Annotated in this window: 51 protein-coding genes; 30 read left to right on the forward strand and 21 right to left on the reverse strand. The window is 66.7% G+C overall.

The annotated features are described in order from the left end of the window. Nucleotides 1–423, forward strand: a 423-nt coding sequence (locus tag VF649_RS13805; protein ID WP_331012536.1) for a dienelactone hydrolase family protein, incomplete at its 5' end; no start/stop codon positions are given. Between the two features lie 57 nt (nt 424–480). On the opposite strand, the gene VF649_RS13810 is transcribed toward VF649_RS13805, so the two are convergent. The 4 genes from VF649_RS13810 to hemE form a co-directional block, all read right to left on the reverse strand. Beyond that, a complete protein-coding gene (locus VF649_RS13810; protein ID WP_331012537.1) occupies nt 481–1,134 on the reverse strand; it encodes a TerC family protein in 654 nt (217 codons plus the stop codon). Nucleotides 1,135–1,152: 18 nt separating this feature from the next. After that, a complete protein-coding gene (gene rho / locus VF649_RS13815; protein WP_331012538.1) occupies nt 1,153–2,409 on the reverse strand; it encodes a transcription termination factor Rho in 1,257 nt (418 codons plus the stop codon). Nucleotides 2,410–2,573: 164 nt separating this feature from the next. Then, complete coding sequence (locus VF649_RS13820) at nt 2,574–3,023, reverse strand: CopD family protein (protein ID WP_331012539.1); 450 nt, start codon at nt 3,021–3,023, stop codon at nt 2,574–2,576. Further along, a complete protein-coding gene (gene hemE / locus VF649_RS13825) occupies nt 3,023–4,069 on the reverse strand; it encodes a uroporphyrinogen decarboxylase (RefSeq protein ID WP_331012540.1) in 1,047 nt (348 codons plus the stop codon). The genes VF649_RS13820 and hemE overlap by 1 nt, the downstream gene beginning before the upstream one ends. Nucleotides 4,070–4,360: 291 nt before the next feature. Here hemE and VF649_RS13830 point away from each other — a divergent pair, with 291 nt between their 5' ends. The 9 genes from VF649_RS13830 to VF649_RS13870 all read left to right on the forward strand — a co-directional run bounded on the left by VF649_RS13830 (nt 4,361) and on the right by VF649_RS13870 (nt 9,890). After that, on the forward strand, nt 4,361–5,185 hold the full coding sequence (locus VF649_RS13830; RefSeq protein ID WP_331012541.1) for a pyruvate, water dikinase regulatory protein: 825 nt from the start codon (nt 4,361–4,363) through the stop codon (nt 5,183–5,185). Further along, entirely contained in the window at nt 5,182–5,784 is a 603-nt protein-coding gene (locus VF649_RS13835) for a Maf family protein (RefSeq protein WP_331012542.1), read from the forward strand. The genes VF649_RS13830 and VF649_RS13835 overlap by 4 nt, the downstream gene beginning before the upstream one ends. 22 nt (nt 5,785–5,806) lie before the next feature. Beyond that, nucleotides 5,807–6,622, forward strand: coding sequence for a shikimate dehydrogenase (gene aroE, locus VF649_RS13840; RefSeq protein ID WP_331012543.1), 816 nt, complete (start codon nt 5,807–5,809; stop codon nt 6,620–6,622). Beyond that, entirely contained in the window at nt 6,619–7,263 is a 645-nt protein-coding gene (gene coaE / locus VF649_RS13845; protein WP_331012544.1) for a dephospho-CoA kinase, read from the forward strand. Before aroE ends, coaE begins: the two co-directional genes overlap by 4 nt. Further along, nucleotides 7,224–7,937 (forward strand): DNA polymerase III subunit epsilon, encoded by a 714-nt coding sequence (gene dnaQ / locus VF649_RS13850; protein ID WP_331012545.1) that lies wholly within the window; start codon nt 7,224–7,226, stop codon nt 7,935–7,937. The genes coaE and dnaQ overlap by 40 nt, the downstream gene beginning before the upstream one ends. Nucleotides 7,938–8,021: 84 nt before the next feature. Then, nucleotides 8,022–8,597, forward strand: coding sequence for a ribosome hibernation-promoting factor, HPF/YfiA family (gene hpf, locus VF649_RS13855; RefSeq protein WP_331012546.1), 576 nt, complete (start codon nt 8,022–8,024; stop codon nt 8,595–8,597). Nucleotides 8,598–8,618: 21 nt separating this feature from the next. Beyond that, complete coding sequence (locus tag VF649_RS13860; protein ID WP_331012547.1) at nt 8,619–9,089, forward strand: PTS sugar transporter subunit IIA; 471 nt, start codon at nt 8,619–8,621, stop codon at nt 9,087–9,089. Beyond that, entirely contained in the window at nt 9,046–9,558 is a 513-nt protein-coding gene (locus VF649_RS13865; RefSeq protein ID WP_331012548.1) for a PaaI family thioesterase, read from the forward strand. The genes VF649_RS13860 and VF649_RS13865 overlap by 44 nt, the downstream gene beginning before the upstream one ends. Further along, entirely contained in the window at nt 9,555–9,890 is a 336-nt protein-coding gene (locus VF649_RS13870; protein WP_331012549.1) for a DUF1491 family protein, read from the forward strand. The genes VF649_RS13865 and VF649_RS13870 overlap by 4 nt, the downstream gene beginning before the upstream one ends. A gap of 4 nt (nt 9,891–9,894) precedes the next feature. Here VF649_RS13870 and VF649_RS13875 read toward each other — a convergent pair whose 3' ends face one another. Continuing rightward, nucleotides 9,895–10,359 carry a hypothetical protein gene (locus tag VF649_RS13875; protein WP_331012550.1) on the reverse strand — a complete coding sequence of 155 codons (465 nt, stop codon included), beginning with the start codon at nt 10,357–10,359 and terminating at the stop codon, nt 9,895–9,897. Between the two features lie 189 nt (nt 10,360–10,548). Here VF649_RS13875 and VF649_RS13880 point away from each other — a divergent pair, with 189 nt between their 5' ends. After that, entirely contained in the window at nt 10,549–11,124 is a 576-nt protein-coding gene (locus VF649_RS13880; protein WP_331012551.1) for a porin family protein, read from the forward strand. 117 nt (nt 11,125–11,241) lie between these two features. After that, nucleotides 11,242–12,363: a DNA polymerase III subunit beta gene (gene dnaN, locus VF649_RS13885; protein WP_331012552.1), complete on the forward strand. Its 1,122-nt coding sequence runs from the start codon at nt 11,242–11,244 to the stop codon at nt 12,361–12,363. 7 nt (nt 12,364–12,370) lie between these two features. Here the strand turns inward: dnaN and VF649_RS13890 are convergent, their stop codons facing one another. The 5 genes from VF649_RS13890 to VF649_RS13910 form a co-directional block, all read right to left on the reverse strand. Beyond that, complete coding sequence (locus VF649_RS13890; protein WP_414713687.1) at nt 12,371–13,111, reverse strand: 3'(2'),5'-bisphosphate nucleotidase CysQ; 741 nt, start codon at nt 13,109–13,111, stop codon at nt 12,371–12,373. Nucleotides 13,112–13,113: 2 nt separating this feature from the next. Further along, nucleotides 13,114–15,036, reverse strand: coding sequence for a sulfate adenylyltransferase subunit CysN (gene cysN, locus VF649_RS13895; protein WP_331012554.1), 1,923 nt, complete (start codon nt 15,034–15,036; stop codon nt 13,114–13,116). A gap of 139 nt (nt 15,037–15,175) precedes the next feature. Continuing rightward, a complete protein-coding gene (gene cysD, locus VF649_RS13900; RefSeq protein ID WP_331012555.1) occupies nt 15,176–16,090 on the reverse strand; it encodes a sulfate adenylyltransferase subunit CysD in 915 nt (304 codons plus the stop codon). Between the two features lie 71 nt (nt 16,091–16,161). Further along, nucleotides 16,162–16,983, reverse strand: a complete 822-nt coding sequence (dapD, locus tag VF649_RS13905; protein ID WP_331012556.1) for a 2,3,4,5-tetrahydropyridine-2,6-dicarboxylate N-succinyltransferase — start codon at nt 16,981–16,983, stop codon at nt 16,162–16,164. Next, on the reverse strand, nt 16,980–17,651 hold the full coding sequence (locus tag VF649_RS13910) for a pyrimidine 5'-nucleotidase (protein ID WP_331012586.1): 672 nt from the start codon (nt 17,649–17,651) through the stop codon (nt 16,980–16,982). The genes dapD and VF649_RS13910 overlap by 4 nt, the downstream gene beginning before the upstream one ends. Before the next feature lie 118 nt (nt 17,652–17,769). Here VF649_RS13910 and VF649_RS13915 point away from each other — a divergent pair, with 118 nt between their 5' ends. Then, nucleotides 17,770–20,091, forward strand: coding sequence for a S8 family peptidase (locus VF649_RS13915; protein WP_331012557.1), 2,322 nt, complete (start codon nt 17,770–17,772; stop codon nt 20,089–20,091). 12 nt (nt 20,092–20,103) lie between these two features. Here VF649_RS13915 and VF649_RS13920 read toward each other — a convergent pair whose 3' ends face one another. The 8 genes from VF649_RS13920 to pyk form a co-directional block, all read right to left on the reverse strand. Further along, on the reverse strand, nt 20,104–20,457 hold the full coding sequence (locus tag VF649_RS13920; protein WP_331012558.1) for an iron-sulfur cluster assembly accessory protein: 354 nt from the start codon (nt 20,455–20,457) through the stop codon (nt 20,104–20,106). After that, on the reverse strand, nt 20,457–20,909 hold the full coding sequence (locus VF649_RS13925; RefSeq protein WP_331012559.1) for an SUF system Fe-S cluster assembly protein: 453 nt from the start codon (nt 20,907–20,909) through the stop codon (nt 20,457–20,459). Before VF649_RS13925 ends, VF649_RS13920 begins: the two co-directional genes overlap by 1 nt. Then, complete coding sequence (locus VF649_RS13930; RefSeq protein ID WP_331012560.1) at nt 20,906–22,132, reverse strand: cysteine desulfurase; 1,227 nt, start codon at nt 22,130–22,132, stop codon at nt 20,906–20,908. Before VF649_RS13930 ends, VF649_RS13925 begins: the two co-directional genes overlap by 4 nt. 86 nt (nt 22,133–22,218) lie before the next feature. Next, complete coding sequence (locus VF649_RS13935) at nt 22,219–23,511, reverse strand: SufB/SufD family protein (protein ID WP_331012561.1); 1,293 nt, start codon at nt 23,509–23,511, stop codon at nt 22,219–22,221. After that, nucleotides 23,399–24,142, reverse strand: a complete 744-nt coding sequence (gene sufC / locus VF649_RS13940; protein ID WP_331012562.1) for a Fe-S cluster assembly ATPase SufC — start codon at nt 24,140–24,142, stop codon at nt 23,399–23,401. The genes VF649_RS13935 and sufC overlap by 113 nt, the downstream gene beginning before the upstream one ends. A gap of 85 nt (nt 24,143–24,227) precedes the next feature. Continuing rightward, nucleotides 24,228–25,709 (reverse strand): Fe-S cluster assembly protein SufB, encoded by a 1,482-nt coding sequence (sufB, locus tag VF649_RS13945; RefSeq protein ID WP_331012563.1) that lies wholly within the window; start codon nt 25,707–25,709, stop codon nt 24,228–24,230. Beyond that, the gene (locus VF649_RS13950) at nt 25,706–26,116 is read right to left on the reverse strand and encodes an SUF system Fe-S cluster assembly regulator (protein WP_331012564.1); all 411 of its coding nucleotides are present in this window, start codon (nt 26,114–26,116) and stop codon (nt 25,706–25,708) included. Before VF649_RS13950 ends, sufB begins: the two co-directional genes overlap by 4 nt. A gap of 164 nt (nt 26,117–26,280) precedes the next feature. After that, nucleotides 26,281–27,756 carry a pyruvate kinase gene (pyk, locus tag VF649_RS13955; protein WP_331012565.1) on the reverse strand — a complete coding sequence of 492 codons (1,476 nt, stop codon included), beginning with the start codon at nt 27,754–27,756 and terminating at the stop codon, nt 26,281–26,283. Nucleotides 27,757–27,833: 77 nt separating this feature from the next. Between pyk and VF649_RS13960 the strand changes: the two genes are divergently transcribed. From VF649_RS13960 to pal, 15 genes are all read left to right on the forward strand, one after another. Next, entirely contained in the window at nt 27,834–28,127 is a 294-nt protein-coding gene (locus tag VF649_RS13960) for a DUF1244 domain-containing protein (protein ID WP_414713685.1), read from the forward strand. An 86-nt stretch (nt 28,128–28,213) separates the two neighbouring features. Then, complete coding sequence (locus tag VF649_RS13965) at nt 28,214–28,456, forward strand: DUF2312 domain-containing protein (RefSeq protein WP_331012567.1); 243 nt, start codon at nt 28,214–28,216, stop codon at nt 28,454–28,456. Nucleotides 28,457–28,488: 32 nt separating this feature from the next. Further along, entirely contained in the window at nt 28,489–29,208 is a 720-nt protein-coding gene (locus VF649_RS13970) for a hypothetical protein (RefSeq protein WP_331012568.1), read from the forward strand. A gap of 39 nt (nt 29,209–29,247) precedes the next feature. Further along, complete coding sequence (locus VF649_RS13975) at nt 29,248–29,994, forward strand: YebC/PmpR family DNA-binding transcriptional regulator (RefSeq protein ID WP_331012569.1); 747 nt, start codon at nt 29,248–29,250, stop codon at nt 29,992–29,994. Nucleotides 29,995–30,061: 67 nt separating this feature from the next. Next, the gene (ruvC, locus tag VF649_RS13980) at nt 30,062–30,565 is read left to right on the forward strand and encodes a crossover junction endodeoxyribonuclease RuvC (RefSeq protein ID WP_331012570.1); all 504 of its coding nucleotides are present in this window, start codon (nt 30,062–30,064) and stop codon (nt 30,563–30,565) included. Then, complete coding sequence (ruvA, locus tag VF649_RS13985; protein ID WP_331012571.1) at nt 30,562–31,158, forward strand: Holliday junction branch migration protein RuvA; 597 nt, start codon at nt 30,562–30,564, stop codon at nt 31,156–31,158. Before ruvC ends, ruvA begins: the two co-directional genes overlap by 4 nt. A 28-nt stretch (nt 31,159–31,186) precedes the next feature. Further along, a complete protein-coding gene (locus VF649_RS13990; protein WP_331012572.1) occupies nt 31,187–31,387 on the forward strand; it encodes a type II toxin-antitoxin system HicB family antitoxin in 201 nt (66 codons plus the stop codon). Next, nucleotides 31,380–31,598 (forward strand): type II toxin-antitoxin system HicA family toxin, encoded by a 219-nt coding sequence (locus VF649_RS13995; protein ID WP_331012573.1) that lies wholly within the window; start codon nt 31,380–31,382, stop codon nt 31,596–31,598. Before VF649_RS13990 ends, VF649_RS13995 begins: the two co-directional genes overlap by 8 nt. Nucleotide 31,599: 1 nt before the next feature. Beyond that, complete coding sequence (ruvB, locus tag VF649_RS14000) at nt 31,600–32,628, forward strand: Holliday junction branch migration DNA helicase RuvB (RefSeq protein ID WP_331012574.1); 1,029 nt, start codon at nt 31,600–31,602, stop codon at nt 32,626–32,628. Nucleotides 32,629–32,679: 51 nt separating this feature from the next. Next, entirely contained in the window at nt 32,680–33,156 is a 477-nt protein-coding gene (locus VF649_RS14005; protein ID WP_331012575.1) for a YbgC/FadM family acyl-CoA thioesterase, read from the forward strand. Further along, entirely contained in the window at nt 33,153–33,842 is a 690-nt protein-coding gene (tolQ, locus tag VF649_RS14010) for a protein TolQ (RefSeq protein WP_331012576.1), read from the forward strand. Before VF649_RS14005 ends, tolQ begins: the two co-directional genes overlap by 4 nt. A 160-nt stretch (nt 33,843–34,002) precedes the next feature. Beyond that, nucleotides 34,003–34,455: a protein TolR gene (tolR, locus tag VF649_RS14015; protein WP_331012577.1), complete on the forward strand. Its 453-nt coding sequence runs from the start codon at nt 34,003–34,005 to the stop codon at nt 34,453–34,455. Between the two features lie 10 nt (nt 34,456–34,465). Further along, complete coding sequence (locus VF649_RS14020; RefSeq protein ID WP_331012578.1) at nt 34,466–35,488, forward strand: cell envelope biogenesis protein TolA; 1,023 nt, start codon at nt 34,466–34,468, stop codon at nt 35,486–35,488. An 8-nt stretch (nt 35,489–35,496) separates the two neighbouring features. Beyond that, complete coding sequence (tolB, locus tag VF649_RS14025) at nt 35,497–36,864, forward strand: Tol-Pal system beta propeller repeat protein TolB (RefSeq protein WP_414713686.1); 1,368 nt, start codon at nt 35,497–35,499, stop codon at nt 36,862–36,864. Between the two features lie 68 nt (nt 36,865–36,932). Beyond that, nucleotides 36,933–37,481, forward strand: a complete 549-nt coding sequence (gene pal / locus VF649_RS14030) for a peptidoglycan-associated lipoprotein Pal (RefSeq protein WP_331012580.1) — start codon at nt 36,933–36,935, stop codon at nt 37,479–37,481. Nucleotides 37,482–37,542: 61 nt separating this feature from the next. Here the strand turns inward: pal and VF649_RS14035 are convergent, their stop codons facing one another. From VF649_RS14035 to VF649_RS14045, 3 genes are all read right to left on the reverse strand, one after another. Continuing rightward, nucleotides 37,543–37,995 carry a hypothetical protein gene (locus VF649_RS14035; RefSeq protein WP_331012581.1) on the reverse strand — a complete coding sequence of 151 codons (453 nt, stop codon included), beginning with the start codon at nt 37,993–37,995 and terminating at the stop codon, nt 37,543–37,545. Between the two features lies 1 nt (nt 37,996). After that, a complete protein-coding gene (locus VF649_RS14040) occupies nt 37,997–38,896 on the reverse strand; it encodes a S1/P1 nuclease (protein ID WP_331012582.1) in 900 nt (299 codons plus the stop codon). A 64-nt stretch (nt 38,897–38,960) separates the two neighbouring features. Beyond that, on the reverse strand, nt 38,961–39,893 hold the full coding sequence (locus tag VF649_RS14045) for an isoaspartyl peptidase/L-asparaginase (RefSeq protein ID WP_331012583.1): 933 nt from the start codon (nt 39,891–39,893) through the stop codon (nt 38,961–38,963). Between the two features lie 81 nt (nt 39,894–39,974). Here VF649_RS14045 and ispG point away from each other — a divergent pair, with 81 nt between their 5' ends. Both ispG and VF649_RS14055 read left to right on the forward strand, forming a co-directional pair. After that, the gene (ispG, locus tag VF649_RS14050) at nt 39,975–41,105 is read left to right on the forward strand and encodes a flavodoxin-dependent (E)-4-hydroxy-3-methylbut-2-enyl-diphosphate synthase (RefSeq protein WP_331012584.1); all 1,131 of its coding nucleotides are present in this window, start codon (nt 39,975–39,977) and stop codon (nt 41,103–41,105) included. Beyond that, complete coding sequence (locus tag VF649_RS14055) at nt 41,102–41,596, forward strand: GNAT family N-acetyltransferase (protein WP_331012585.1); 495 nt, start codon at nt 41,102–41,104, stop codon at nt 41,594–41,596. Before ispG ends, VF649_RS14055 begins: the two co-directional genes overlap by 4 nt. The last annotated feature ends 197 nt before the right edge of the window (nt 41,597–41,793 follow it).

The raw sequence follows: 41,793 nt of genomic DNA on the forward strand, positions 1-41,793 counted from the left end.
TCTGATCTCGATGCCGCGCTCCGTGATGTCGAAGCCACGATCCGGATGATCCGGGCGGACGTGCCAAAGGTCGGTGTCGTCGGCTACTGCCTGGGTGGCCTGATCGCCTATCTTGCCGCGACACGTACCGATAGCGATGCCTGTGTCGGCTATTATGGTGGCGGTATCGATACGAAGCTGGATGAAGCGCAAGCCATTTCCAACCCGCTGATGCTGCACTTTGCCGGGGAGGATCATTTCATCACCGCCTCCGCACGCGCGGCGATTGGGGCAGCCCTGTCCAGCAGCCCCAAAGTCGAGATCCATGATTATCCCGGCGTGGATCACGGGTTTGCGGCGACGTCCGGTTCGCGCCGCGTCGCCGATGCGGCCGAACAAGCGGATGCCCGTACCGAGGCGTTCTTTCGCGACAATCTAAGCTGAACAAAAAAGGGGCGGCGCTGGGTGGCGCCGCCCCTCATTTGATATCACCGACCAACATCAGCCAAACAGCGTCAACACGCCGACGTTCGGGTCTATCCAGCCATCATAGATCATCTTGCCCGCGACATAGACGATCACGATCAGGCCGACATAGGCGATCCAACGATAGCGCTCGATCACCCGCGCCAGCACGTTGGCGGCCACGCCCATCAACGCCACCGACAGGATCAAGCCGAGCACCAGGATGCCCGGATGCTCGCGGGCGGCGCCCGCCACGGCGAGCACATTGTCGAGGCTCATCGAGACATCGGCGATCGCAACGGCCCAGGCCGCCTGCGCGAAGCTGCGCGGTTTCTTGATCGCAGCCTCGTCAACGCCGCCGCTATCGCCGCCCGGCTGAAGCTCGCGGTACATCTTCCACGCGACCCAGAGCAGCAGCAGGCCACCCGCGAACACCAGACCGACGATCGCCAGCAACTGCGTCACCAGCAAGGCGAACAGCACTCGCAGGACGAGCGCAGCGGCGATGCCGATCAGGATCACCTTGCGGCGTTGATCGGCCGGCAGACCGGCGGCGAGCGCGCCGACGACGATCGCATTGTCGCCGGCCAGCATGATATCGATCAGCAGCACCTGCCCAAACGCCGCCAAAGCAGAGGGCGACCCCAGATTCGAGAAGTCGTTGACGATATGGTTCCAGAGTTCCATCATCCGAACAGATCCTGATGCCTAGCTGTTCATGGAATCGAAGAAGTCTTCGTTGGTCTTCGAATCCTTCATCTTGTCGAGCAGGAACTCCATCGCGTCGATGGTTCCCATCTGCATCAGGATACGCCGCAAGACCCACATCTTGCTGAGCTTGGTCTTGTCGACCAGCAGTTCCTCCTTGCGGGTACCCGATTTGCCGACATCCATCGCCGGGAAGATGCGCTTGTCCGCGATCTTGCGGTCGAGCACGATCTCGGAGTTTCCGGTGCCCTTGAATTCCTCGAAGATCACCTCGTCCATCCGGCTGCCGGTGTCGATCAGTGCGGTGGCGATGATCGACAGCGAGCCGCCTTCCTCGATGTTGCGCGCGGCCCCGAAGAAGCGTTTCGGGCGCTGAAGCGCGTTGGCGTCGACACCGCCGGTCAGCACCTTGCCCGACGACGGCACGACGGTGTTGTAGGCGCGGCCGAGACGGGTGATCGAGTCGAGCAGGATCACAACATCCTTCTTGTGCTCGACCAGGCGCTTGGCTTTCTCGATTACCATTTCGGCAACCTGGACATGGCGCTGCGCCGGTTCGTCGAAGGTTGAGGAAATGACCTCGCCCTTCACGCTGCGCTGCATGTCCGTCACTTCTTCCGGACGTTCATCGATCAACAGGACGATCAGGAACACCTCCGGGTGATTGTCGGTGATCGCCTTCGCCATGTTCTGGAGCAGCACCGTCTTGCCGACGCGTGGCGGTGCGACGATCAAAGCGCGCTGGCCCTTCCCCTGCGGGCTGACGATGTCGATGACGCGGGCCGACTTGTCCTTGACGGTCGGATCCTGCGGGTCGAGGGTCAGTTTCTGTTCGGGATAGAGCGGCGTCAGATTGTCGAAATTGACGCGGTGGCGCACCACCTCCGGATCGTCAAAATTGACCGAAACCAGCCGGACCAGCGCGAAATAGCGCTCGCCATCCTTGGGCGCGCGGATTTCACCTTCTACCGTGTCGCCGGTACGAAGCCCGAACTTGCGGACCTGGTTCGGCGAAATGTAGATGTCGTCGGGGCCAGCGAGATAGTTCGCCTCGGGGCTGCGCAGGAAGCCGAAGCCGTCCTGCAGGACCTCGATCGTGCCGACGCCCATGATTTCCTCGCCGCGGTCGGCCAGCACTTTCAGGATCGCGAACATCAGATCCTGCTTACGCAGGGTCGAGGCGCCTTCCACGCCCAGTTCATCACCCATCGCGACCAGTTCGACGGGAGGCGTTTTCTTGAGGTCTTTGAAATGCATGCTGATGTTCCCGATGCGGACGCTGCCTATCGCGCGGCGGACAGCCTGCGTCGATATCCTGGGGAAGGAGCCTCACACCGTCGGGAGGCGACACCTTCGCGGGTAGGCCCGCGAGGGTGGCAAAGTCAAGCCGCGTTCTGCCGGAACGACCACGGCACCGGCGGTCAGAACGGCTTGACGATCACCAGGATGACGATGATCGCGGTGGCGATACCAGGCACTTCGTTCATCAGGCGAAGCGCTTTGCCGCTGACCGGACGCTGCCCCCGCGCCAGTTTCTTGCCATAGCCGACCATATAGCCATGATAGCCGGTGAGCACGACCACCAGCAAGAACTTGGCATGGAACCAGCCCATCGACCAGGCACCGATGGTGGACGCTAGGATCAGACCGAAGACCCAGACCGCGATCATCGCGGGCGTCAGGATGATGGTGCGCAGCTTGCGCTCGCGGTCGATCCAGCGCTTTTCCTCGTCCGATCCCGGCGCCGATTCCTGATGGTAGATATAATAGCGTGGCAGCATGAACAGCCCCGCGATCCAGAAGATCACGAAGATCAGGTGCGCAGCCTTGATCCACAAATAGGTCATCGCGAACGCCGTCTCCACATCCATCAGCGCCGCACCAGAGCCAGAAGCTGTTCGACATGCGCGATCGGCGTGTCCGGCAAGATACCATGCCCCAGGTTGAAGATATGCGGTCGTTCCGGAAAGGCTGATAGGATGCGGGCGGTGGCCGATGCAAGCGCTTCTCCGCCTGCGATCAGCGCGAGTGGATCGAGATTGCCCTGGACCGGCAAACCAGCCGGCAGCATGGCATTGGCCCACACCGGATCGACGGTTTCGTCGAGGCCGAGCGCATCGACGCGGGTTTCCCGCGCATAGGCCGGCAATTTGCCGCCCGCCCCCTTTGGAAAACCGATGATCGGAACATCCGGATGCCGCGCGCGCAGGCCGTCCACGATCCGCACGGTCGGCGCGATCACCCAGCGTTCGAATTGCGCGGGTGACAGGCTGCCGGCCCAGCTGTCGAACAGTTGGACCGCATGGACGCCGGCCGCGATCTGCCCGCTCAGATAATCGATCGTCAGGGTCACGATGGCATCGATGATCGCGCCGAAGGCGGCCGGATCGGAATAAGCCATGCGCCGGGCGGGCGCCTGGTCCTTCGATCCCTGCCCCGCAACCATATAGGTCGCCACGGTCCAGGGACTGCCTGCAAAGCCGAGAAAGCTGGTCTGTGGCGGCAACGCGGCCGCGACGAGGGCGACGGTGCGGTAAACGGGATCCAGGCGCTCCGGCACCCGGTCCAGCGCCGCCAGAGCATGATCGACCAATGGTGGCGCGAGCCGCGGCCCCTCGCCTACTTCGAACCGCAGATCCTGACCCAGCGCATGCGGGATGACGAGGATGTCGGAAAACAGGATCGCGCCATCGAAACCGAACCGCTCGATCGGCTGCAGCGTCACTGTCGCTGCCGCCGCACTGTCGTGAACAAGTTCCAGGAAACCGCCGCGATCGGCCCGCAACGCGCGATATTCGGGAAGGTAACGCCCTGCCTGTCGCATCAGCCAGACCGGCGGGATCGCCTGCCGCTGGCCCTTCAGCACCGCGTAGAGCTTGCGGTCGGCCTGCGGGCCAGCCTTGAACGCGGGGTCCATCTGATATCCTTTAAGAGTCTTAAGAGAGTCTGGAGTAGATAGTAGGGGGTGCCGGAAGCGGGGTTTATTCGCGCCACCCGCAATTGCCAACAGGCGGTCGACCGATCGACTCGCGCATCGGCCGCGAGTCGATCGCTTCGCCCCCGTTATCCACAGGCGGAGTCGGCCTGTGCAGCGCATGTGGATAAGCGTGGAGATGCCGGCCGGCCAATGGGGATGAACAGCCGACTTGAAAGCATCCCCGCCCCTGGCCTACCGCAACCCCCACGCTTTTCCACAGGATCGTCCCCTATGCGGCTGCACGTCCATCTGCTGTCCGACTCCACGGGCGAAACCCTGGAAAATATCGCCAAGGCGGGACTGGCGCAGTTCGACGGTGTCGAAGCGATCAAGCATTTCTGGCCGATGGTGCGATCCGAAGGGCATCTGGATCGGGTGATGGTCGAAATCGGCCGCCATCCGGGATTGATCGTCTATACGCTGGCCAATTCCGATGTGCGCCGCAAGCTGGAGGCGCGGTGTCATGCAGCCGGGATCCCGGCGGTGGCCGCGCTGGACCCGGTGGTGGATGCGCTGTCGCGGCTGCTGGGTCAGGAAGCGAGCGCACGACCGGGGCGGCAGCATACCTTGGATGCGGCCTATTTCGCACGCGTCGATGCGATCCAGTGGACGATCGCGCATGATGACGGGATCGCATCAGAAAATTGGGAAGAAGCCGACATCCTGCTGGCCGGCGTGTCGCGGACGTCGAAGACGCCGACGTCGATCTACCTCGCCAATCGCGGGTTCAAGACCGCCAACATCCCGCTGGTCCCGGTGTCCCCGCCGCCGGCCAATATCTACACGCTGCAGCATCCGCTGGTGGTGGGGCTGACGACCAGTTCGGATCGATTAATCGCGATCCGGCGCAACCGGCTGCTATCGCTCAATCAAGCGCCCGAGACCGATTATGTCAATCAGGATGCCGTCGCCGCCGAGTTGGCGTTTGCACGCCGCATCTTCGCCGACAATGGTTGGCCGGTCATCGACGTGACGCGGCGATCGATCGAGGAAACGGCCGCGGCGATCATCAACCTGGTGAACGAGCGCCGCAATTATACCGCGACGCTGCCATGAGCGCGGCGCTGATCCTGGCATCGCAATCCGCGGCGCGGCGCGCGATGTTGTCGGCGGCGGGGGTCCCGCATGTCGCGGTGGCCGCGGGCGTCGACGAGGAGTCGGCGAAGGCGGCGCTGGTCGGCGAGGGTGCCGACGCCCGGCGGCTGGCCGATGCGCTGGCGGAATTGAAAGCGGTGAAAGTGTCGCGACGATACGCGGGCGATCTGGTGCTGGGGTGCGATCAGACGCTGGCGCGGGACGACGGCGTCCTGTTTGATCAGCCACGCGACCGCATCGATGCCGCGATGCAACTGCGGTCGTTGCGTGGACGGAGGCACCGCCTGACCAGTGCCGCTGTCCTGTGTCGCGACGGCCAGCCGATCTGGCGTCATGTCGGTGTCGCGACGCTGACGATGCGGGAGTTTTCCGACGTGTTCCTGGATCAGTATCTGGACGCGGAATGGCCGGCGATCGCAGGCTGCGTCGGATGCTACCGTCTGGAAGGCCCCGGAATCCAGCTGTTTTCCAGGGTCGATGGCGATCATTTCACCATCCTGGGTCTGCCGTTGCTGGCTGTGCTGGATCAACTGCGGATGTTGGAAATGATCACGAAATGATAGCAAGGATTGGCGGGTAGCTATGGCGAAAGTTCCGTATGCCGAGGTGATCGGCGACCCGATCGCCCAGAGCAAATCGCCGATCATCCACCGCTTCTGGTTGCAGGCGCTGGGTATCGAAGGCGACTATATCGCGACGCGGGTCACCGCCGATGATCTGGCGGCGCATTTCCGGATCCGACGCGACGACCCCGACTGGATGGGGAGCAATGTGACCCTGCCCCACAAGCAGGCGGTGTTCGACGTGGTCGACGATCGTGCAGGATTGAAGCAGACGCTGGGCGCGTTGAATTGCGTGTTCGGGGATGCCGATGGCGGGCTGGTCGGGACCAACACCGACGCCGGCGGTTTCCTGGAGCCGTTGGAGAATGTTGCGCTGGAAGGAAAATCGGTTGCCGTGATCGGCGCCGGCGGCGCTGCCCGTGCGGTCCTGCTGGCGTTGGCCAGCCGGGATGTCAGATCGGTGACGATCCTCAACCGCACGCCGGACAAGGGACGCGCCGTGCTGGCGCAGTTCGGGCTGACCGGAACCATATTGCCCCTGGATGCGCCGGTGCCGCCGGTAGACCTGCTCGTCAATGCCAGCGCGCTCGGGATGATCGGGCAACCACCGCTGGTACTGGACCTGAGTCCCCTCCCCGCTTCCGCAATCGTGTATGATATCGTCTATGCGCCGCTGGAGACGGCGTTGCTGGCACAGGCGCGCGCGCGCGGGCTGGCCACGATCGACGGACTGGCGATGCTGATCGGTCAGGCGGCGCTGGCGTTCGAGATTTTCTTCGAAGCACATGCCCCGCGCGAACGCGATGCCGAACTGCGCCAGCTGTTGACCGCATGACCATCCGCCTTGGCCTCACCGGTTCGATCGGCATGGGCAAATCGGCGGTGGCGACGATGTTCCGGTCGCACGGCGTGGCCGTGTTCGACGCCGATGCGGAGGTCCATCGCCTGCAGGGGGCCGGTGGCGCGCTGCTCCCCGCCATCGCTGCAGCGTTTCCGGGAACGGTGGGTTCCGACGGCGTCGATCGCACGCGGCTGGGCGCTGCGGTGCTGGGCGATCCCGCGGCTCTGGCACGGCTGGAGGCCATCGTGCATCCCGCGGTGGCGACGGCGCGGCAGGCGTTCCTGCAACGCCAGGCCGCCGAGTCGCTGGTCGTGCTCGACATTCCGCTGCTGTACGAAAAGGGTGGTGCGGAGCATGTCGATGCGGTGGCGGTCGTATCCGCCCCGCCGGCGGCGCAGCGTGCGCGCGTCCTGTCACGGCCCGGCATGTCGCCGGAGCGGCTGGATGCGATCCTGGCGTTGCAGATGTCCGATACGGAGAAGCGCGCCCGCGCCGATTTCGTGATCGATACCGGCGTGGCGCTCGCCGAAACCGAGGCAGCGGTCGGTGCGCTAGTCGCTTGCCTCCGCGCGCGGGGAGTCCGATACTGCCGGGCATGCGCGAAATCGTCTTCGATACCGAAACCACCGGCCTGAATCCGAAGACCGGCGATCGCCTGGTGGAAATCGGTTGTGTCGAGTTGTTCAACCGGTGCGAGACCGGGCGTACCTTTCACGCGTGGTTCAATCCGGATCGTGACATGCCGCCGGAAGCGGAAGCGGTGCACGGCCTGTCGGCGCGGTTCCTGTCGGACAAGCCCCGATTCCACGAAGGCGCCGCCGAATTGCTGGCGTTCATCGGTGACGCGCCGCTGATCGCCCATAATGCCAGCTTCGATTTCGGGTTTCTGAATGCCGAACTGGAACAGTGCGGGCATCCGATGGTGTGCCTGACGCGGATGATCGATACGCTGGCGATCGCGCGCACCCGGCACCCGGGCGCGAAGCACAGCCTGGACGCGCTCTGTTCGCGCTATGGCATCGATCGCAGCTACCGGATCAAGCATGGCGCCCTGCTCGACGCGCAACTGCTGGCACAGCTCTATGTCGAACTGCTGGGCGGTCGTCAGATCGGATTGATGCTGCCCACCGACGAATCTTCATTCCTGTCGGCACCGGTTGCAGCAACGGTCGTTACCCCGATGACGCGACATGCCCCGCGATCATTTTCGGCCAGTCCCGAGGAACTTGCCCGGCATGCGGCGTTTGTGGAGAAGCTTGTCGATCCGTTGTGGAGCGCGGACGACGACCGGGTCCGTTCGGTCGGTTGACCCCCCGGCGCCCGGGTCCTAAGGCCGCGGCGCCCGATATCCGGGCGGCCGGCCGCAAATTGCTCTTTTGAGGAGGTCTGTACGATGGAAATCCGTGTCTCAGGTCATCAGGTCGACACCGGCGACGCATTGCGGGCGCATGTGGGCGAGCGGATGCAGGGAATCGCCGACAAATATTTTTCGCGATCGATTTCCGCGCACGCGACGTTCGGGCAGGGCCCGCATGGATCCTTCACCTGCGACATCGTGGCGCATGTGATGCAGGGCCTGATCCTGAAAGGCCATGGCCAGGGCAATGAGGCACATCCTGCCTTCGATCAGGCCGCGGCCCGGATCGAGACGCAGCTGCGCCGTTACATGCGCCGGTTGAAGGACAAGCAGGCGACCACCAGCATGGGCGGTGCCGGCTATGACGAGAATGCGGGTTACACCGTGTTCCAGCCCGGCGCGGACGAGGAAGAGGTCAGCGACAATCCCGTCATCATCGCGGAAACCCGTGTCGACGTGCCCGATGCCACCGTGTCGGATGCCGTCATGATGCTGGACCTGCGCAATACCGGCGCGCTGTTGTTCAAGAATGCCGGTACGGGTGCGTTCAACATGGTCTATCGCCGCCCGGACGGGACGATCGGCTGGGTGGAGCCCCAGCGCGCGGCCTGATCGGCCGGTCGCATCATCTCCATGGATTCGCTCGCCGACATTCTTGCACCCGATGCCGTGACGGCCGCGCTGGTCGTTCCGAACAAGAAGGTGTTGTTCCAGCAGATGGCGGCCACCGGTGCGCGTCTGGTGGGGGTCGACGCGCGGATCGTGGCGGACAAGCTGGCGGATCGTGAACGGCTGGGTTCCACCGGATTCGGCGGCGGAGTTGCGATCCCGCATGCCAAGGTGGACGGGCTGCCGCAGGTCGTCGGACTGTTCGCGCGGCTCGCTGCCCCGATCGATTTTATGGCGGTCGACGACCTGCCGGTGGATATCGTGTTCCTGTTGCTGTCGCCGCCAGGCGCCGGCGTGGAGCATCTGAAGGCGCTGGCCCGCGTCAGCCGGCGCTTGCGGGACCGCGCCTTCGTCGCGAAGTTGCGCGGCGCGGGATCGGAGGACGCGCTCTATGCGCTGTTCGCCAGTGGCGACAGCCGTGACGCTGCCGCCTGATTCGGCGCGGTTGCCCCCGAGCGGGGCCGAAGCGCATTATCGGGCTCTGGAGTCGCTCTATGCCGCGGCACCGATCAACCGGATGTTCGCGTCGCGGCTGGAAATCGAGGATGCGGGCGTGGCCCGGATCCGGTTTCGCATCGACCCACCGCTGCATCATGCCGCAGGCGCGGCGCATGGCACCATCTATTTCAAGATGCTGGATGATGCCGCCTTCTACGCCGCCAATTCGCTGGTAAGCGACCGGTTCCTGTTGACGACGGCGTTCAACCTGTTGCTGACCCGTCCGGTGAAGGGTGGCGAGGTCGTGGCGGAAGGCCGCTGGATCAGCGGCAAGCGCCGCGTGTTCGTGGCGGACGCGCGCCTGGTCGATGCCACCGGCGAGGAAATCGCGCGCGGCACCGGGACCTTCATGAAATCGCGCATCCCGCTGTCCACCCTGCCCGGATATGCGCACCCCGCCCCGTGACAGCCGCCCGACTGACCTCCGCACTGCTGGTGTCCGTGCTGCTGCGGCAGATGGCGGCTGGTGGTGGTCATGCGATGGTGCTGGCCAAGGGCGACGCGACGGCGGGCGCCATCCTGATCGTGGTGGCGGAGCGCGGGCGGGTCACCGGTCTGCTGGAGCGGGTTCTTGGCCAGCACGGCTACCGATTGGCGCCGGCCGGACCGTCCGATCCCGACGGGCCCGGCGCGATCGATGCCTATATCGCGGGCCGGCGGCGGCGCGACCCCGATCTGTGGGTCGTGGAACTGGACGGTGCCGAAGCCGCCGCGACCGCCGAAGCGGTAATGGCGTGACGCACTAATCCCGGGCGCAAGCCAGGGTCGCGGCATCGATCGCCGTCGCCGCACCGCGCAGCGCATAGCGGTCGACCAGAACGCCGCCGTCGCGTGCCCGAGCTTCGACCCGCATGCCGCGGGCCTGACGGATCGCCGCCACGATCGCCGCATCCACCGCTGCACTGGGGGCCCACGCATCGGCACCGCCGGCGACGAGCGCGAACCGGCTATCGCCGATCGTCAGGATCACGGGCGTGCCGGGCTGCTTCAGCTTGCGCAGACGTATGTTGACCTGCGCCCTTACCCCGCGCGTGGGCCAGGCGGCGATCGCGGCAAAGGGGCGCCACGCCGCACCGATCGGTCGCCCCTCTGGCTCCGCGATCGCATAGCATCGGCGCGGGCGCGGATCGGAGAAAGCGGCCCAGCCTTCGAACACACCCAGCGCGTCGCGCGCAGCGGCGGGGGATGCGGTCAGGCCCAACAGCATGATCAGAGCGACACAGCGGTTTCGGCTCCGGTGACCGATCATGGTTTGCTCCCGCCGCTCCGCACAGACCACTGTTGCTCAGGTGCAACGAATAATCCTGTTTAGCTGAGGTTCATGCAACAAGTCACTCGCTCATGCACTGAGGCCCCGCACCCGTCATCGGGTGCCCTGTTCATGGAGTTTGATGACATGCGTTGCTTTGCTTACGCCGCCTTGGCCGCCACCACGTTGTCGGTTGCCGTTCCCGCCTTGGCGCAGGATGTCGCACCGTTCACGGGCGCGCGCGTCGAAGGGTTGGTCGGTTATGACAATGTGAAGACCGATGGGCATGACGATGCCGTTGGATACGGCATTGGCGCCGGTTACGACATGCAGATGCGCGGCATGGTGGTGGGCGTGGAAGCCGAAGCGACCGACAGCAATGTCAAGCAGTGCTTCGGCGCGCAGACGCTGGCATCGCCCGAAACCTGCGCCAAGGCCGCGCGCGACCTGTATGTCGGTGGCCGGGTCGGCACGGTCGTCGGTGGTCGGACGCTGCTCTATGCCAAGGCCGGCTACACCAATGCCCGGTTCAAGCTGACCCAGGACGATGGCACCGATCGGGTGACGCTCGGTCGAACCGATCTTGACGGGATCCGCGTGGGTGTGGGCGCGGAATATGCGGTCGGCCCGAACAGCTTCGTGAAGGCGGAATATCGCTATTCGAACTATGAGGACGGGTTCGAGCGTAACCAGGCGATCGCCGGTTTCGGCTTCCGCTTCTGATCCGCCGGAACGGCTGACGATCAGGAGGGGCGGGGGGCAACCTCCGCCCTTTTTCCTTCCCCGCGCGCGTCGTCACGCTATAACGCGGGACCGACGGTTTTGGGATTTGGGGCGGACATGAAGGCGACGATCGAGCGGACCACCCTGCTGAAGAGCCTTAGCCATGTGCAAAGCGTGGTGGAACGGCGCAACACCATCCCGATCCTGTCGAACGTGCTGATCGAAGCCTCGGCGGACGGCACGTTGAAGCTGATGGCGACCGATCTGGATCTGCAGGTGGTGGAGACGGTATCCGCCGCGGTGGACCAGCCCGGCGCGACCACCGTGTCCGCGCACACGCTGTTCGATATCGCACGCAAGCTGCCCGAGGGCAGTCAGGTGCAATTGACGGCTGCGGATGGCAAGATGCTGATCGTGGCGGGACGGGCGCGGTTCAATCTATCCACCCTGCCGCGCGACGATTTTCCGATGATCGCCGAAGGAGACCTGCCGACGAAGTTCGCGTTGCCGGTCGAGACGCTGAAGCAGATCATCGACAAGACGCGCTTTGCCATCTCCACGGAAGAGACGCGCTATTATCTGAACGGGATCTTCCTGCATGTCGCGGACGGTGACGGCAGCGCTGGCCCGGTGTTGAAGGCGGCGGCCACCGATGGCCATCGGCTGGCGCGGATGACCGTGCCGCGGCCCGCCGGGGCGGAGGCGATGCCGGACGTGATCGTGCCGCGCAAATGCATCGGAGAACTGCGCAAGCTGCTGGACGAGGTCGACGGCGATGTCGAAATCACCTTGTCCCCGACCAAGATCCGCTTCGGCCTGAACAGTGCGATCCTGACGTCGAAGCTGATCGACGGCACCTTTCCGGATTATTCGCGCGTCATTCCGACCGCGAACGACAAACTGCTGAAGATCGATCCCAAGAGCCTGATGCAGGGCGTCGACCGGGTGGCGACGATCGCCAGCGAGAAGACCCGCGCGGTCAAGATGACGTTGGATCGCGACAAGATCACGCTGTCGGTCACCAGCCCGGAGAACGGCACCGCAGCCGAGGAAGTCCCCGGCGACTATACCGCGCTTGGGTTCGAGATTGGCTTCAATGCGCGCTATCTGCTGGACATTCTGGGTCAGCTCGACGGCGAAACCATCGAAGTCCACCTGGCCGATGCCGCAGCCCCCACCCTGATCCGGGAAAGCGATACGTCTTCGGCGCTGTACGTGCTGATGCCAATGCGGGTGTAAGGGGCGCCTATTCCGGTCCGCGCAATACCGCGAACACCCGCTCAGCCTGATCGGCGCGGCAGATGAGCAGGTCCGGGAGATAGGGGTTGGCGCAATTATAGACGAGCGGGCTGCCGTCGAGGCGGCTGACGTGCAGGCCGGCGGCCTGGGCGACCGCGACGGGGGCGCAGCTGTCCCATTCATACTGGCCGCCGCTGTGGAGATAGATGTCGGCTTCGCCGCGGACGACCGCCATCGCCTTGGCCCCGGCCGACCCCATCGGGATCAGTTCGGCGTCCAGCGCGGCGGCGACCTTCAGGGCCTCGGCGGCAGGGCGGGATCGACTGACGACCATGCGGATGCGACCGCCCTGTACGCCCGGCGGTGTGCAGCCCGCAGTGCAGATGGTGTGCGCCTGCGCCGGAAGCGCCACGGCGCCGGCGGTGGCGCGGCCGTCGACCGACAGCGCGACGTGGATCGCCCAATCGGCACGACCCTCGCTATATTCGCGGGTGCCATCAAGCGGATCGACGATCCAGGCGCGGGCATTGGCCAGCCGCGCGGGATCGGCGGCCTCCTCTTCCGACAGGATCGCGTCGGTCGGCCGAGCTTCGCGCAGAACGGCCAGGATGAAGGCGTTGGCAACGGCGTCGCCGGCCGCGCCGAGCGCCTTGCCCGCCAACAGGCCGGACCCGCGCAAGGTCATCAGGATATCGCCGGCGGTCTCCGCCACCTTGCGAGCAAGGGCGGCATCATCGGGTGCGATCATGGTCATTCCGCCGCCAGCAGATGCGCGACGATCGCTTCCGCTGCTTCCTCCGGCGTCATGTCGACGGTGTTGACGCGGATTTCGGGGGTGAGCGGTGGTTCATACGGGCTGTCGATACCGGTGAAATTGGCAAGTTTTCCCGCGCGGGCCTTGGCATAGAGCCCCTTCACGTCGCGCCGTTCGGCGACATCGAGCGGGGTGTCGATATGCACCTCGATGAACTCGCCGGCCGGCAGCATGGCACGCACCATGTCGCGTTCGGCGCGAAAGGGGGAGATGAAGGCGGTCAGGACGATCAGGCCGGCATCGGCCATCAGCCGGGCGACTTCACCCACGCGCCGGATGTTCTCGACGCGGTCGGCATCGGTGAATCCGAGATCGCGATTGAGGCCGTGGCGGATATTGTCGCCGTCGAGCAGGAAGCTGTGCCGGCCGAGCGCCAGCAGCTTCTTTTCGACCAGATTGGCGATGGTCGACTTGCCGGCGCCGGACAGGCCGGTGAACCAGAGCAGGCGTGGACGTTGCTGCTTCTGCGCGGCGTGGGCATCGCGGGTGACGTCGATCGCCTGCCAATGGACATTGGCCGCACGGCGCAGCGCGAAGTGGATCAGGCCCGCGGCAACGGTGGCGTTGGTGATCTTGTCGACCAGGATGAACCCGCCGAGATCACGGCTGATCGCGCCATCGCCGCCGGAATAGGGCTCGAACACCACCGGTCGGTCGGTCGACAGATTGGCGACGCCGATCGCATTGAGGCCGAGCGTACGGGCGGCCAGTTGCTCCATGGTGTTGACGTTGACCTGATATTTCGGGGCCTGCAGCTGTGCGGACACGGTCTGCGTCGCCAGTTTCAGCCAATAGCCGCGACCGGGCAGCATCTCCTCGTCCGCCATCCACAGGATCGTCGCCTCGAACTGATCCGCGACCTCGGCCGGTGCGTCGGCGCGGACGATCACGTCGCCCCGGCTGCAATCGACCGCATCGGTCAGCGTGAGCATCGCCGACTGGCCGGCGGCGACGGTGTCGAGATCCCCCCCCGGTGCGACGATGCGCGCGATCGTGCTGGTCCGGCCGGACGGCAGGATGCGGACCGGATCACCGGGCGCGATCCGACCGGTGGCGACCAGACCGGAAAAGCCACGAAAATCCAGATCGGGACGGGCGACCCATTGCACCGGCATCCGGAACGGGCGCAGCTGATCCGCCGTCACGTCGAGCGGTACGGTTTCCAGATGCTCCATCAGAATCGGACCGTCATACCACGGGGTATTGCCGGATCGTCCCGCGATGTTGTCGCCCCTGAACCCCGAAATCGGGATTGGCACGAAGTGGTCGATCCCGATCGTGCGGGCAAAGGCGCGATAGTCGTCGACGATCGCGTCGTAGCGGGCGCGATCATAGCCGATCAGGTCCATCTTGTTCACCGCCAGCACCAGTTTGCGGATGCCGATCAGGTGGGCAAGATAGCTGTGGCGGCGGGTCTGCGTCAGGATACCCTTGCGCGCATCCACCAGAATGACCGCGAGGTCGGCGGTGGAGGCGCCGGTGACCATGTTGCGCGTATATTGTTCATGACCGGGGGTGTCGGCGACGATGAACTTCCGGCGATCGGTCGAGAAGAAGCGATAGGCGACGTCGATGGTGATGCCCTGTTCGCGCTCCGCGGTGAGGCCGTCGACCAGCAATGCGAAATCGATATCCTGTCCCTGCGTCCCGACCCGTTTCGAATCGGCCTCCAGCGCGGCGAGCTGGTCTTCGAAGATCATCTTGGAATCGTAGAGCAGGCGTCCGATCAGCGTCGATTTGCCATCGTCGACCGACCCGCAGGTGATGAAGCGGAGCAGCGACTTGTGCGCGTGGCTGTCGAGATAGGCGTCGATGTCGGACGCGGCGAGGTCGGACGGGCGATAGACGGGGGTGGTCATGCGGCAGCCTTCGTCATCCCGGCGGCGGCCGGCACCCACTTCTGGAGGTCAGTCAGTCCGTACCCGGCCGTGCTGTCGAGTTGGGCCCCGGCCTGCGCCGGGGAACAGAGGTGGGAACAGCGGACGGGTTGGCGTGCCATCAGAAATAGCCCTCCTGCTTCTTCTTTTCCATGCTGCCGGCCTGATCATGATCGATGGCGCGGCCCTGGCGTTCCGATGTGGTGGTGAGCAGCATTTCCTGGATCACCTGCGGCAAAGTGGTCGCCCGGCTTTCGACCGCGCCGGTCAGCGGGTAACAGCCAAGCGTACGGAAGCGGATCGAGCGTTCGACCGGAACCTCGCCCGGGCGGAAGCGAAAGCGATCGTCATCAACCATCAGCAGCATGCCGTCACGTTCCACCGTGGGGCGCGGGGCGGCGAAATAGAGCGGAACGATCGGGATGTCCTCGGCCTGGATATATTGCCAGACGTCGAGTTCGGTCCAGTTGCTGATCGGAAACACGCGCATGCTTTCGCCCTTGGCCTTGCGCGCGTTGTAGAGCCGCCAGAGTTCGGGCCGCTGGGTCTTGGGGTCCCAGCGATGCGTGGCGGTGCGGAACGAGAAGACGCGTTCCTTGGCGCGGCTCTTCTCCTCGTCGCGGCGGGCGCCCCCGAAGGCGGCGTCGAAGCGGTGCAGGTCGAGCGCCTGGCGCAGCCCCTCCGTCTTCCACATGTCGGTATGCAGGCCGCCATGGTCGAACGGATTGATCCCCCGCGCCTCCGCATCGGAATTGCGGTGGACGAGCAGTTCCATCCCGCTTTCTACCGCCATCCGATCGCGCAGGCAGTACATGTCCCGGAACTTCCAGGTGGTGTCGACATGCAGCAGTGGAAACGGCGGCGGCGCGGGGTAGAAGGCCTTTCGCGCCAGATGCAGCATCACCGCCGAATCCTTGCCCACCGAATAGAGCATCACCGGCCGTTCCGCCTCCGCCACCACTTCGCGCAGGATGTGGATGCTTTCGGCTTCCAGCCGCTGGAGATGGGTGAGGGTGATCGGATCGGATGTGGCCATGCCCGCTTATCTAGACCGGAGGTGCGGCCGGAAAAGCGGGTTTTCCTTTCATGGCGGATAGCCGGGCAGGGTCAGTCGCGCAGCAGTTCGTTGATGCCGGTCTTGGCACGCGTCTGCGCATCGACGCGCTTGACGATGACCGCGCAGTAGAGGGCGGGCCCGCCGTCCTGGCCCGGCATCGTCCCGGGGACCACCACGGCATAGGGCGGAACCTCCCCCCTGAAGACCTCGCCCGTCGCGCGGTCGACGATCTTCGTCGACGCGCCAAGATAGACGCCCATCGACAGCACCGCGCCTTCGCGGACGATCACCCCTTCCGCCACCTCGGCGCGCGCGCCGATGAAGCAGCCATCCTCGATCACGACCGGATTGGCCTGCAGCGGTTCGAGCACGCCGCCGATGCCGGCGCCGCCCGACAGATGGACGTTGCGGCCGATCTGCGCGCAAGAGCCGACTGTGGCCCAGGCATCGATCATCGATCCCTCGCCGACATAGGCGCCGATGTTGACGAAGCTGGGCATCAGCACCGCGCCTTTTGCCACGAATGCGCCGCGGCGGACGATCGCGCCGGGAACCGCGCGGAAGCCGGCGGCGCGAAACGCCGCGTCGTCCCAGCCGGTGAACTTCGACGGCACCTTGTCGAATGCAGGCGCACCCGCCGCGCCGCCATCGACCAGCTGGTTGTCGTTCAGCCGGAACGACAGCAGCACGGCTTTCTTGAGCCATTGCTGCACGACCCACTGTCCGGATTCGGGTGCGGCGACGCGGGCCTCGCCGCTGTCGAGCAGGCGCAGCGCCTCGTCCACGGCCGCGCGGACCGGGCCCTGCGTATCGAGACCGATGCTGGTGCGGTCTTCCCAAGCGGCGTCGATGATGGTGGACAACTCGGTCATGCGTCGGTCTCCTGGATAGCGTGCAGCCATTCGCCGACATCGGCGATTTCATGATCGATCGTGGCGGGATCGGCGCCGTGGCCACCCGATTCCGATCCGTTGTTGACCCAGACGGTGGTCATGCCCAGCGCCTTGGCCGGCACCAGATTGCGCGCCATATCCTCCACGAACAGCGCCGTGGCGGGATCGATGTCGAGCGCCGCAAGCAGCGAGGCATAGCTTTGCGGATCGGGTTTCGGCCGATAGGCGCAGGCATGGATATCGTGGATCGCCTCGAACGCGCCGCCCAGGCCGATGCGGTCGAGGACGCGGCCGGCATAGGTCGCGTCGCCGTTGGTGAAGATCAGCTTGCGGCCCGGCAACCGCGCCATCGCCGCCACCAGTCGGCGATCCTCCGCGATCCGGTCCATCTCGATGTCATGCACATAGTCCAGGAATTCGCGCGGATCGATCGCATGCGTCCGCATCAGTCCCGACAGGGTGGTGCCATGTTCCAGGAAATGCGCCTTTTGCACGCGGCGGGCCTCGGCCGCATCCACGCCCAGCAGGCGCTGGATATAGCGGCCCATCCGCACGTCGATCAGCGCGAACAGATCGGTCGACGCCGGATAGAGCGTGTTATCGAGATCGAAGATCCAGGTCCGGATCGTGGCAAAGGCGGCGTGCATGTCGGCCAAGCGCCCTAGCGGGCGCGACGGCGCTCGACAACCGCGTGGGTGACGTTAGCATGCCGGTTCGGCGCGCTGGCACGGATCCGTGCCGCCGTCGCCGAACGGGGTATGCGTGATGGCGGTGGGTTTGCGTTCCGGCTTGCTGCTTGGCACCGCATTGCTGGCGACGGCATGCGGTGGGGGAGGCGGCGGTGGCGGTGGTGTGACCAGCACGCCCGCGCCGCCGGTCGCCACCAGCCCGCCGGTGACGCAGCCCGACCCGATCACCCCGACGCCGGCGCCGACACCAACCCCGACACCCACGCCCACGCCTACACCCTCGGCGAACAACAACACACCGGAATATCAACGATCCGCGGGCGCTGCGCAGGCCAGCGCCATCACCGCTTATGATCGTGGCACCACCGGCGCAGGTATCGTGGCCGGGATCATCGACAGCGGAATCGATGCCGGCAGTACGGAATTTGCCGGGCGGATCAGCGCGGCGTCGGCCGATCTGGTGGGATCGCGCGGATTGCAGGACGAATCGGGTCATGGGACCGCGGTGGCGGCGGTGCTGGGCGCGGCGCGCAACGACGCCGGCCCGCTGGGGATCGCCTATGGCGCGACCCTGCTGGTGCTGCGCACCGACACGCCGGGCAGTTGCACCGGCACCGATGGCTGTTCCCACAATGACAGCGCGATCGCACGGGGGATCGATACGGCGGTGCAGAACGGCGCGCGCGTCATCAACATCTCGCTGGGTGGCGACGACGCGGGTGGCTCCGCGTTCCAGGCGGCGGTCGGGCGGGCGACCGCCGCCGGGACCATCATCGTGATGTCGGCGGGCAATGATCCCACACCCAACCCCGACGCGTTCGCCCTGATCGCGAACAGCGCCAACGCGCGCGGGCTGGTCATCATCGCCGGCGCCAGCAACCAGGCAGGGGACATCGCCGATTTCAGCGCGCGTGCCGGCAGCGGCAGCGCGAATTACCTGCTGGCGCTGGGCGAACGGGTGCGGGCGTTCGATCAGGCGGGCACCGCCTTTCTTTATTCCGGCACCTCCTTTTCCGCGCCGCTGATCTCCGGCGCGGTCGCGCTGCTGGCGCAGGCATTCCCGAACCTGACCGGCAAGCAGATCGTCGATATCCTCTATGCGACCGCAGCCGACCTGGGCGCGAGCGGCGTGGATTCGATCTATGGTCGTGGCCGGTTGGACCTGACCCGCGCGTTCCAGCCGCAGGGAACGACCATGGTCGCCGGTACGGCGGTGACGATCGCGGCGGCGAACAATGGCACCATGTCGGCCGCGATGGGCGATGCCGGGCGCAGCGGCACGGCGATATCGGCGGTGCTGCTCGATCGCTATGCGCGCGCGTATAGTTTGGATATCGGGCGGACGCTTTCGCATGCGGTCCCGCAGTCACGGCTGCTGCCGGCGCTGTCGGGGGGGGTGCGGAACGTGTCGGGGCGCATGCCGGGCGCGATGTTTGCGGTCACGATCGCATCGCGCGGGGCGGAGGTTGCGGTGGAACGACTGACCCTGGGGCGGGCCGACGCGGCGACCGCGCGGGCGACCGCGGGGATGGTGGCGACACGGATCGGCCCTGACCTGACCGTCGGTGCAGGATTTGCCCAGGGCGCGGAGTCGATCGCCCGCACGATGAGCGACCGTGATGGATCCCCCTTTCTGGTAGCGGGCGATCCCCGCGAGACCGCCGGTTTCCAGCAGCGGATCGGATCCAGCGTCGCGGTGCGGCGGCGGATCGGGCGGGCGGGTCTGACGCTGACCGCGGAGCAGGGCGACGCGCTGGTACCCGGGCGGGTCGGGCTGCGTTCCCGCTATGATCGGTACGGCTATGTCAGCATGGGGGCCGCCGTCGATCGCAGCTTTGGCGCGGTGACGCTGACCGCGGGCCTGTCGCGGCTGGAGGAGGACGCGACGATCCTGGGTGGACAGTTCGCCACCGCGCTGGGCGGCGGCGGTGCGCGTAGCGACTTCGTCGACCTGTCGGTGCGGCAGGAATGGCCCGCGGGCTGGACATTGGCGGGAACATGGCGGCGCGGCCGGACCCGCGGGCAGGCCAGCGGGCTTGCGCAGACGGGCGCGCGGCTGTGGAGCGCGGCCTGGAGCGTGGAGGTCATGAAGACGGGCCTGGTGACGCGCGGCGATCGGGCCGGGTTGCGGGTGGCACAGCCGCTGCGGGTGGCGCGCGGCGGCATCGATCTCGCGCTGCCGGCCGGCTATGATTATGCCACCGGGGTGACCGGAACCACGATCCAGCGGCTCGGCCTCGCGCCGGATGGGCGCGAACTCGATGTCGAGGGCAGTCTGGCGCAGGCGCTGCTTGGCGGGTGGCTGTCGACCAACCTCTACTGGCGGCGTGATCCGGGAAATTGGGCGGACCTGCCGCCCGAGATCGGCGGCGCATTGCGGTTCTCGCTGGCGCTCTGACCGCGTCGGCCGTCAGACGGTGAAACTTTCCCCGCAACCGCAGGCGCCCTTGGCGTTGGGATTCGCGAACACGAAGCCAGCGGTGAAATCGTCCTCGATCCAATCCATGGTCGATCCGATCAGGTACAGGATCGACCCACCATCGACGTAGAGCACGCCGCCGGGCGTCTCGATCCGTTCGTCCATCGGATCGGCATTCGCGACATAATCGACCGAATAAGCGAGGCCCGAACAGCCGCGGCGCGGGGTCGACAGCTTGACCCCGATACTCCCGTCCGGCGCGCGCGCCATCAGGTCGGCGATGCGCGCATGCGCCGATGCGGTCAGGGTCAGCGCAGCGGGACGGGCGCGGAGCGTGGTGGCCATTACAGCATTCCCAGTTCGAGTTTGGCTTCGTCCGACATCTTCTGCGGATCCCAGGGCGGATCCCAGACCAGATTGACCTCGGCCGATCCGACACCGGGTACGGCTCCTACCCGCATCTCGACCTCGCCCGGCATCGATTCCGCGACGGGGCAGTTGGGCGTGGTCAGCGTCATCGACACCACGACATGATCGTCGACGACATCGACGCCGTAGATCAGGCCGAGATCGTAGATGTTGACCGGGATTTCCGGGTCGTAGATTTCCTTCAGCGCCTCGATCACCATATCATAGGTCTGGCCGCCGGGCTCACCGGGCGCGATTTCCGCCGGCTTCTGCGTCAAAAAGCCTTCGAGATAGTCGCGCGGACGATCCTCGACCGCATCCGTCACCCGCGCGCGGGGCGGCGGGGGTGGAGCCTGGTCCAGCTGTTCGGTCCTGATATCGTCGTTCACCCGAAGATCCTCGTCACCCGTTCCAGCCCGCGCACCAGCGCATCGACATCGGCCAGGCCGTTATAGACGCCGAAGCTGGCGCGCGCGGTGGCCGATACGCCAAGATGCGCCATCAGCGGCTGACAACAATGATGCCCGGCGCGGATCGCGACCCGCTCCTCGTCCAATATGGTGCCGACATCGTGCGGATGCACCCCCCGCACGTCGAAGCTGACGATCCCCGCGGCATCCCCAGGGCCGAACAAGGTGATGCTGTTCAGCGTCGACAGCCGGTCGCGCGCGGCGGTCACCAGCGCGGTTTCGTGCGCATGGATCGCGTCCAGCCCGATCGCGTCGACATAGTCGATCGCGGCATGAAGCCCCAGCGCCCCGACGATGTGCGGGGTGCCCGCCTCGAACCGGCCCGGCGGGGGGGCGTAGGTGGTGCCGGAGAAGGACACCGTGTCGATCATCGCACCGCCGCCCTGCCAGGGTGGCATCTCGCCAAGAATATCGGCACGCGCCCACAGCACGCCGATGCCGGTGGGGCCGTAGAGCTTGTGCCCGGAAAAGACGTAGAAGTCGCAGTCGAGCGCCTGCACATCGACCGCGACCCGCGCGACCGACTGGCACCCGTCGATCAGGATCTTCGCCCCCACGGCATGCGCCAGATCGGCGGCGCGGCGCGCGTTGAGGACGGAGCCGAGCACGTTCGAGACATGGGCGAGTGCGACCAATTTGTGCTGCGGGGTCAGCATCGCCTCCACCGCGTCGAGGTCGATGTGGCCGTCCGCAGTGAGCGGAGCGACGTCGATGACCGCGCCGGTGCGATCCGCCAGCAGCTGCCACGGCACGATATTGGCATGATGTTCGAGCTGGCTGAGCAGGATGCGGTCGCCGGGCTTGAGCGTCCGGCCCCAGCTGTTCGCGACCAGGTTGATCGCCTCGGTCGCACCGCGGACATAGACGATCTCGTCCGCGCTGGCCGCACCGAGGAAGCGCGCGATCCGGGCGCGCGCGGCTTCATAGGCCAGGGTCATGTCGGCCGAGCGCTGATAGACACCGCGGTGGACGGTGGCATAGGTTTCGGCATAGCCGCGGGCGATCGCGTCGATCACGACCTGCGGTTTCTGCGCGGTGGCGGCGGTATCGAGATAGGCCCAGCCGTCGGGGATCGCAGGGAAATCCGCGAGCACGTCGAGCGGTGCCGTTCCCCTCTCCGCCCACAAGAGGGCGGGGCCCACCGACTCTTGGCGATGGGAGGGTGATTGTGATTGGATGGCGCGCGTGTCGCCCTCACCCTTCTCTCGCCCGGTGGGAGAGGGGTTGGTCATGACTCCGCTCCCAGCCACAGATCGGCGGCGGCGCGAAACGCCTCGCGCACTGCTTCATCGTCGATGCCGTCGAGCGCGTCGCCGACGAAGGCGCGGGTGAGGAGCGCGCGGGCAGGCTGTGGCGGGACGCCGCGGCTGGCGAGATACCAGAGCGCCTGCGCGTCCAGTTCGCCGACGGTGGCGCCGTGCGCGCATTTCACGTCGTCGGCGAAGATCTCCAGTTCGGGCTTCAGATTGATGGTGGCGGTGCGGCGGAGCAGCAGGCCACGCAGCGATTGCTCGCCATCGGTCTTCTGCGCATCGCGCGCGACCTCGACCCGCGCGGCCAGGCTGGCGGTGGCGCGATCGTCGGCGACCGCACGCCAATGCTGACGGCTGACCCCGTCCAGCGCGGCATGGCGGACGACGACGGCGGCGTCGTGCCGCTGCTGATCGCGGGCGAGCAGTGCGCCGCCATAGGCGACATGCGCGGCATCGCCGGTGAGGGTCAGCGCCGCGTCGATGCGGGTGCCGGCATCGCCGAGCGCGAGCAGGGTGGCGGCGAGATGCGCACCGGCCGCCGCCGTCGCGGTTTCGCGCAGCGCGGTGAAGCCGCTCGCCTGCATCAGCCGGACATGGCGGTCGAGGCGGGCATCGGTGCCGAGAACGATCTCGGTCAGCCGGTTCGACCAGCCGTCGCCGGCATGCGTCTCGACGATGCTGGCGCGGGCGCCATCGGCCAGCATGATCCGCGCGGGGATATGATTGGCGCCGCCGGTGGCGATGTGGACGATTTCGATCGCGGCAGATCCGGTGTCGCCGGCGGGAACCGACAGCGTCCAGCCGTCCTGGCCGGTGGCGAGTTGCCCGAGCGGATGATCGCTGGCGATCGCAAGCGGGCCGAGCATGACCGGACCGGGGGCGCTGTGCGCGGCGTCATAGCGGCCGTCGACGAACAGCAGGCGCAGGCCGCCGGTGCCGATCCAATATGGCGAGGGATCGACCGGGCCGTGGCCGGGTATCTGCGCCGCCAGCGCGGGCAGGGCGGACAGGTCCGACCAGCGCCAGGCCTCGTCGCGGGGGTTGGGGAGGGCGAGGGTCATGCTGTTCCCTTGCATATCCCCGCGCAAGCGGGGACCCAGGTCGGAGCGCGGAGCTGGGCGCCGGCGTTTGCGGGGGAACGGAGCGGCTGCACCATCACGCCGCGATCCCCGCATAGCCTTCACGTTCCAGGTCCAGCGCGAGGTCGGCGCCGCCGGAGCGGACGATGCGGCCATCGGCCAGGACATGCACGAAATCCGGGCGAACATAATCCAGCAGCCGCTGATAATGGGTGATCAGCAGCACCGCCTTGTCGGGCTTGCGCATGATGCGGTTGATGCCGTCGCCGACGATACGCAGCGCGTCGATGTCGAGCCCGCTGTCGGTCTCGTCGAGGATGGCGAGCGCGGGGTCGATGATTCCCATCTGGACCATTTCGTTGCGCTTCTTCTCGCCGCCGGAAAAGCCGACATTCACCGGCCGCTTCATCATGTCCATGTCGAGGCCGAGCCCATCGGCCTGCTCGCGCGCGATCTTGAGGAAGGCGCCGCCGGACAGTTCCGCTTCGCCGCGGCCCTTCTTCTGCGCGTTGAGCGCGGTGCGCAGGAACTGGACGTTCGAGATGCCGGGAATCTCGACCGGATATTGGAAGCCGAGGAACAGGCCGGCGGCGGCACGTTCGTGCGGCGCCATGTCGAGCAGGTCCTTGCCCTGGAAGGTTACCGATCCGGCGGTGACCTCATAGCCGGGGCGGCCGCCCAATACATAGGCCAAGGTCGATTTGCCGGCGCCGTTCGGCCCCATGATCGCGTGGATCTCGCCCGCGTTCAGGCTGAGCGTCAGACCCTTGAGGATGGACTTGCCGTCGACTTCGGCGTGGAGGTTTTCGATCTTCAGCATCAATACGTCATTCCGGCGAAGGCCGGAATCCAGGTCCGGCGGTTGGTACGGGATCCCGGCCTGCGCCGGGATGACGGGGAGGGGGTTAGCCCACACTCCCCTCAAGCGAGATTCCCAAGAGCTTCTGCGCCTCGACCGCGAACTCCATCGGCAGCTGCTGCAGCACTTCCTTGGCGAAGCCGTTGACGATCAGGCCGACCGCGCTTTCGGGGTCGAGACCGCGCGACATGGCGTAGAACATCTGGTCGTCGCTGATCCGGGAGGTGGTCGCCTCATGTTCGATCTGCGCCGAGGGATTCCGCACCTCGATATAGGGGATGGTGTGCGCGCCGCAGCGGTCGCCGAGCAGCAGCGAGTCGCACTGCGTGAAGTTGCGTACCCCCTCCGCGGTCGGCCCGACACGGACGAGGCCGCGATAGGTGTTGTCGGAGCGGCCGGCGGAAATGCCTTTGGCGACGATCGTCGAACGGCTGCCCTTGCCGAGATGGATCATCTTGGTGCCGGTATCCGCCTGCTGCCGGTTGTTGGTGACCGCGACCGAGTAGAATTCCCCGACGCTGTTCTCGCCCGCCAGCACGCAGGATGGATATTTCCAGGTCACCGCAGAGCCGGTTTCGACCTGGGTCCAGCTGACCTTGCTGTTCTTGCCCTGGCACAGTGCGCGCTTGGTGACGAAATTATAAATGCCGCCCTTGCCGTCGGCATCGCCCGGATACCAGTTCTGGACGGTGCTGTACTTGATCTCGGCATCGTCGAGCGCGATCAGCTCGACGACGGCGGCGTGCAGCTGATTCTCGTCGCGCATCGGCGCGGTGCAGCCTTCCAGATAGGAAACGTAGCTGCCCTTGTCGGCAACGATCAGCGTGCGTTCGAACTGGCCGGTGTTGGCGGCGTTGATCCGGAAATAGGTGCTCAGCTCCATCGGGCAGCGCACGCCTTCCGGGATGTAGACGAAGGTGCCGTCCGAGAAGACCGCCGCGTTCAACGCCGCGAAGTAGTTGTCGTGCGCGGGGACGACCTTGCCCAGCCATTGCCGCACGAGATCGGGAAATTCGCGCACCGCCTCTGAAATCGAGCGGAAGATGACGCCGGCCTTCTCCAACTCGGCGCGGAAGGTGGTGGCGACCGATACGCTGTCGAATACCGCATCGACGGCGATCCGGCGTGGCGGCTCCGCGCCTTCGACCCCGGCGAGCAGCTTCTGCTCCTCGATCGGGATACCCAGCTTTTCATAGACGCGCAGAATTTCGGGATCGACCTCGTCCAGGCTGCCGAGCTTCGGCTTCTCCTTGGGCGCGGCATAATAATAGGCGTCCTGATAATCGATCGGCGCGATGTTCAGCTTGGCCCAGTCCGGCGACTCCATCGTCAGCCACCGGGCATAGGCCTTCAGCCGCCAGTCGAGCATCCATTGCGGCTCGCCCTTCTTTGCGGAAATGAAGCGGACCGTGTCTTCGCTCAGCCCCTTTGGCGCGAAATCCTGTTCGATGTCGGACACGAAGCCATATTTGTAGACCGAGGCTTCCTCGACCGCGTCATGGGCTTCGCGATTGCGGACGTCCGTCATGCTCTTGCTCCTGCCAGGGCCGCGAGCGAAACACCGCCCAGCGCACCCTTCACCGCTGCGTTTACGGCCGACCAGTGCGGCTTGACCTGGCACGCGCCTTCCAGCGCGCAGTCATGCCGGCCCTCGTCGACACAGGCCGTCATCGCGATCGGCCCCTCCACCGCCTCCACGATCTCCGCCAGGCTGATATCCGCTGGCGCGCGCGCCAGCAGGAAACCCCCGCCGGTGCCGCGGGCCGAGGTCAGCAGGCCGGAAGCGGCGAGCCGCCCCATCAGCTTCTGGGTCGTCGGCAACGGCACGCCGGTTTCGTCCGCCAGCGTCGTCGCCGACAGCCGTTCGCACGTCGGCCGACGGGCGGCGGCGGTCAGGATGACGACGGCATAATCGGCAAGGGAGGAGAGTCGCACCTGCGTCCAATCGGAGTGAATCGGTAGGATTGGCAGATAGGGCTTTTGCGCGCGCGATCAAGCGCGCCGAATGTCGTCGACGCGCTTAAAATCCGGGACGCGCAGGTCGTTCGCGAACAGCGGCGGGACGGAGCGGCACGATGCCTGCCCCGTCCCGCGCGATCCTACTGCACGCGCTTGTAGTTGAGCAGCTCGTCGCCGGTCAGCCGCACGACATGCAGGACGTTGGTCGAACCCGGGGTGCCGAACGGGACGCCCGCCATCACGATGATCCGGTCGCCGGCGCGTGCAAAGCCATGGCGCAGTGCCATGCGCTTCGATTTGGCGACCATCGCCTCGAAACTGTCGACATCGCGCGTGAGGACCGCATGCGCCCCCCAGAGCAGGCCGAGCCGTCGTGCCGCCTCCGGCGACGGCGTCAGCACCAGCAGCGGGACCGACGGACGTTCCCGCGCCACCCGGCGGGCGGTGGAGCCCGAGGTGGTGAAGCAGATGATCGCCTTTGCACCGACCGTGGTCGCAATGTCAGTCGCCGCCGCCGCCAGCGCATCGGCGGTGGTGGGGTCCGCCGGGGTTTCGGTGAAATGGATGCGCGCATGATAGCCGGGATCCGCCTCCACCGAAACCGCGATCTTGTCCATCATCGCGACCGATTCCTCCGGCCAGTCGCCGGCGGCGCTTTCGGCGGACAGCATGACCGCATCGGCGCCATCATAGATGGCGGTGGCGACGTCGGACACCTCCGCCCGGGTCGGCGTGGGCGCGCGGATCATCGATTCGAGCATCTGGGTCGCGACGACGACCGGCCGGCCGAGTCGGCGGGCGGTTTCCACAATGTGTTTCTGCAGGCGCGGCACCTCCTGCGGCGGCATTTCGACACCCAGGTCACCGCGCGCCACCATCACCGCATCGGCCAGTTCCAGGATCTCCTCCAGCCGGTCGACCGCGGCCGGCTTCTCGATCTTGGCAAGCAGCAGGGCCTTGCCACCGATCAGGCGCCGCGCCTCCGCGACGTCCTCCGGCCGTTGCACGAACGACAGCGCGATCCAGTCGGCACCCTGTTCCAGCGCGAAGGCGAGATCACGGCGATCCTTTTCGGTCAGCGCCGCCATCGGCAGCACGACATCGGGGACGTTCAGCCCCTTGCTGTTCGACAGCGCGCCGCCGACCTCGACCACCGTATCGATCCGGTCGGGGGTACAGGCGGTGACGCGCAGCACCAGCTTGCCATCGTCGAGCAGCAGGCGCGCGCCAACCTCGATCGCCGCGAAAATCTCCTTGTGCGGCAAGGAGACGCGTGTCGTGTCGCCCGGTGTCGGATCGCGATCCAGCGCGAACGGATCGCCGGTCTTCAGCGCTACCAGGCCATCCGCGAAGCTGCCGACCCGCAGTTTCGGTCCCTGAAGATCGAACAGGATCGTGCTGGGACGTCCGAATTCCTGTTCCAGGTCCCGGATGGCGGCGATTACCGCCGCCTTGTCCGCATGGGCGCCATGACTCATGTTGATGCGGAACGCATCGGCGCCGGCCAGGTACAGTTTGCGAATCATGTCCCGGCTGGCGCTGGCGGGACCAAGGGTCGCGAGCACGCGAACCTTGCGGGCGCGCGCATGGGCGCGAATGGCGGTCGTTTCGGCCAAGACGATCTATCCTTCTTCGTCTACGGAGTATGGGGGACTAGGCCAGTATCGGCGCGGAGCAAAGAATGGAGTTTCAATTGCCTGATAAAAGCATTCCGGACGCTGTCGCGGCGGCGGCATTCCACCGGCTCGTCGCGCATCTGCGCCACCGCACCGACGCGCAGAATGTCGACATCATGGGTCTGGCCGGCTTCTGCCGCAACTGCCTGGGCGACTGGGTGGCGGAGGCGTCCGACGGCACCCTGACGCGCGAGGAAGGCCGCGCGGCGGTCTACGGCATGCCCTATGCCGAATGGAAGGCAGCGCATCAGCAGCCCGCGACGCCGGAACAGATCGCGCGGATGGAGGCGAGCCTGAAGTTGAATCCGTGAAGCGCCACCCCGAGTCCCGCCCTTGATCGTAACGGCGTCCACCTTCTAGGAGCGGCAGCTTCAAATCTTGACCGGGGAGACTGACCATGGGTGACGACAATGTCGCCGCCGACCAGCTGCGGCTGTTCATCGAACGCATCGAACGGCTGGAGGAAGAGAAGAAGGGCATGTCCGACGACATCAAGGACGTCTATCTGGAGGCCAAGAGCCAGGGATTTGTGCCGGCCACGATGAAAACCATCGTGCGGCTGCGCAAGATGGAGAAGGATGCGCGCGACGAGATGGACGCGCTGCTCGAAACCTATCGCAACGCGCTGGGTCTGCACTGATATCGGATGAGGGACATCGGGGGCGGATCGGCATGACGCCAGGCGTTCGGCGGCAACGACGGGGCACCGGCGACTGGATCCAGCTGATGTTGGCAGAGGCGCGGGGGGTGCCGCCGGGATATTGGGTGATGTCCGGGCTGGTGGTGATCGGCATCACGTTGATGCGGGTCGCGACCGCCGGATCCGCGGCCATGGGAGCCGACGTCGTACAGGCGCTGGCGCTGATCCTGATGACCTATGTCCTGTACCGCGCCGCGGTGCCGGTGCGGCCGGTGGTGCGGATAGGGCCGCCGCTGATCCGGTTCGGGGCGGCGTGGATCGCGGCGATCCTGTTCACGCTCGTTCCCCTGGCAATCGCGCGGGCGTTGTTGCCGGCGGGGGCCAGGCTGGCGGATCTCTGGTTGTGGGCGTTCGTGGCGACGACCATCGCCAATCTGGTCCTGCTGCCGCTGGCGCCCTGGATCGCGGCGCTCGCGATCGGCGATCGGCAGATCGGGCCGGGCGGCGGCTGGCGGCTGCTGCGGCGGCAGTTCGGGTCCTTTGCCGGGGCCTATCTGGCGGTGGTCAGCCCCTGTTTCGCGGTCCACCTGATGCTGACGATGCTGCTCGACGACCCCGCGTCGACGCTGTCGGGAACGGCGCTGATCGCGGTCGTGTTCGTCGATTCGGCGGCATCGCTGGCGCAATTGGTGCTGAGCGTGGCGCTGGGCACCGCGGCGTGGCGGTTGCGCGAGGGCAAGCCAGCACGCTAGACGCCGCTTTTCCGCAATTTCAAGGCGAGCAGCCCGCACATGGCCGGCCATTCCAAGTTCAAGAACATCATGCACCGCAAGGGTGCGCAGGATAAGAAGCGCTCCTCGCTCTTTTCCAAGCTGAGCCGGGAAATCACGGTGGCCGCCAAGTCCGGCCTGCCGGATCCCGACATGAACGCCCGACTGCGTTCCGCCGTCATTGCGGCACGCGCGCAATCGATGCCGAACGACAATATCCAGCGCGCGATCAACAAGGCGAGCAGCAGCGATTCGGAAAATTACGAGGAAATCCGTTACGAAGGCTTTGGCCCCGGCGGCGTGTCGCTGATCATCGAGACGCTGACCGACAATCGCAACCGCACCGTGACCAACGTCCGCACCGGCATGGCCAAGAATGGCGGCAATCTGGGCGCCAGCGGATCGGTGAGCCATGGGTTCGACCGGATGGGCCTGATTTCCTACCCCGCCAAGGCCGGCACGCCCGACGCCGTGTTCGAGGCGGCGCTGGAAGCGGGCGCGGAGGATGTGCAATCGTCCGAGGACGGGCACGAAATCTGGACTGCGCAGGGCGACCTGCACGAAGTCGCCAAGGCGCTGGAGCCGGTGCTGGGTGAGGCCGAAGGCGCGAAGCTCGCCTGGCGCCCGCAGACGATGGTGACCGTGGGCGAAGCCGATGCCGCCACGCTGATGAAGCTGATCGACGTGCTGGATGATGATGACGACGTCCAGACGGTGTGGGGCAATTACGACGTGCCCGAGGATGTGATGGAGAAACTGGGCGGATGAGTTTTCGCCGCCCCGATCGCGGCAGGGGATTGGAGCGGTTTCGCGTGCGTTCGCCGGGCGCACCACAATGATCCTGCTCGGCCTTGATCCCGGTCTCGGCACCACCGGCTGGGGGATCATCGCGGCGGAGGGCAACCGGCTCAGCCATGTCGCCAATGGCCAGATCCGGACCGAGCCGGCAATGCAGCTGCCGCGACGGCTGACCCTGTTGTTCGAGGCGCTGGGGGCGGTGATCGCGACGTACCGGCCGGGCGGGGCGGCGGTGGAGGAGGTGCTGGGCAACAGCAATGCGCAGTCGACGCTGAAGCTGGGACAGGCGCGCGGCGTGGTGTTGCTGGCGGCGGCCACCGCCGGTGTCGCGATCGGCGAATATCATCCGAGCATCGTCAAGAAAGCGGTGGTAGGGACCGGCGGTGCCGACAAGAAACAGATCCAGGCGATGATGGCGCACCTGTTGCCCGGCGTGAAGCTGAGCGGTCCCGATGCGGCCGATGCGCTGGCGGTGGCGATCACGCACGCGCATCATCTGGCCAGCGCGCGGGCGCTGGCGCGGCGCGTGGTGCCGACATGATCGCGCGGCTGACCGGCCTGCTCGCGGAAAGCGCGGCCGACCATGCGGTGATCGACGTGGCCGGTGTCGGCTATCTGGTGTGGATGTCGGCGCGCGCGCTCGGCGTGATCGGGCCGGTCGGTGGGCAGGTGACGGTGTTCACCGAATTGCAGGTCCGCGAGGATGCAATGACCCTTTACGGCTTTGCCAGCGGCGCCGAGCGCGACTGGTTCCGGTTGCTGACGTCGGTGCAGGGCGTCGGCGGCCGGGTGGCGCTGGCGATCCTGTCGGTGCTCGATCCGGTCGAACTGGTCCGGGCGGTGGCGGCGGGCGACAAGGCGATGGTCGCGCGCGCCAATGGGGTCGGGCCGAAACTGGCGATCCGGATCGTCACCGAACTGAAGGACAAGACCGGCGGCATCGTGCTCGGCCCGGGCGTCACCGCGCCGCAGCCGAAGGGATCGGCCGCAGGCGACGCGCTGTCGGCGCTTGCCAATCTGGGGTTCCGGCCGGTCGAGGCATCGGCGGCGGTGACCGCGGCGGAGGAGGAACTGGGGCCGGGCGCCACGCTGGACGCGCTGGTGCGGCTGGCGTTGAAGAAGGCGGCGCGGTAAACATCGCACGTTCGAGGAGAGTCGCATCGTGCACGTCACCGCCATATTAACCCGGGCCGAAGATGGTTTCGTCGCTTATAATCCCGAGACGGGTACGACGACGCAGGGCGATACGCTGGAGGCGGCGTTGTCCAATTTGCACGAGGCGGTGGTCCTCTACCTGGAGGAGTTTCCAATGACGTTCGGAGCGGCGCCACTCATCACGACTTTTGCTGTGGCGGATGCCTAGTCTGCCGGTCCTGTCGGGACAGGAGATCATACGCATCTTGGAACGGTTGGGCTATGTCAGGGTGCGGCAGCGCGGGAGCCATGTGGTGATGCGGCGCGACAGCTCAGGCTGCGTGGTTCCTCTGCACAACGAGGTCAAGGCGGGAACGCTCGGCGGGATCCTTCGGCAGGCGGGACTGACCGCGGACATATTCATCGCGGCCATCCGCTGAGATGGATTCCAATCCTTTGCTTTCCACCGCCCGCCGACCCGAGGATGTCGATGCGGCGTTGCGTCCCAAGTCGCTAGACGATTTCGTGGGGCAGAAGGCGGCACGGGAAAATCTGCGGGTGTTCGTGTCGGCCGCGAAGGGGCGGGGTGATGTGCTGGACCATGTGCTGTTCTTCGGGCCGCCGGGGCTCGGCAAGACCACGCTGGCGCAGATCGTGGCGCGGGAGATGGGCGTGGGGTTCCGGGCGACATCCGGGCCGGTGATCGCCAAGTCGGGCGATCTGGCGGCGCTGCTGACCAATCTGGAAGATGGCGACGTCCTGTTCATCGACGAGATCCACCGGCTGAATCCGGCGGTGGAGGAGGTGCTGTACCCGGCCATGGAGGACCGGGCGCTCGACCTGATGATCGGCGAAGGCCCGTCGGCGCGGTCGGTCAGGATCGACCTGCCGCGCTTCACGCTGGTCGGCGCGACGACGCGGCAGGGATTGCTGACGACGCCCTTGCGCGACCGGTTCGGGATTCCGATCCGGCTGCAATTCTATACGGTCGAGGAACTGGAGCGGGTGGTGACGCGCGCCGCCGGGTTGCTGGGCATGGCGATTTCGGCGGACGGTGCGGTGGAGATCGCCCGGCGCGCGCGCGGTACGCCGCGGATCGCCGGGCGGCTGCTGCGGCGGGTCCGCGACTTTGCCGATGTCGCGGGCGCGCCGGTGGTGGATGCGAAAGTCGCGGATGTGGCGCTCACCCGGCTGGAGGTCGATTCGCTGGGGCTGGACGCGATGGACCGGCGTTACCTGATGATGATCGCCGATATCTATCGCGGCGGACCGGTGGGGGTGGAGACGCTGGCCGCGGGCCTCAGCGAACCGCGCGACACGATCGAGGAAGTGATCGAACCCTATCTGATCCAGCTCGGGCTGGTGGCGCGGACCGCGCGCGGACGCTGCCTCAATTCCCGCGCCTGGGGACATATCGGACTGCCCGAACCGGAGGGAAGCATCGTGCAGGGCGGCTTGTTCGAGGGGTAGCGGCGTGGAAACGGGTTGTCTCGCGCGCACAAGCCGTTAGACCGCGCGGCAATGGTTAACGACGATCTCGATCGGCCCTATGCGGGCGGGTTCATCGGACAGGCGCATCATTTTGCGGTGCGGGTGTATTTCGAGGATACCGACCTGACCGGGGTGGTCTATCACGCCAATTATCTGCGCTACATGGAACGCGCGCGGTCGGATATGCTGCGCAGCGCCGGGATCGACCAGCGCGCGGCGCACGAATCCGGGGTGGGCGCCTATGCGATATCCGAACTGGCGATCCGTTACCGCCGCCCTGCGCGGCTGGACGATGCGTTGCGGATCGTCAGCTTGGTGTTGCGAGTCGGCGCGGCGTCCTGCGTCATTCACCAGACAGTCATGCGGGGTGACGAAGATCTGGCGGAGGCGGAGGTGACCGCGGCCTTCCTGTCGCCGGAGGGGCGCCCGCGGCGGCAGCCGCGCGATTGGATCATGATTTTCGAACGGCTGACCGAGCGGCCAACTGGGAGCGACACGACCGCATGACTGGTATCGAAGTAGCGGCGAACGGATCGATGCTGTCGCCCGTCACCCTGTTCCTGCAGGCGGACATCATCGTGAAGACGGTGATGATCGGCCTGACCATCGCCAGCATCTGGACCTGGGCGATCATCATCGGCCACGGGCTGAAGCTGCGGCGCGTCGGGGCGAAGTCGGACGCGTTCGAGCGCGATTTCTGGAAAGCCGAGGATATTGACCGGCTGTATGACGGCGCGGGCAAGGAAGATCTGCCGTCGGCCCGGATCTTTTCCGCCGGGGTCAGCGAATGGCGGCGGTCGACCGCCGCCAAGGTGGTCGACCGCGAAGGCACGCGCGCCCGGCTCGCCACCGCGATGGCCGCGTCGGTCGGGGCGGAGATGGACCGGCTCTACGACCGCATTTCCATCCTCGCGACGATCGGATCGGTGGCGCCGTTCGTCGGGCTGTTCGGGACGGTGTGGGGGATCATGCGCGCCTTCACCGATATCGCCGGGCAGCAATCGACCAATTTGGCAGTGGTGGCGCCGGGCATCGCAGAGGCGCTGTTCGCGACCGCGCTGGGCCTGTTCGCGGCGATCCCGGCGGTCATCGCCTATAACCGGCTGACGCATCACCTCAACCGGTTCGAGGCGAAGCTGAACCGCTTCGCGGACGGGTTTCATGCGACGTTGAGCCGGGAACTGGAAGCGTGAGGGGGGGTAGAAACAACCCTCCCCTCCCGGGAGAGGGAGGGGCCGGCGGCGTCAGCCGTGGGAGGGTGCGGCCGATCGCCTTTTCCCCTGACGCGCCCTCACCCTCCCATGCGCAAGCGTGCATGGGGCCCTCCCTCTCCCGGTGGGAGAGGGGATAGTCATGGCGATGGGTCCCATATCCGGGCGCGGGTCCAAGGGCCGGCGCGCGCCGATGGCGGAGATCAACGTCACGCCGCTGGTCGACGTGATGCTCGTGCTGCTCATCATCTTCATGGTGACGGCACCGCTGTTGACCGCGGGCGTGCCGGTGGAATTGCCGGACAGCCGCGCCGGCGCGCTGGAACAGGAGCAGGAGCCGCTGCAATTGTCGCTCGACGGGCAGGGGCGGATCTTCATCGGGGAGACGCCGGTGTCGGATGCCGCGTTGCCGGACCGGCTGGCGCGGGCGGCGGCTGACGGGGCAGGCAAGGATCCGCCGCAGGTGTTTCTGCGGGCCGATCGCACGCTGGACTATGGCCGCGTGATGAAGGTGATGGGCGAACTCAACAAGGCGGGGCTGAACAAGGTCGCGCTGGTGACGGTCGGCGCGGACACGCCGGCGGCCGCGCGCTGATCCGATGACCATGGAACGGTCGGAAAGGGCCGGGCTCGGCATCGCGATCGTGGCGCATGCCGCCTTGCTGGCGGTGCTGTCGCTGGGATTGCTGACGCCCAAGCCCGTGCCGAAGCCGGTCAGCGACACGATCGACATCCAGTTCGCGGACGAGGTGGGGCTGGTATCCGGTGCCCCCGATCCGGCAAGCGAAGCGCCGGCGACATCGCAGGCCCCCGAAACGGGTAAGCCGGAAGAAGCCGCGGCGGCCGCGTCCGAACCGACGCCGGCGCCGCCGGAACCCCGCCCAACGCCGCCGCCCGCGCCGAAACCAAGTCCCACGCCGGTGAAGACGCCGACGCCCCCCGCCCCGCCGCCAAAGCCGAAACCGGTCCCGAAACCCACCCCCACCCCAAAGCCGGTTCAGAAACCCGCGCCGAAGCCCGCACCCGCACCCGCCAAGCCAAGCCCGGCGAAGCCGACGCCCGCCAAGCCCGCGCCGGCCAAGGCCGCAGCCGACCGTGTCACCCCCGCCAAGGCTGCGCCGGCCCGATCCGCACCCGCGAAGAGCGCGGCGGGCAGCGCGTCGGACTCCGCCGCCAAGACGGGCGCCGGCAGCGGGCGCAAGACCGCGGGCGCGGCGCTGGGCGATGACTTCCTGAAGGGGATCAGCCCGGAGAAGAGCGACAGCAAGACCCAGGCCCCGCGCGCCGCGACGGTGAGCGCGAATCAGATGGCGGGGCTGGTCGGTGCGATCCAGCGGCAGTTGCTGCCCTGCGCCGATCGCCGATCGAGTCCGGGGCCGGGATCGAACCGGATCGTGACGCGGATGCGGTTGCAGTTCCGCAAGGATGGGTCGCTGGCAAGCGCGCCGACCGTGCTGGGTCAGACCGGCACCGACGACGAAAACGCCCGCTATGCCACCCGGGTCGGGGAACTGGCGATCGGCATCGCGCGCGAATGTTCGCCGTTGAAACTGCCGCCCGAACTCTATCAGGTCGGAAACGGGCAGGGCTGGAACGATATCGTGATACGGTACAAGCTGCCGGGATGAGGAACGAGATGAGAGCCAAGTTTCTGACGCTGATCGCGCTGCTGTCCACCGGTGCCGCCGGTGCGCAGGTGCCGGCCCCGGCACCCGCAGCGCCGGCCGCGGCGGGGCAGGCGTCCGGCCCGCTGGAGGTGGATGTGGTCGGCGGTATTTCCGCGCCGATGCCGATTGCGGTGCCGGTGATGCCGACGCCGACGGGCGCGGCAACCCCGGCCGGCGACACTGCGTCGCTCGGGCGGCAGGTCGCGGACATCGTGACCAACGACCTGCGCAATTCGGGCCTGTTCACCCCGCTGGTCGGATCCGCGTTGCGGCCGGTGTCGTTCGCGCAGGTGACCGCACCGGATTTTCCGGGCTGGGGCAGCACCGGTGCGCAGGCGCTGGTCCAGGGTTTCGTCCAGGCCAATGGCGACGGCACGCTGACCGTGGGCTGCTATTTGTACGACGTGTTTGCGCAGACCGAACTGGCGCGGCAAGGCTTTGTCGTGCCGCCGGCGCAGTGGCGGCGCGCCGCGCATAAATGCGCGGATACGGTCTATACCCGGCTCAGCGGCGAGGGCCCGTATTTCGACAGTCGCGTCGTCTATGTTTCCGAAACGGGCCCGAAGACGCGGCGGGTGAAGCGGCTGGCGGTGATGGACCAGGACGGGGCCAATCACCGGTTCCTGACCAACGGCCGATCGATCGTGCTGACGCCGCGGTTCGCACCCAACCAGCAGACGATCACCTATATGTCGTTCGAGAATGATCGCCCGCGTATCTATGTCTACGACATGGGCAGCGGCAAGCAGCGGCTGGTGGTGGATCAGCCGAACATGACGTTCGCGCCGCGCTTCTCGCCCGACGGTCGCTCTATCGTGTTTTCCATGTCGGTGAACGGCAATACCGATATCTACCGCGTGGCGACCGGCGGCGGCGCGCCGCAGCGGCTGACGACGTCGCCGGGCATCGATACGGGTGCCAGCTATTCCCCGGACGGCGCGCGGATCGTGTTCGAAAGCGACCGGTCGGGCGGGCAGCAGCTCTATGTGATGAACGCCGACGGATCGGGGCAGAACCGGATCAGCTTCGGCGGCGGGCGATATGGCACGCCGGTATGGAGCCCGCGCGGCGACCTGATCGCGTTCACCAAGATCAGCGGCGGGTTCCGGATCGGTACGATGACGCCCGGCGGCGGCAACGAGACGATCCTGACCAATGCGTGGCAGGATGAGGGGCCGAGCTGGTCCCCCAATGGCCGCGTCATCCTGTTCTTCCGGACCGGGCAGGGCAGCGGCAAGGCCGACCTGTGGTCGGTCGACCTGACCGGCAAGAATCTGCGTCCGGTGCCGACGCCGCTGGATGGATCCGATCCTGCGTGGGGGCCGTTGCTGCCCTGACGCACCCGCTTACCATCACGACAGTGACGCGGCCGGAGCGGGGCCGCCGACGATCAAGGGAGACGATCATGAACCATCTGACGAAATATGCGCTGGCCGGTGCCATGTTGATCGCGGTCGCCGGATGCGCGAAGAAGAAACCCGCCACGCTGCCGCCGGCACCGGCGGGAACGGGTATGACGGATGGCGGTGCAGGTAGTGCCGGTGCGGATACCGGCATGGGATCCACGACCGTACCCGGCAGCCGCGCCGATTTCATCGCGCAGGCCGGTACCGACACGGTGCTGTTCGGGACCGACAGTTCGGATGTCGACAGCGAGGCGCAGGCGATCCTCCTGCGTCAGGCGCAGTGGTTGCAGAAGAACCCGAATGTGCGTGTCACGGTGGAGGGGCATTGCGACGAGCGCGGCACCCGCGAATATAATCTCGCGCTGGGCGACCGTCGCGCCAATTCCGCCAAGAACTTCCTGGCGTCGAACGGTGTCTATGCGGCGCGGATCTCGGTCATCAGCTATGGCAAGGAACGGCCGGCGGCGACCGGTTCGGACGACGCGGCCTATGCGCAGAACCGCCGTGCGGTAACGGTGGTGCCGGTCGGGGCCAACGGTTCGTTCTGAACCCGGAGAGCCGCTTTCTGTCGGGAAGGATGCCCATCCTGCCCGCAGAAGAGCGGCCGGGTCATTCGCCGCCCAGTACGAAATCCCGCAAGGCGCGGGCATCGTGGAGCGCGTTGTGCGGCACCTTGCTGTTGCGCGCGGTCGAGAAGCCGGGGGTGCGCAGATATTCGAAGCGCAGCCCCGGCAGGTCGACGACATCGGTCGCGGCGGGCATGAGCAGGCGGCAGAACAGCGCGATGTCCTCCGGCCAGTCGGCGACGATGACCGGATCGGGATCGGTGCGGAGATAGGCGGCGATATCGTGCGCGGCGGCGATCCGGTCTAGTTCCGTGTGGAGCAACGCGGGCACGCTGCGCAGATAGGGCAGAACATGGCGCGCGACCCACGGCTCCGGTGGATCCGGCAGCGGGAGGATGACCGCGTAATAATCATCATCGCCATATTCCGCCGCCAGCCCGACGCTGATCAATTCCCCGCCAAAGCCGTTGAATTCGGTATCCAGGAAATAGCGCATGTCAGCCGCGGCGCCGGCGCGGCAGCCGCGACGGATCGGGGGTGGCGCCGCCTAGCGCCTCATCGAGCAGTTGCGCCAGCCGCAGGCCGCCGCGCGCGACCTGGCGCCGGAGCAGCGGGATGTCGCGCGTGATCGCGTCGGGCATCAATGTCGGCCGGCCGGCGGGTTGCGGGCCACAGCCGTCACCGCCGAGCAGATCGGCATAGGCCTGCTGCGCGACCGTCCAGCTTTCACGCGACCAGTCGGCGACGCTGCCGGCCACGGCAGCCCGGCGCTCTGCCGGCGACAGTTCGGACAGGATCCCGAGCGAGCCGCCGGGCGGCGTCGAGATGGCGCGATCGGCCAGCAGCCCGTCCCAGACGGTGTGCAGGTTCCGCTTGCCCGCCATCACCCCGTAATTGGCGGGTTGATCATTGCCGCCGCGGTCGCTGCGGTCGCCGGCGTGGAGCGGCTGGTGGAGATCGCCGACAAAGTGGACGAGGAACGCGAACGCCTCGACCCGGTCGCGGGTCGGCAGGCTGCGATCTTGGAGCATGCGGGTGGCGCGTTCGATCTGGGCCGACACGCAATTGCCATCGGCACAGGCGGCCTTGATGTCGAACGGCTTGCAGATGTCGGCATTCTGATAGTGCCAGCTATAGGCGTAGCTGAAGCGGTCACCGAGCGGCTTGATGCAATCGGCCCAGGTGCTGGCATCCTCGATCGACCGGATCGGACAGGTCGGCGTGCGGAGGGTCGGCGATTGCGCGATCAGCCGGCGGATCGCGGCACGGGTGCGGGGCGTGACCTGCGCCATGGCGATCGTGGCGACGGTGCGGTGGCCATAATCCCACCAGGCGAAGGCGGGGCTGGTGGCGGTCAGCGCCAGGAACAGGGCAATGATGCGATACAGGCGACTCATGAGCGCCCCGCTACGCCTGTCGCGCAGGAAAGGCGAGGGCGGGGTTCCGGAAGCGAGCCCTGTCCTACTCGTCGCCGTAGATCGCGACCTCGGGCGTGGTGTCATGCGTGGCGATGGCGCGGTACATGCCCGGAGTGTTGAACGCCCAGCCGCCCGATCCATCCGGGCTGACAACGATGACGCCGCCCTTGCTGCCGATGTCACCCAGTTCGCCGATCAGCATGTCGGCCGCGTCCTCGATGCTGCAGCCCGACAGGCGGACGCGCGCGGCGATTTCATGCGCGACGCCAAGCCGGATGAAATATTCGCCCGCGCCGGTGCAGGAGATGGCGGCGGCGCGATCGTCGGCATAGGTACCGGCGCCGATCAGCGGGCTGTCGCCGATCCGGCCCCATTTCTTGGCCGTGAGCCCACCGGTGGAGGTGGCGGCGGCGACATGGCCGGCCCCGTCGACCGCGACGGCGCCCACCGTGCCATATTTCATGCCGATGTCGAACGGCCCGTCCGGATCGGCGAGCAACTCGTCAAGCTGACGGCGGCGTTCGGCAATCGCGAACCAGTCCTGATCGGCCTGTTCCAGGCCATGATCGCGGGAAAAGGCATCGGCCCCGGTCCCGGCGAGCAGGACATGCGGACTGCGTTCCATCACCGCCCGCGCGAGCACGATCGGATGGCGGGTGGCGGTGGCACCGGCGACCGCGCCGGCATTGCGGTCCCGCCCGTCCATGATCGCGGCATCGCATTCGATGCGGCCGTCCGCGGTGAAGACCGATCCGCGGCCGGCGTTGAAGGCGGGATCATCCTCCAGCACGCGGATCGCCGCCTCGACCGCGTCGAGCGCGCTGCCCGATGCAGCGAGGACCGCAGTGCCGGCGGCGAGCGCGGCGTGCAACCCGGCGCGCCCGGCAGCATCGGCCTCCGGCGACAGCGTGTGGCGGGTCATCGATCCGGAGCCGCCGTGCAGGACCAGCGTCCAGGAGGGGGTATCGGTGGTCATGGGGTCTGCTCTGCTTTCCGCGGGTGACGCTGTGCGCGTGTTGCTCTATATAGCGGGCACTGCAACCATCCGGGAAATATCATGTCCCTCCGTCCCTGGCGCGATATTGCGCGCCGTCCGTCGCGCCAGATCATGGTGGGCAAGGTGCCCGTCGGGGGCGATGCGCCGGTGTCGGTGCAGACGATGACGAACACGCCGACCACCGATGTTCGGGCGACCGTGGACCAGATCCGGCGGTGCGAGGATGTCGGTGTGGATATCGTTCGGGTCTCCGTGCCGGACGAGGCATCGTCCGCGGCGCTGAAGCAGATCGTGCGCGCGGCCAAGGTGCCGATCGTCGCCGATATCCATTTCCACTACAAGCGCGCGCTGGAGGCAGCGGACGCGGGGGCGGCGTGCCTGCGGATCAACCCGGGCAATATCGGATCGAGTGCGCGCGTGGCCGAGGTGGTGCGCGCGGCCAAGGCCAATGGCTGTTCGATCCGGATCGGGGTGAATGGCGGCAGCCTGGAACGCGATCTGCTGGAAAAATATGGCGAACCATGCCCCGACGCGCTGGTCGAAAGCGCGATGGATCATATCAAGCTTCTGCAGGATCATGATTTTCACGAATATAAGGTCGCGGTGAAGGCATCCGACCTCTTCCTGGCGGTGGCGGCCTATCAGCAACTGGCGGAGCAGGTGGACTGTCCGCTGCACCTGGGCATCACCGAAGCCGGCGGGCTGATCGGCGGGACCGTCAAGTCGGCGATCGGGATGGGATCGTTGCTGTGGTACGGGATCGGCGACACGATCCGCGTATCGCTGTCCGCCGAACCCGAAGAAGAGGTCCGTGTCGGTTACGAGATCCTGAAGGCGCTGGGTATCCGGACGCGCGGCGTGCGCGTGGTGTCCTGCCCCTCCTGCGCGCGGCAGGGTTTCGACGTGATCCGCACGGTGGAGGCGCTGGAGGCACGGTTGAGCCATATCGCGACGCCGTTGTCGCTGTCCGTGCTGGGTTGCGTCGTCAACGGCCCCGGCGAGGCGCGCGAGACGGACATCGGGCTGACCGGCGGCGGGGCGGGCAAGCATATGGTGTATCTGTCGGGCGTGACCGATCATACCGTGCAGGATGAGGGGATGATCGACCACATCGTCCGCCTGGTCGAGGCGAAGGCGGCGGCGATCGAGGCCGCGGAGGCGGAAGCGGCGCTGGTACAGGCGGCGGAGTGAGCGTCGGAACGAGCGCCGGAGTCAGCGTACGGCGCGCCCGACCGGGTGACGTCGCCGCCATGCTGGCGTTGATCGTTGCGCTGGCGGTCTATGAGCGTGAACCGGATGCGGTGCACGCGACGGAGACATCGTTGCACGCCACGCTGTTCGGTGCCGATGCGCAGGTGTTCGCGCATGTCGCGGTGCTGGAAGAAACCGTTGTCGGTGTCGCGGTGTGGTTCCAGACCTATTCGACCTGGACCGGGCGGCCGAGCCTGTATCTGGAAGACCTGTTCGTCGCGGATGCCGCGCGCGGGACCGGGGTGGGCAAGGCGTTGTTCCGGGCGCTGGCACAGGAAGCGGCGGCCCGGAACTGCGCGCGAATCGACTGGGCGGTGCTCGACTGGAATGCGACGGCGGCGGGATTTTATGCGGCGCTGGGTGCGCGGCCCGCATCGGGCTGGCAGCCCTGGCGGCTGGAGGGAGCGGCGCTGGCGGCACTGGCAACGTAGCACGCCGCATTACCAGACAGAAAAGGGTGGCTGACCCGTCGATGAGCCACCCTGTTCGTGAGCATCCGCGATCAGGCGGCGACGTCGCCGCTGTCGCTGGCTTCCATTTCCGCGCGGGTGCGGCGGCGGCGGCGCGGCTTTTCCTCCGCGGGCGCGACATCGGCCGGTGCCGGGTCGGCCGCGGGGTTCGACAGAAA

It is taken from the genome of Sphingomonas sp. (assembly GCF_036387535.1).
Taxonomy (GTDB): domain Bacteria; phylum Pseudomonadota; class Alphaproteobacteria; order Sphingomonadales; family Sphingomonadaceae; genus Sphingomonas_R.

Bases quoted from the DNA above. Each gene is read 5' to 3' on its own strand.
- VF649_RS13880 (WP_331012551.1), top strand. From the start codon at position 10,549: ATGCGTTGCTTTGCTTACGCCGCCTTGGCCGCCACCACGTTGTCGGTT.
- ruvB (WP_331012574.1), top strand. From the start codon at position 31,600: ATGGATTCCAATCCTTTGCTTTCCACCGCCCGCCGACCCGAGGATGTC.
- VF649_RS13865 (WP_331012548.1), top strand. From the start codon at position 9,046: ATGCGCTGTTCGCCAGTGGCGACAGCCGTGACGCTGCCGCCTGATTCG.
- cysD (WP_331012555.1), bottom strand. From the start codon at position 16,090: ATGGCCACATCCGATCCGATCACCCTCACCCATCTCCAGCGGCTGGAA.
- VF649_RS14035 (WP_331012581.1), bottom strand. From the start codon at position 37,995: ATGCGCTATTTCCTGGATACCGAATTCAACGGCTTTGGCGGGGAATTG.
- hemE (WP_331012540.1), bottom strand. From the start codon at position 4,069: ATGGACCCCGCGTTCAAGGCTGGCCCGCAGGCCGACCGCAAGCTCTAC.
- VF649_RS13860 (WP_331012547.1), top strand. From the start codon at position 8,619: ATGGATTCGCTCGCCGACATTCTTGCACCCGATGCCGTGACGGCCGCG.
- ruvA (WP_331012571.1), top strand. From the start codon at position 30,562: ATGATCGCGCGGCTGACCGGCCTGCTCGCGGAAAGCGCGGCCGACCAT.
- rho (WP_331012538.1), bottom strand. From the start codon at position 2,409: ATGCATTTCAAAGACCTCAAGAAAACGCCTCCCGTCGAACTGGTCGCG.
- VF649_RS14005 (WP_331012575.1), top strand. From the start codon at position 32,680: ATGGTTAACGACGATCTCGATCGGCCCTATGCGGGCGGGTTCATCGGA.
- coaE (WP_331012544.1), top strand. From the start codon at position 6,619: ATGACCATCCGCCTTGGCCTCACCGGTTCGATCGGCATGGGCAAATCG.
- VF649_RS14045 (WP_331012583.1), bottom strand. From the start codon at position 39,893: ATGACCACCGATACCCCCTCCTGGACGCTGGTCCTGCACGGCGGCTCC.
- aroE (WP_331012543.1), top strand. From the start codon at position 5,807: ATGGCGAAAGTTCCGTATGCCGAGGTGATCGGCGACCCGATCGCCCAG.
- VF649_RS13920 (WP_331012558.1), bottom strand. From the start codon at position 20,457: ATGGCCACCACGCTCCGCGCCCGTCCCGCTGCGCTGACCCTGACCGCA.
- dnaN (WP_331012552.1), top strand. From the start codon at position 11,242: ATGAAGGCGACGATCGAGCGGACCACCCTGCTGAAGAGCCTTAGCCAT.
- tolQ (WP_331012576.1), top strand. From the start codon at position 33,153: ATGACTGGTATCGAAGTAGCGGCGAACGGATCGATGCTGTCGCCCGTC.
- VF649_RS14040 (WP_331012582.1), bottom strand. From the start codon at position 38,896: ATGAGTCGCCTGTATCGCATCATTGCCCTGTTCCTGGCGCTGACCGCC.
- VF649_RS13975 (WP_331012569.1), top strand. From the start codon at position 29,248: ATGGCCGGCCATTCCAAGTTCAAGAACATCATGCACCGCAAGGGTGCG.
- tolR (WP_331012577.1), top strand. From the start codon at position 34,003: ATGGCGATGGGTCCCATATCCGGGCGCGGGTCCAAGGGCCGGCGCGCG.
- dnaQ (WP_331012545.1), top strand. From the start codon at position 7,224: ATGCGCGAAATCGTCTTCGATACCGAAACCACCGGCCTGAATCCGAAG.
- ispG (WP_331012584.1), top strand. From the start codon at position 39,975: ATGTCCCTCCGTCCCTGGCGCGATATTGCGCGCCGTCCGTCGCGCCAG.
- VF649_RS13995 (WP_331012573.1), top strand. From the start codon at position 31,380: ATGCCTAGTCTGCCGGTCCTGTCGGGACAGGAGATCATACGCATCTTG.
- VF649_RS13830 (WP_331012541.1), top strand. From the start codon at position 4,361: ATGCGGCTGCACGTCCATCTGCTGTCCGACTCCACGGGCGAAACCCTG.
- cysN (WP_331012554.1), bottom strand. From the start codon at position 15,036: ATGACCACCCCCGTCTATCGCCCGTCCGACCTCGCCGCGTCCGACATC.
- sufC (WP_331012562.1), bottom strand. From the start codon at position 24,142: ATGCTGAAGATCGAAAACCTCCACGCCGAAGTCGACGGCAAGTCCATC.
- VF649_RS13835 (WP_331012542.1), top strand. From the start codon at position 5,182: ATGAGCGCGGCGCTGATCCTGGCATCGCAATCCGCGGCGCGGCGCGCG.
- VF649_RS14020 (WP_331012578.1), top strand. From the start codon at position 34,466: ATGGAACGGTCGGAAAGGGCCGGGCTCGGCATCGCGATCGTGGCGCAT.
- pal (WP_331012580.1), top strand. From the start codon at position 36,933: ATGAACCATCTGACGAAATATGCGCTGGCCGGTGCCATGTTGATCGCG.
- hpf (WP_331012546.1), top strand. From the start codon at position 8,022: ATGGAAATCCGTGTCTCAGGTCATCAGGTCGACACCGGCGACGCATTG.
- sufB (WP_331012563.1), bottom strand. From the start codon at position 25,709: ATGACGGACGTCCGCAATCGCGAAGCCCATGACGCGGTCGAGGAAGCC.
- VF649_RS13910 (WP_331012586.1), bottom strand. From the start codon at position 17,651: ATGCACGCCGCCTTTGCCACGATCCGGACCTGGATCTTCGATCTCGAT.
- tolB (WP_414713686.1), top strand. From the start codon at position 35,497: ATGAGAGCCAAGTTTCTGACGCTGATCGCGCTGCTGTCCACCGGTGCC.
- VF649_RS13935 (WP_331012561.1), bottom strand. From the start codon at position 23,511: ATGTTCGCCCGGATTTCGTGCATGTCCTGGCCGATGGCCGCATCGTCC.
- VF649_RS13810 (WP_331012537.1), bottom strand. From the start codon at position 1,134: ATGATGGAACTCTGGAACCATATCGTCAACGACTTCTCGAATCTGGGG.
- VF649_RS13820 (WP_331012539.1), bottom strand. From the start codon at position 3,023: ATGGATGTGGAGACGGCGTTCGCGATGACCTATTTGTGGATCAAGGCT.
- VF649_RS13890 (WP_414713687.1), bottom strand. From the start codon at position 13,111: ATGATCGCACCCGATGATGCCGCCCTTGCTCGCAAGGTGGCGGAGACC.
- dapD (WP_331012556.1), bottom strand. From the start codon at position 16,983: ATGACCGAGTTGTCCACCATCATCGACGCCGCTTGGGAAGACCGCACC.
- VF649_RS13965 (WP_331012567.1), top strand. From the start codon at position 28,214: ATGGGTGACGACAATGTCGCCGCCGACCAGCTGCGGCTGTTCATCGAA.
- VF649_RS13970 (WP_331012568.1), top strand. From the start codon at position 28,489: ATGACGCCAGGCGTTCGGCGGCAACGACGGGGCACCGGCGACTGGATC.
- VF649_RS13915 (WP_331012557.1), top strand. From the start codon at position 17,770: ATGGCGGTGGGTTTGCGTTCCGGCTTGCTGCTTGGCACCGCATTGCTG.
- ruvC (WP_331012570.1), top strand. From the start codon at position 30,062: ATGATCCTGCTCGGCCTTGATCCCGGTCTCGGCACCACCGGCTGGGGG.
- VF649_RS13875 (WP_331012550.1), bottom strand. From the start codon at position 10,359: ATGCTGTTGGGCCTGACCGCATCCCCCGCCGCTGCGCGCGACGCGCTG.